The organism is Bacteroides sp. 2201st1_D9_2201SCRN_220225 (assembly GCF_040928965.1).
Taxonomy (GTDB): Bacteria; Bacteroidota; Bacteroidia; order Bacteroidales; family Bacteroidaceae; genus Bacteroides; species Bacteroides stercoris.
On record NZ_JBCODG010000005.1, the window covers coordinates 9,540 to 67,210 of the forward strand.

At 46.0% G+C, this 57,671-nt stretch carries 45 protein-coding genes and 2 pseudogenes (1 of these 47 only partly in view); 16 read left to right on the forward strand and 31 right to left on the reverse strand.

The genetic code is table 11. The annotated features are described in order from the left end of the window. On the reverse strand, window positions 1-2,590 hold a 2,590-nt coding region (gene polA, locus AB5903_RS02435; protein ID WP_368117636.1), incomplete at its 3' end, for a DNA polymerase I. An 86-nt stretch (window positions 2,591-2,676) separates the two neighbouring features. On the opposite strand from polA, the gene AB5903_RS02440 reads away from it, so the two are divergent. Then, on the forward strand, window positions 2,677-3,651 hold the full coding sequence (locus tag AB5903_RS02440; protein ID WP_368117637.1) for a polyprenyl synthetase family protein: 975 nt from the start codon (window positions 2,677-2,679) through the stop codon (window positions 3,649-3,651). 150 nt (window positions 3,652-3,801) lie between these two features. Here AB5903_RS02440 and deoC read toward each other — a convergent pair whose 3' ends face one another. From deoC to AB5903_RS02485, 9 genes are all read right to left on the reverse strand, one after another. After that, complete coding sequence (gene deoC / locus AB5903_RS02445) at window positions 3,802-4,704, reverse strand: deoxyribose-phosphate aldolase (RefSeq protein ID WP_005655828.1); 903 nt, start codon at window positions 4,702-4,704, stop codon at window positions 3,802-3,804. Continuing rightward, a complete protein-coding gene (locus tag AB5903_RS02450; RefSeq protein ID WP_005655830.1) occupies window positions 4,694-5,029 on the reverse strand; it encodes a nucleotide pyrophosphohydrolase in 336 nt (111 codons plus the stop codon). Before AB5903_RS02450 ends, deoC begins: the two co-directional genes overlap by 11 nt. Continuing rightward, complete coding sequence (gene dtd, locus AB5903_RS02455) at window positions 5,029-5,481, reverse strand: D-aminoacyl-tRNA deacylase (RefSeq protein WP_368117638.1); 453 nt, start codon at window positions 5,479-5,481, stop codon at window positions 5,029-5,031. Before dtd ends, AB5903_RS02450 begins: the two co-directional genes overlap by 1 nt. A gap of 91 nt (window positions 5,482-5,572) precedes the next feature. Beyond that, on the reverse strand, window positions 5,573-7,393 hold the full coding sequence (gene uvrC, locus AB5903_RS02460; protein ID WP_005655834.1) for an excinuclease ABC subunit UvrC: 1,821 nt from the start codon (window positions 7,391-7,393) through the stop codon (window positions 5,573-5,575). 97 nt (window positions 7,394-7,490) lie between these two features. After that, entirely contained in the window at window positions 7,491-8,015 is a 525-nt protein-coding gene (locus tag AB5903_RS02465) for an adenine phosphoribosyltransferase (RefSeq protein WP_005655836.1), read from the reverse strand. Between the two features lie 56 nt (window positions 8,016-8,071). Continuing rightward, window positions 8,072-9,964 carry a tRNA uridine-5-carboxymethylaminomethyl(34) synthesis enzyme MnmG gene (mnmG, locus tag AB5903_RS02470; protein ID WP_040315934.1) on the reverse strand — a complete coding sequence of 631 codons (1,893 nt, stop codon included), beginning with the start codon at window positions 9,962-9,964 and terminating at the stop codon, window positions 8,072-8,074. Between the two features lie 653 nt (window positions 9,965-10,617). Further along, the gene (gene ybeY, locus AB5903_RS02475; RefSeq protein ID WP_005655843.1) at window positions 10,618-11,031 is read right to left on the reverse strand and encodes an rRNA maturation RNase YbeY; all 414 of its coding nucleotides are present in this window, start codon (window positions 11,029-11,031) and stop codon (window positions 10,618-10,620) included. Between the two features lie 16 nt (window positions 11,032-11,047). Then, complete coding sequence (locus tag AB5903_RS02480) at window positions 11,048-12,280, reverse strand: nucleoside recognition domain-containing protein (protein WP_272709807.1); 1,233 nt, start codon at window positions 12,278-12,280, stop codon at window positions 11,048-11,050. A gap of 25 nt (window positions 12,281-12,305) precedes the next feature. Further along, window positions 12,306-13,310, reverse strand: coding sequence for a M28 family metallopeptidase (locus AB5903_RS02485; protein WP_272709806.1), 1,005 nt, complete (start codon window positions 13,308-13,310; stop codon window positions 12,306-12,308). Between the two features lie 134 nt (window positions 13,311-13,444). On the opposite strand from AB5903_RS02485, the gene AB5903_RS02490 reads away from it, so the two are divergent. The 5 genes from AB5903_RS02490 to AB5903_RS02510 all read left to right on the forward strand — a co-directional run bounded on the left by AB5903_RS02490 (window position 13,445) and on the right by AB5903_RS02510 (window position 20,485). Further along, the gene (locus AB5903_RS02490) at window positions 13,445-14,212 is read left to right on the forward strand and encodes a DNA alkylation repair protein (RefSeq protein ID WP_005655848.1); all 768 of its coding nucleotides are present in this window, start codon (window positions 13,445-13,447) and stop codon (window positions 14,210-14,212) included. 121 nt (window positions 14,213-14,333) lie between these two features. Beyond that, entirely contained in the window at window positions 14,334-15,365 is a 1,032-nt protein-coding gene (gene ruvB, locus AB5903_RS02495) for a Holliday junction branch migration DNA helicase RuvB (RefSeq protein WP_005655850.1), read from the forward strand. 50 nt (window positions 15,366-15,415) lie between these two features. Then, window positions 15,416-16,861 (forward strand): lipopolysaccharide biosynthesis protein, encoded by a 1,446-nt coding sequence (locus AB5903_RS02500; protein ID WP_272709805.1) that lies wholly within the window; start codon window positions 15,416-15,418, stop codon window positions 16,859-16,861. Window positions 16,862-16,871: 10 nt separating this feature from the next. Then, window positions 16,872-18,242, forward strand: coding sequence for a TIGR00341 family protein (locus AB5903_RS02505; protein ID WP_005655854.1), 1,371 nt, complete (start codon window positions 16,872-16,874; stop codon window positions 18,240-18,242). A 101-nt stretch (window positions 18,243-18,343) separates the two neighbouring features. Next, entirely contained in the window at window positions 18,344-20,485 is a 2,142-nt protein-coding gene (locus AB5903_RS02510; RefSeq protein ID WP_272709804.1) for a S46 family peptidase, read from the forward strand. Window positions 20,486-20,489: 4 nt separating this feature from the next. On the opposite strand, the gene ahpF is transcribed toward AB5903_RS02510, so the two are convergent. From ahpF to AB5903_RS02525, 3 genes are all read right to left on the reverse strand, one after another. After that, complete coding sequence (gene ahpF, locus AB5903_RS02515; protein WP_117986109.1) at window positions 20,490-22,049, reverse strand: alkyl hydroperoxide reductase subunit F; 1,560 nt, start codon at window positions 22,047-22,049, stop codon at window positions 20,490-20,492. A gap of 118 nt (window positions 22,050-22,167) precedes the next feature. After that, window positions 22,168-22,734, reverse strand: coding sequence for an alkyl hydroperoxide reductase subunit C (gene ahpC, locus AB5903_RS02520; protein ID WP_022103286.1), 567 nt, complete (start codon window positions 22,732-22,734; stop codon window positions 22,168-22,170). Window positions 22,735-22,927: 193 nt separating this feature from the next. Beyond that, window positions 22,928-23,854, reverse strand: coding sequence for a hydrogen peroxide-inducible genes activator (locus AB5903_RS02525; protein ID WP_195657811.1), 927 nt, complete (start codon window positions 23,852-23,854; stop codon window positions 22,928-22,930). 140 nt (window positions 23,855-23,994) lie between these two features. Between AB5903_RS02525 and AB5903_RS02530 the strand changes: the two genes are divergently transcribed. Continuing rightward, window positions 23,995-24,483 carry a Dps family protein gene (locus AB5903_RS02530; RefSeq protein ID WP_195657812.1) on the forward strand — a complete coding sequence of 163 codons (489 nt, stop codon included), beginning with the start codon at window positions 23,995-23,997 and terminating at the stop codon, window positions 24,481-24,483. 100 nt (window positions 24,484-24,583) lie between these two features. Here the strand turns inward: AB5903_RS02530 and AB5903_RS02535 are convergent, their stop codons facing one another. The 5 genes from AB5903_RS02535 to AB5903_RS02555 form a co-directional block, all read right to left on the reverse strand. Further along, window positions 24,584-25,450, reverse strand: coding sequence for a DMT family transporter (locus AB5903_RS02535; protein WP_016661009.1), 867 nt, complete (start codon window positions 25,448-25,450; stop codon window positions 24,584-24,586). A gap of 9 nt (window positions 25,451-25,459) precedes the next feature. Then, on the reverse strand, window positions 25,460-27,394 hold the full coding sequence (locus AB5903_RS02540; protein ID WP_195657813.1) for a DEAD/DEAH box helicase: 1,935 nt from the start codon (window positions 27,392-27,394) through the stop codon (window positions 25,460-25,462). Between the two features lie 144 nt (window positions 27,395-27,538). Then, window positions 27,539-28,600 carry a tyrosine-protein phosphatase gene (locus tag AB5903_RS02545; protein WP_060385493.1) on the reverse strand — a complete coding sequence of 354 codons (1,062 nt, stop codon included), beginning with the start codon at window positions 28,598-28,600 and terminating at the stop codon, window positions 27,539-27,541. 128 nt (window positions 28,601-28,728) lie between these two features. Continuing rightward, entirely contained in the window at window positions 28,729-29,652 is a 924-nt protein-coding gene (locus AB5903_RS02550) for a carbohydrate kinase (protein WP_117858617.1), read from the reverse strand. Further along, entirely contained in the window at window positions 29,640-30,245 is a 606-nt protein-coding gene (locus tag AB5903_RS02555; protein WP_016661013.1) for an SIS domain-containing protein, read from the reverse strand. Before AB5903_RS02555 ends, AB5903_RS02550 begins: the two co-directional genes overlap by 13 nt. A gap of 110 nt (window positions 30,246-30,355) precedes the next feature. Between AB5903_RS02555 and AB5903_RS02560 the strand changes: the two genes are divergently transcribed. Next, window positions 30,356-31,603 carry a pitrilysin family protein gene (locus AB5903_RS02560; protein WP_195657814.1) on the forward strand — a complete coding sequence of 416 codons (1,248 nt, stop codon included), beginning with the start codon at window positions 30,356-30,358 and terminating at the stop codon, window positions 31,601-31,603. Window positions 31,604-31,817: 214 nt separating this feature from the next. Here the strand turns inward: AB5903_RS02560 and AB5903_RS02565 are convergent, their stop codons facing one another. The 4 genes from AB5903_RS02565 to AB5903_RS02580 form a co-directional block, all read right to left on the reverse strand. Beyond that, the gene (locus AB5903_RS02565; protein WP_060385495.1) at window positions 31,818-32,414 is read right to left on the reverse strand and encodes an epoxyqueuosine reductase QueH; all 597 of its coding nucleotides are present in this window, start codon (window positions 32,412-32,414) and stop codon (window positions 31,818-31,820) included. Window positions 32,415-32,428: 14 nt separating this feature from the next. Continuing rightward, a complete protein-coding gene (locus AB5903_RS02570; protein WP_195657815.1) occupies window positions 32,429-33,613 on the reverse strand; it encodes a DUF5009 domain-containing protein in 1,185 nt (394 codons plus the stop codon). Window positions 33,614-33,750: 137 nt separating this feature from the next. Beyond that, a complete protein-coding gene (gene uxuA, locus AB5903_RS02575; RefSeq protein WP_195657816.1) occupies window positions 33,751-34,923 on the reverse strand; it encodes a mannonate dehydratase in 1,173 nt (390 codons plus the stop codon). Window positions 34,924-35,133: 210 nt separating this feature from the next. Next, entirely contained in the window at window positions 35,134-35,943 is an 810-nt protein-coding gene (locus tag AB5903_RS02580; RefSeq protein ID WP_195657817.1) for an SDR family oxidoreductase, read from the reverse strand. 409 nt (window positions 35,944-36,352) lie between these two features. Between AB5903_RS02580 and AB5903_RS02585 the strand changes: the two genes are divergently transcribed. Next, the gene (locus AB5903_RS02585; protein WP_195657818.1) at window positions 36,353-37,582 is read left to right on the forward strand and encodes a site-specific integrase; all 1,230 of its coding nucleotides are present in this window, start codon (window positions 36,353-36,355) and stop codon (window positions 37,580-37,582) included. Then, the gene (locus AB5903_RS02590) at window positions 37,579-37,950 is read left to right on the forward strand and encodes a hypothetical protein (protein WP_178269907.1); all 372 of its coding nucleotides are present in this window, start codon (window positions 37,579-37,581) and stop codon (window positions 37,948-37,950) included. The genes AB5903_RS02585 and AB5903_RS02590 overlap by 4 nt, the downstream gene beginning before the upstream one ends. Here AB5903_RS02590 and AB5903_RS02595 read toward each other — a convergent pair. Continuing rightward, window positions 37,947-38,096 (reverse strand): hypothetical protein, encoded by a 150-nt coding sequence (locus tag AB5903_RS02595; protein ID WP_178269908.1) that lies wholly within the window; start codon window positions 38,094-38,096, stop codon window positions 37,947-37,949. The genes AB5903_RS02590 and AB5903_RS02595 overlap by 4 nt on opposite strands. 418 nt (window positions 38,097-38,514) lie before the next feature. On the opposite strand from AB5903_RS02595, the gene AB5903_RS02600 reads away from it, so the two are divergent. The 6 genes and pseudogenes from AB5903_RS02600 to AB5903_RS02625 form a co-directional block, all read left to right on the forward strand. Next, window positions 38,515-38,832 carry a hypothetical protein gene (locus AB5903_RS02600; RefSeq protein WP_178269909.1) on the forward strand — a complete coding sequence of 106 codons (318 nt, stop codon included), beginning with the start codon at window positions 38,515-38,517 and terminating at the stop codon, window positions 38,830-38,832. Window positions 38,833-38,986: 154 nt separating this feature from the next. Continuing rightward, complete coding sequence (gene mobV / locus AB5903_RS02605) at window positions 38,987-40,357, forward strand: MobV family relaxase (RefSeq protein ID WP_178269910.1); 1,371 nt, start codon at window positions 38,987-38,989, stop codon at window positions 40,355-40,357. 98 nt (window positions 40,358-40,455) lie between these two features. Beyond that, window positions 40,456-42,084 carry a WG repeat-containing protein gene (locus AB5903_RS02610; RefSeq protein WP_178269911.1) on the forward strand — a complete coding sequence of 543 codons (1,629 nt, stop codon included), beginning with the start codon at window positions 40,456-40,458 and terminating at the stop codon, window positions 42,082-42,084. Further along, window positions 42,081-42,650, forward strand: coding sequence for an immunoglobulin-like domain-containing protein (locus AB5903_RS02615; RefSeq protein ID WP_118034411.1), 570 nt, complete (start codon window positions 42,081-42,083; stop codon window positions 42,648-42,650). The genes AB5903_RS02610 and AB5903_RS02615 overlap by 4 nt, the downstream gene beginning before the upstream one ends. A gap of 4 nt (window positions 42,651-42,654) precedes the next feature. After that, window positions 42,655-43,347 carry an SIMPL domain-containing protein gene (locus AB5903_RS02620; RefSeq protein WP_118034412.1) on the forward strand — a complete coding sequence of 231 codons (693 nt, stop codon included), beginning with the start codon at window positions 42,655-42,657 and terminating at the stop codon, window positions 43,345-43,347. Window positions 43,348-43,563: 216 nt separating this feature from the next. Next, window positions 43,564-44,008, forward strand: a pseudogene (locus AB5903_RS02625) (transposase); the annotation flags it as partial. On the opposite strand, the pseudogene AB5903_RS02630 reads toward AB5903_RS02625, so the two are convergent. From AB5903_RS02630 to AB5903_RS02665, 8 genes and pseudogenes are all read right to left on the reverse strand, one after another. Then, a pseudogene (locus AB5903_RS02630) lies at window positions 43,994-44,351 on the reverse strand (epoxyqueuosine reductase QueH); the annotation flags it as partial. The pseudogenes AB5903_RS02625 and AB5903_RS02630 sit on opposite strands and share 15 nt — an antisense overlap. An 81-nt stretch (window positions 44,352-44,432) precedes the next feature. Beyond that, window positions 44,433-45,926 (reverse strand): 3-succinylated cholic acid synthase, encoded by a 1,494-nt coding sequence (bas-suc, locus tag AB5903_RS02635; RefSeq protein WP_016661020.1) that lies wholly within the window; start codon window positions 45,924-45,926, stop codon window positions 44,433-44,435. Window positions 45,927-45,945: 19 nt separating this feature from the next. Continuing rightward, complete coding sequence (locus AB5903_RS02640; protein ID WP_016661021.1) at window positions 45,946-47,319, reverse strand: glucoamylase family protein; 1,374 nt, start codon at window positions 47,317-47,319, stop codon at window positions 45,946-45,948. Between the two features lie 2 nt (window positions 47,320-47,321). Next, window positions 47,322-48,182, reverse strand: coding sequence for an endonuclease/exonuclease/phosphatase family protein (locus tag AB5903_RS02645; protein ID WP_016661022.1), 861 nt, complete (start codon window positions 48,180-48,182; stop codon window positions 47,322-47,324). Window positions 48,183-48,188: 6 nt separating this feature from the next. Then, window positions 48,189-50,543: a beta-glucosidase BglX gene (bglX, locus tag AB5903_RS02650; RefSeq protein WP_217733688.1), complete on the reverse strand. Its 2,355-nt coding sequence runs from the start codon at window positions 50,541-50,543 to the stop codon at window positions 48,189-48,191. Window positions 50,544-50,610: 67 nt separating this feature from the next. Beyond that, window positions 50,611-52,077 (reverse strand): RagB/SusD family nutrient uptake outer membrane protein, encoded by a 1,467-nt coding sequence (locus tag AB5903_RS02655; RefSeq protein WP_016661024.1) that lies wholly within the window; start codon window positions 52,075-52,077, stop codon window positions 50,611-50,613. A gap of 60 nt (window positions 52,078-52,137) precedes the next feature. After that, a complete protein-coding gene (locus AB5903_RS02660; protein WP_034535829.1) occupies window positions 52,138-55,206 on the reverse strand; it encodes a TonB-dependent receptor in 3,069 nt (1,022 codons plus the stop codon). 215 nt (window positions 55,207-55,421) lie between these two features. Next, window positions 55,422-57,671, reverse strand: partial view of a triple tyrosine motif-containing protein gene (locus AB5903_RS02665; protein WP_016661026.1) — the 3' portion only. The gene runs 579 nt beyond the window's last position; the window shows 2,250 of its 2,829 coding nt (coding positions 580-2,829); its start codon lies beyond the right edge, outside the window; its stop codon occupies window positions 55,422-55,424.

A 57,671-nucleotide genomic window follows, 5' to 3' on the forward strand; every position in this document is an offset into this window, starting at 1 on the left:
CTGCATAACCGCGTACTACGGCATTCCGTGAGTTGATGTCGGGCAGGAAGCGCTTGCGGTGGAAGATGGTTTCCACATATCCGTTTTCGCGCGCCACCTGTATGCTTCTGTCCATGTATTCCTTGACTTGCGGGTAGGTTTCAAAATACCCGTCTATCAGTTCTTTGGCTTCCTGACGGGGAACGTTCATACGCTCCGCCAGCCCGAAGACGGAGATGCCGTAGATGATGCCGAAGTTGGCTGTCTTGGCTTTGCGGCGCATATCGGCGGTTACGTCATTAATATCCACCTTATATATTTTGGCGGCAGTGGCGGCATGAATGTCATAACCGCTGAGGAAGGCATCAATCATATTCTTATCCTGGCTCAGATGTGCCATGATGCGCAGTTCGATCTGCGAGTAGTCGGCAGAGAAGAACTCGCATCCGTCATCGGGAATGAAGGCTTTGCGGATTTCCTTGCCGTCCTCGTCACGAATGGGTATGTTTTGCAGGTTCGGATTGCTTGAGCTGAGTCGTCCGGTAGCGGTTACCGCCTGGTTGAACGAGGTATGGATACGTCCCGTACGCGGATTTATCAGCTGGGGCAATGCATCGATGTAGGTACTTAGCAGCTTTTTCAGTCCGCGGTATTCAAGTATCTTACCGATGATTGCGTGTTTGTTCCGAAGGCTCTCGAGTACTTCCTCGGAAGTGACATACTGTCCGGTCTTGGTTTTTTTGGCTTTCTCTACGATTTTGAGTCTGTCAAACAACACTTCGCCTACCTGTTTGGGTGAGCCGATATTGAAGGTTTCGCCACCTGCCAGGGCATAGATTTCTTTTTCAATCTCCTGCAGGCGGAGCGTGAAATGCTCGGACGATTGTTTAAGCGCTTCCGTATCGATACGCACTCCGTTGCTTTCGATGTTGACGAGCACCGGTACGAGCGGCATCTCTATTTCGTAAAAGAGATGTTCGGCAGCGTGCTCTTTCAGTTCTTTTTCGAGTACGTTCTTCAGTTTCAGTGTAACGTCCGCATCTTCGCAAGCGTAGCGGTATACGTCTTCCGGCGGAAGATCGCGCATGTTCTTTTGGTTCTTGCCTTTGGCTCCTATAAGTTCGTCGATGTGGATGGTCTGGTAGTGCAGATAGATTTCGGCAAGGTAGTCCATGTTGTGCCGGAGCTCCGGTTGCAATACATAATGGGCAAGCATGGTGTCGAAAAGTTTTCCTTTTACCTGTACTCCGTAGTTTTGAAGGACAATCATATCGTACTTGATATTTTGTCCTACTTTCATGGAATTTTCATTTTCGTAAAGAGGGCGGAACTCATTGACGATTTTTAACGCTTCGTCACGATTTGCCGGAACGGGTACATAGTAAGCCCGGTTTTCGGCATCACTGAAGCTCATTCCCACCAGTTCCGCTTCCATCGGTTCGGTTCCGGTGGTTTCCGTATCTATTGAGAGAATTTCTTTTGTAAGTAACTTTTGAATAATTTTCTTTCTTTTTTCTTCTGTATCAATCAGTTGATAGTCTACATCGAGCATTTCTAAGCGCGTGAGAATCGAATTTTTTGCATCACCCGTCCCGTTGTCCGCAAAATTTGCAAACAAATCGCCTTGAACCGGAGCGTTGTTTCCGGAAGTTGTGCCGTCGGTGGGTTGGGCAAACAAAGTTCCCGCATAAGGATCGGGCGAAGCGGAACTGGAAGAAGAGGGAAGGGGAGAGACTGTCTTTTTCAGGACACGGTCGATGAGGGTACGAAATTCCAGCTCTTCGAAAATCTTGCGGAGCTCTTCTTCGTTCGGCTCTTCGCGGACGAGTGTGTTCATGTCGAGCTTGATAGGTACGTCCACTTTGATGGTTGCAAGGAATTTGGAGAAAGCAATCATTTCCCGGTTTGCCTCTACTTTGGTTTTAAGCGCACCTTTCAGCCGGTCGGTATGGGCAAGCAGGTTTTCGATGCTGCCGAATTCAGCCACCAGCTTTTGTGCGGTTTTCTCTCCCACGCCCGGACAGCCGGGGATGTTATCGGAAGAGTCGCCCATCAGTCCCAGCATGTCGATGACTTGCTCTGTGGACTGGATATCGAACTTCGCTTTTATCTCCTCGATGCCCATGACTTCGAATCCGCCGCTGTGTTTGGGGCGGTACATGAATACATTCTCCGACACCAGTTGGCCGTAGTCTTTGTCGGGCGTCATCATGTAGGTGACAATACCTTGTCTGCCGGCTTCGGTGGCAAGCGTGCCTATTACGTCATCGGCTTCATAACCGGGCACTTCCAGGATAGGAATGCGGTAGGCACGGATAATATCCTTTATAATAGGTACGGAAAGACGGATGGCCTCGGGAGTCTCTTCCCGTTGCGCTTTGTATTGTTCGTAAGCCTCGTGGCGGAATGTAGGTCCCGAAGGGTCGAAAGCTACTCCTATATGTGTGGGATTTTCCTTTTTCAGCACCTCTTCCAGGGTGTTCACAAACCCCAGAATGGCAGAAGTGTTGAATCCTTTGGAGTTGATTCGCGGATTTTTGATGAACGCGTAATAAGCACGGTATATCAATGCGTAGGCATCAAGCAAGAAAAGTTTATCGGTTGAATTCATATATTTATCCTTTTTTTCATGGTAAAAGTACAAAAAAATACCGTATTAACCGTTTTATTACTATTTTTGTGCTCAAATAGCGATGTATGGACAGTATATCCTTCATAAAATCCCCGATTTCTGCGGAGTTGGAAGACTTCAAAAAGCATTTTGATAGTTGCCTTTCCAGTTCTAACCTTTTGCTGAACAGCGTGATTGCGCATATACGGCAGAAGAATGGGAAGATGATGCGCCCGATTCTGGTTTTGCTTGCGGCGAAGCTGTACAATGAGATTTGTCCGGCAACGCTTCATGCTGCGGTTGCCTTGGAGCTGCTGCATACGGCAAGCCTGGTGCATGACGATGTGGTGGACGAGAGTACCGAACGCCGGGGGCAGCTCTCCGTGAATGCCGTTTTTAATAATAAGGTGGCGGTGCTTACGGGAGATTATTTACTGGCAACGGCTTTGGTGGAAGTGGGGATGACGCGCAATTACGGCATTATCGATATTGTTTCGAAGCTGGGACAGGATTTGGCAGAAGGGGAGCTGTTGCAGCTTTCCAATGTCAGCAATCCCGAATATTCCGAGGATATTTACTTTGATGTCATCCGTAAGAAGACGGCCGTACTGTTTGCCGCATGCATGAAAGCGGGTGCGCTTTCGGTGGGAGCTGGCGATGAAAAGGCGGAATGTGCACGTCTCTTTGGCGAATACATCGGTCTTTGCTTTCAAATCAAGGATGATATATTCGATTACTACGAAAGCAAGGAAATCGGCAAACCTACCGGCAATGATATGCTGGAAGGAAAGCTGACCTTACCTGCACTTTATGCCCTTAATTCAACCCGCGACAAGCAGGCACAGGAGATTGCCGCGAAAGTAAAGAGCGGAACGGCTACAACTGATGAAATAGCCCGATTGATCGAGTTTTCCAAGGCAAACGGCGGCATTGAATACGCTACGAAAGTTATGATTGAGTTTAAGGAAAAGGCACTTTCGTTATTAGCTTCCATGGAAGATACGGATGTCAAGAAAGCGCTTGTTTGCTATCTTGATTATGTAGTGGAACGCGAAAAATAAGTTTGTTTTTTATACAATAAAGACGGAATATCTATCAAAGTTTCTTTTATATCCCGTCATTCAAAAACGAAGCGAAGAACTTTTTCTCCTTATATAGAGAGCAGGTTCTTCGCTTTGTTTTATATAACGGATATATCAACCGTATTCCTCTTAAAAGAACTTCATTTCTTCACCTTTGATTTCCGACAGCAGGAGATTTGCCAGACGGCTGGTTCCCAAACGGAACAATCCGTTGTTCAGCCATTCTTCGCCCAGCACTTCTTTTACAATGGTGTAGTAGATGAGCGCATCGTTTACGCAGTTGATGCCGCCTGCCGGTTTGAAACCTATCTTGTTGCCCGTCAAGGCATGGTATTCCTTAATAGCCTGACACATTACGTAGGCTGCTTCCGGAGTGGCGGCAGGCTGCTGTTTGCCGGTGGAAGTCTTGATGAAATCGGCTCCGGCATACATGGATAGGATAGAGGCCTTTTTGATATTGGCTGCCGTTTTCAGCGCGCCGGTCTCCAGGATTACCTTCAGGTGATGCTCCTTGCAGGTGGCTTTCAGCTCCTGTATCTCATCGCACATGGTTTCATAGTCGCCGCTCAGGAACTTTCCTACGGAGATTACAATGTCTATCTCATCCGCGCCTTCCATGATTGCCATGGCGGTTTCGGCTACTTTTACTTCTATGAAAGTCTGTGAAGAGGGGAAACCTGCCGATACGCAGGCTATCTTTACGTCTTCCACTTCCAGCGTATCCTTTACTACTTCCGCAAAGTTGGGATATACGCAGATGGCCGCTACGTTCTTCAAATCGGGAAATTCTTCGTCAAACTGGTTTACCTTTTGGGTGAATTTCATGACGCTTTCATCGCTGTCCGTACTGTTGAGCGTGGTCAGGTCGATGCAGTTGAACAGGAACTTCTTTACTTCCGGAGTATTGTTTGCAGGGACTTTCTCTGCGATTATTCCGGCTACTTCCGCTGCCACTTCCGCATCATTCAAATTGGTGTTGTACTTCGCCAGAGCGGCATCGTACTTGCTCTGTGTAGATTCGTTATTCTCCATGGTCGGATAATTTAGGATTATTGATATGTCTTGCCTGGTCGCGTTTGGTTTTCTTCTCGATGCTGCGTGCAAATGCTTCGGTGATGTCTACACCGGTCTGGTTGGCAATGCAGAGAAGTACCCAAAGGACGTCCGCGATTTCTTCTTCAACGTTGTCTTTCTCTCCTTCCTTAAAAGACTGGTCGCCGTATTTGCGTGCCATAACTCGTGCCAGCTCGCCGACTTCTTCGGTCAATACGGCCATATTGGTGAGCTCGCTGAAGTAACGTACTCCGTATTTTTTTATCCAGGAGTCCACTTCTTGTTGTGCTTCTTTTAACGTCATTATTCCTTGTTTTTTGTATCCATACAGATGGTCACAGGGCCATCGTTCACTAATTCTACTTTCATATCGGCTCCAAATTCGCCGGTACCTATCTCTTTACCTAATGCAAAACTCAATTCCTTGCAGAATTGTTCGTACAGCGGAATGGATATTTCCGGTTTTGCCGCCCGTATGTAAGAGGGGCGATTGCCTTTCCTGGTAGATGCGTGCAGCGTAAACTGGCTGATTACCAATATCTCACCGTCAATGTCGAGTATGGATTTATTCATAACGCCATTCTCGTCGTCAAAAACACGCAGGTTGACAATCTTTTTACACAACCAGTCGATGTCTTCCTTGCCGTCCGTCTCCTCTATGCCTACCAATATCATAAATCCTTTGCGGATGGCGGACTTACAGGTTCCGTTGATTGTGACAGACGCATGCCCGGTACGTTGTATAACTACTCTCATGTTTTAGTCCTAAAAAATTATTTTGCAGGTTGCAAAGTTACGAATAAATTCGTGATTGCCGCGGTGTGGGACAAGAATTTGTATTGAAGGACTATTTGTCTGTGAAATAGTCCTTTATGATTTTCGCTTTCGCCTCTCCAATCACTTTGACAATATCTTCCGCCGATGCCTCCTTGATTCGTTTTACGCTTTTGAACTCCTTTAGCAGAGCGTTCTTTGTCTTTTCTCCAATCCCTTTTATCTCGTCTAAGGCCGAAGCTATCTGCCGCTTGCTGCGCTTGTCGCGGTGGAAGGTAATGGCAAACCTGTGTACCTCGTCCTGTATTTGCGTCAGCAGACGGAAAAGGGGAGAGTTTTGTTTCAGTCCGATGGTCTGCGGCGGGAAACCGTATAGCAGTTCCGATGTGCGGTGTTTCCCGTCTTTGGCAAGTCCGGCAATGGGGATGTCAAGGTTCAGTTCGTCGACAACCTCTTTTACGGCGCTCATTTGCCCTTTTCCGCCGTCGGTGATAAGAAGGTCGGGCAGGGGGGCGTTCTCCTCGATAGCGCGCTGATAACGCCGTTTTACAACCTCTTTCATGGATGTATAGTCATCCGGTCCTTCCACGGTCTTGATGTTATACTTCCGGTAGTCTTTCTTGGACGGCTTTCCTTTGATGAAGACAACGCATCCGGCAACAGGATCCGAGCCTTGGATGTTGGAGTTGTCGAAACACTCTATCCGCATAGGCAGCCTGTCGAGGTGCAATTCTTGCTGGATTTCCTTTAAAAGGCGTACCGTGCGTTGTTCCGGATTCAGCTTTTCCGCTTGTTTCAGACGGTCGGCCTTGTATTGTTTAACGTTAAGGATGGAGAGTTCAAGCAATTTCTTCTTGTCACCGCGTTGCGGGATGGTAAAGATAACGTCTTTAAGCTCCATGTCCAGCTCAAAGGGCACGATGATTTCGCGGGAAAGGCTCTTGTACCGTTCGCGCATCTCGATAATGCCCAGTGACAGGAGCTCTTCTTTCGTTTCGTTCAGCCGTTTCTTGTACTCAAAGGTGAAAGCCTGGTTGATAGCCCCGTTCGTGATATGCAGATAGTTGATGAATGCGGACTTTTCATCGGTGTCTTCCTCGATGGAGAACACGTCGATATTGTGCAATACGTTGCTTACCACTTCCGATTTGGAACGGTAATTTTCCAGCAGCAGATACTTTTCCTTGATTTTCTGCGCCTCTTCAAACTTCATTTCCGCCGCAAGCTCCTGCATCTGCTGATACAGCATCCGCTCTATCTCCTGGGTATTTCCCTTGAGTATTTCCTTTATTTCGGCAATGTTTTTGAGGTATTCTTCCTGATTCTGCTTGCCTATGCAGGGGCCTGCGCAGTTCTTGATGTGGTATTCCAGGCATACATTGAACTTCCCTGCCCGGATGTTTTCGGGCGAGAGATTCAAGTTGCAGGTGCGTAGCGGGTACAAATGCTTGATGAGGTCGAGCACTGCATACATGGATGGTATGTGGCTGTACGGGCCGTAGTAGGAAGAACCGTTGCGTATGATTCTCCGCGTCTTGAATACGCGGGGGAAATATTCGTTCTGCACGCAGATGGACGGGTAGGTCTTGTCGTCTTTCAGCAGTACGTTGTAACGGGGTTTGTATTTCTTGATAAGATTGTTCTCCAGCAGCAAGGCATCCTCTTCCGTGTTGACCACGATATACCGGATATCTGCAATCTTGCTCACCAGTACCCGTGTCTTTCCCGGTTCATGTTCTCTGTTGAAGTAGGAAGAGACCCGGCGCTTCAGGTTTTTTGCTTTCCCTACGTATATAATCGTTCCCTCGGCATTCAGATATTGGTAAATACCGGGACTTTCGGGAAGGTTCAGAACGATACCCTTCAGGTAATCATTTGTTTTTAGTTCGTCCATATCGTAAGAAAAAGGTGGTAAAGCAATACGCTGCCAAGAGCATGCGGCGATACATTCTCATGCAGCGATGTGATTGCTTTACCACCCGGTTGTTTCTTTAGAGTGTCAATACCGATTCTACATCTACATCTTTGCTGAATATATCCTTTCCATGCAACTCTTTCAATTCGATAATGAAGTTTACATATACCTTTTTAGGGTTCAGTTTCTTCACCAGTTTGCAGGCTGCTTCCATTGTTCCGCCCGTAGCCAGAAGGTCGTCGTGCAGCAATACTACATCGTCCGGCTCAATGGCATCCTTGTGGATTTGTACCGTATCTTTGCCGTACTCTTTGTCGTAGCTTTCTTCGATTGTTTCCGCAGGCAACTTTCCGGGCTTGCGCATGGGTACGAATCCTGCACCTAAGCGGGTGGCGAGAATGGGGCCCATGATGAAGCCTCTGGATTCTATACCTACCACTTTGGTTATCCCTTTATCCTTGTACATTTCATACAAGGTGTCTGAAAGTTCTTGCAGCGCCGACGGGTTTTTAAACAGAGTGGTCACATCGTAGAATAAAATCCCGGGGATGGGGAAGTCGGGAATTTCCCGAATGGTCTTGGCAAGTGTTTCTTTGCTCATAATCAGTTTATTTAATACGTTTATTGAATTCTTTGTTTCACGTGGAACGTTGCCCCTTATCGCCCGCAAAGCACCAGCAGCACGTTGATATCGCTGGGAGACACTCCCGGGATTCGGCTTGCCTGGGCTATCGTTTCCGGATCTATCTTCACCAGCTTCTGGCGGGCTTCGGTAGAAAGAGACTGGATGGAATTATAGTCGAACCTTCCTTTAATCTTTATGCTTTCCAGCCGTGCCAGTTTGTCTGCTATGATTCGCTCGCGTCCGATATAGCCTTCGTACTTAATAAGTATTTCCGCAGCTTCGACTATTTCGTCTCTTCTGTCTGCAACTTTATCCTGTTCCGTAATCTTGTCCAGTTCCCGACGGAAAGCGCTGACATGTTCTGCCATGTTTTCCAAGGTTACTTGCGGACGGTTTATTAAGTCTACCAGCTTGCATCCCTGGCGGAGCGGGGTAGTGCCGAGCTGTTCCAGCACCGGGTTGATTAATGCCGGTTTCATCGAATAACTCCGGGTGAACTCTATGATGCTTGTAACGGCTTCGCGCTTGCTCTTTAATAGTTCGTAGCGGTCTTCTTTGGCAAGTCCCAGTTTCCAGGCTCTTTCGGTTAGCCTCATATCGGCATCGTCCATTCGGAGCAGGATGCGGTATTCCGCACGTGAAGTAAACATGCGGTAAGGCTCATCGACGCCTTTGGTAACCAAATCGTCGATTAATACGCCTATATAGGCTTCGTCGCGTGCCAGGGTGAACGGTTCTCCGCCGTGGCAGTTGATATGCGCGTTGATACCTGCAATGATTCCTTGTCCGGCAGCTTCTTCGTAGCCGGTCGTTCCGTTTACTTGTCCGGCAAAGAATAGGTTCTTGATTTTCTTCGTTTCCAACGTATGTTTCAGTTGGGTGGGATCAAAGTAATCGTATTCTATTGCGTAGCCGGGGCGGTAAATCACCAGGTCGCGGAATGCTGGAATCTTTTTCAGCGCTGCAATCTGTATGTCCATCGGCAGGGAAGAAGAGAAGCCGTTCAGGTAAAGTTCCTGCGTCGTTTCACCTTCCGGTTCCAGGAAAAGCTGGTGCTGTTCCTTGTCGGGGAAGGTTACGATTTTGGTTTCTATACTGGGGCAATAGCGGGGCCCTATGCTTTGAATCTGCCCGTTGAAAAGGGGAGAATCAGGCAGCCCTTCACGAAGGATGCGGTGTGTTTCCTCATTGGTGAAGCAAGTCCAGCACGGCAGTTGCTTCAGGTGGCGTACGCCGTTGTTCATAAAGGAGAATTTATGGAAGTCGTTTTCCCCTTCCTGAATCTCCATATCTTCGTAATGCACGCTCCGTCCGTCGATGCGTACGGGGGTTCCCGTTTTCATTCGTCCGTATGTGATGCCGTGCCGGGCGATGGATTCGGTCAGTTGGTAAGATGCGGGTTCTGCCATGCGCCCGCCCGGAAGCATGGTGCGCCCTACGTGCATCAGTCCGTTCAGGAAAGTTCCGGCAGTCAGTACAACGCATTTGGCGCGGAAGGTCACTCCCCAAACGGTGGTGAGTCCGGTTACCTCGCCGTTTTCAACGAGGATTTCCTGTACGGTGTCCTGCCAGATGTGCAGGTTGGGAATATTCTCCAGAATCTCGCGCCATGTCCAGATGAATTTGTTGCGGTCGCACTGCGCGCGCGGACTCCACATGGCGGGGCCTTTGGAGCGGTTCAATATGCGGAACTGGATAGCCGTTTTATCGGTTACCAATCCCATATATCCGCCTAAGGCGTCTATTTCGCGTACAATCTGTCCTTTGGCAATACCTCCTACGGCAGGGTTACAACTCATCTGTCCTATCTTATTCATGTCCATTGTGATAAGACAGGTCTTTGAACCCAGGTTTGCGGCGGCGGCAGCGGCTTCACAGCCGGCATGTCCGGCGCCGATTACGATAACGTCATACTTAAACTCCATTCGTTCAATCTCTTTTAAAACCATGCAAAGTTACTAAAAAGTTATTTTGTAGCCGCGATTTATCTCCTTTCCTTGTGAATTCTTAGGAAATACCTCGCGGGTTTCTTTCTGTTTTGCCTGTATGTAATCTCCTTTCACCTTGTATATAATCTCTTATTCGTTTAAGGGAAATATCCGAAAGGCAGGTTCTTTTCTTCGTCCCGCAGTTGCGGGACGGACGGTTGCCGGCTGCGGGCCCGGCAGCCCGCAATTGGCAACCGCGGAGCCTGCAATTGGAAAACGAAGAAAGTAACGTGGTAAAGCGGTATTATATACGGTGCGAAACAAAGAAAAGAAAGAGGGAATGGAACATTTATCTACGGGATTAGCTTCCCGATTGCCCGTATAAAATCTTTTCAGACCTCGGAAATCGTTGAAAAAGTTGCTTATATGGAATTTCTGATTATTGGGTTAATGCATTGACCCATAGTGCATAGCCTGTTTTTGAGGGTGACGACCGATTGTTTGTCATCACCCTTATCATGTTGGTCGTCACATCCGCAATCCCTCTCTGGTAAAGGGATGCGAGGTGGTTAGTGACGAGTGACGAGAGATTGTGCAAAAAAACGATAGGGGGGAGAGTTGAACTTTGCTTGCCGATACGCCTTTTGATTTTATCGCATGGCGAGCGCCTTGTTTTCGGCGGCTTCCATGATTTCCCGTTCTCCCGGTCCTTTGTCGTTAATGCCGCAAAGGTGCAGGATGCCGTGGATGATGACGCGGTACAGCTCCCGTTCGTAGTCATTGCCGGCAAACTGTTCGGCGTTGGTGCGTACCGTATCCAGGCTGATGAAGAGGTCGCCGCTCAGGCGGTTGCCTTCGCAGTAGTCGAAAGTGATGATGTCCGTGTAGTAATCGTGCTGAAGGTACTGTCGGTTCACTTCGAGGATTTTCTCGTCCGAACAGAAGATGTAGGCTATTTCGCCGATTCTCTTGTTGTAGGTGGCGGCAACGGCTTTGATCCATTCCGTTGTTTCGCGCTTCTTGATTGCGGGCATTTCGATGCCGTCTGTCTGATAACTTATCATACTATTTCCAGTTTTTTTAAAAGAAGAATATATAGCTGATGATGATAGCGGCGATGATACCGGAAAAGTCGGCTATCAGGCCGCAGGTGATGGCGTTGCGGGTTTTCGTGATGCCTACGCTGCCGAAGTAGACGGCAAGGATGTAGAACGTGGTATCCGAGGCGCCGCGTGCCACGCAGCTCATGCGGCCGACAAAAGAGTCGGCGCCGTATTGCTTCATTGTATCAATCATCAGTCCGTTGGCCCCGCTGCCGCTTAACGATTTCATCAATGCAGTGGGCAGCGCACCTACAAACTCGGTGTCCGCTCCGGATAGTCCGACGATGTAACCGATGCCGTTTACGATGATATCCATCGCTCCCGAAGTGCGGAAAACGGCGATTCCAACGAGGAATGCCACCAGATAGGGAACGATGCGTATGGCGGTTGTAAATCCTTCCTTGGCGCCTTCGATGAAAGCATCGTACACATTAATCTTTTTCCATAATCCCCACAGGATGAAAAGCAGGATGATGGTAAAGAGAATGATGTTGGCAACCAGCGTGGAGTAAACGCCCATTTCTTCGCGGCTTACTTGGGTGAACAGGTAAATAAGCCCGGAGAAGAACAGGCTGATGCAACCGATCAGAATAAGAATGGGTTTGTTCAGCAGGTTTATCCGTTGCGCAATGCTGACGGCGGTGACACCGACAATGGTAGAGATGGCGGTAGTAATCAGCGTAGGGATGAAAATGTCCGTAGGCTGCGCAGCGCCCATTTGCGAGCGGTACATCATGATGCTGACGGGTATCAGTATCAACCCGGATGTGTTCATTACCAGAAACATAATCATCGGGTTGGTAGCGGTATCTTTTTTCGGATTCAGCTCCTGAAGCTCTTTCATGGCTTTCAGTCCCATCGGGGTGGCGGCATTGTCCAACCCCAGCATGTTGGCGGAAAGGTTCATGAAGATGGAACCCATGGCGGGGTGTCCTTGGGGAATTTCCGGGAAGAGGCGGCAGAACACGGGACTCAGCCAGCGCGAAAGCGCGTTTATCATACCGCTGTTCTCGCCGATTTTCATGATGCCCAGCCATAAGGATAGAATGCCGGTGAGCCCCAGTGATATTTCGAATGCGGTCTTGGATGAGTCGAATGTGGAGTTGACAAGTTCCGTAAATATTTCCGTATCTCCCATAAACAGGAGTTTGCAGAGCGCTACAATGAAGGCGATTACGAAAAATGCTACCCAGATGTAATTTAAAACCATGTGTCCTTACTCTTCTTCTTAAATATTAATAGTTGCTTTCGTTGGCAAGATTCCATACGTTGAGGAAGGATGCCTTGGTTATCTCCACGACTTTTTCCCAGTTCAGTAATGCGGCGTGGTCTGACGGCTGGTGATAGTCGGGATGGCCGTCGGTGTGATACCAGATGACGGGGATGCCGGAACGGGCGAACGAGGCATTGTCGCTTCCGCCCACGGGGTTGTCCCAGGGACGGTAGTCGGGTTGCAGTTGCAGTTCGTAGCGGGTGATGTCCCGTTTCAGCCATTCGCCGAAGGCAGGATGGGCAGCTGTGTAGAAGTAGACTACGTGCTGCGGTTGTTCGGGCTTGTTGTTACGCCCTATCATGTCGAAGTTGAGATAACCCTTTATCTGTTTGAGAAACGGACAGTGCTGTACGAAATGTTTTGAACCTAGCAATCCTTTTTCCTCGCCGTCCCAAAAGGCGAAGATAACATTTCTCAGCGGCTTTTCTCCGCTGAGGGCAAATGCACGTGCTATCTGCAATACGGCGGAGACGCCGGATGCGTTATCGTCCGCACCGTTGTATATCTTATCGTCCGCCAGCGTTTCGTCTACGCCCAGGTGGTCGAAGTGAGCGCCTACAATGACATATTCATCGCTGCGCTTGCCGGGAATGTATGCCAGCACATTATCCATTTTCAGGGAACGGTGTGTGCCTTGTTTCAGTACGGCAACGGAGTCGGGGTGTACCTGCCAGCGTCCGCGTTGCTGCCTTTCCTTGGCGTATGCCTTGAAAGGCTGGTAATAGCCGTTCTTGTCCAAAGGGCGGATACCGGCTTCTTTCAGGCAGGATACGATGTAGCGGGCTGCTACCCGCGAACCATGCATGCCTGCTTCGCGTCCTTGCAGTTCGTCATCGGCCAGAAACTCCACAATGGCTTCTGCGGAAGTACGGTTGATGCTTTGCAATCCTTTTTCGAGCGGTGACTGTGCATGTAGCGACAGGGCGGAAAACAGGAAACAGGCGGTTCCTAAAAATACTTTATGCATGGTGTTCCGTTTTTAGTGACTAAAGTGTGTATCTGTTGCAAAATTAAAGATAACTTTTCATAGTTTCTATAGATTTGTCGTATTTTTGTCTGCTGGCAAGATAATTCAAGTACATGTAAATCAAACGGTGAGTGATGAGAAAAAGGAAAATCCCATTGGCAGGTACGCTGCAGAATAATCCGATTTCAACGGAAGAAATAGCGGATATTGCCGCAGATATCCAAAGGGAATTGGAGACGTATGCCGATCCGGTAAAAAGGGAATATCTTCCCCGTTTCTTCAAGACGGGAAAGGGAGAATACGGCGAGGGCGATAAATTTCTGGGTGTAGTGGTTCCGAATACCCGCACGGTGGCGAAGCAACACAAGGATGCTCCGTTTGCTGTAATGGCGGAACTGCTGCAAAGCCAGTGGCACGAGTGCCGGCTTTGCGCTTTGCTGATGCTGGTGGAGCGTTTTAAGAAAAGCGGTGAAAAGGAAAGGAAGCTTATTTATGACTTCTACCTTTCGCAGACGGCACGTATCAACAACTGGGATTTGGTAGACTTGTCTGCTCCGGGTATCGTGGGGGAATATCTGAAAGACAAATCCCGCGACGACCTTTATCGCCTGGCAGACGGTGCGTTGCTCTGGGAGCAACGCATTGCGGTGGTTTCTACTTATACGCTTATCAAAAACGGTGATTTCACCGATATTCTGGCGCTTTCGGAACGGTTGCTGCACCATCCGCACGATTTGATGCGGAAAGCGGTGGGCTGGATGCTGCGTGAGATGGGAAAGAGGGATAAGGATTTGCTGGTGCAGTTTCTTGAGAAACACAGCAAGGTGATGCCGCGGACAATGCTGCGCTATGCCATAGAGAAATTCCCGGAAGAAGAAAGGAAGGAGTTTATGAAACGTTGAAAGATTTCTTTATCTTTGTCCGGAAGCGGAGATAAGCGGCATTTCGATATAAAAAAGAATGGATTCATTTTATTCTGCTCTCGGTTTGCACTATCTTTGTCGTTGTATAGATTGAATTTTAATGGAACAAGAAGATTTTAACATACGCGAGCATCAGCTCACCAGCAAGGAGCGTGACTTCGAGAACGCTCTCCGCCCTTTGAACTTCGAGGATTTCAGCGGACAGGATAAGGTGGTTGATAATTTGCGCATTTTCGTGAAGGCTGCCCGTCTCAGGGGCGAGGCCCTGGACCATGTGTTGCTTCACGGTCCTCCCGGATTGGGAAAGACCACACTTTCCAACATTATAGCCAATGAATTGGGAGTAGGTTTCAAGATTACTTCCGGTCCGGTGCTCGACAAGCCGGGCGACCTGGCAGGCGTACTCACCAGCCTGGAGCCGAACGATGTGCTTTTCATCGACGAGATACATCGGCTGAGTCCCGTAGTGGAAGAGTATCTGTATTCGGCAATGGAAGACTACCGCATCGACATCATGATAGACAAAGGTCCGTCGGCACGAAGCATACAGATTGATTTGAATCCGTTTACGCTGGTGGGGGCCACCACCCGCAGCGGTTTGCTGACGGCTCCGCTACGTGCCCGTTTCGGCATCAATCTCCATCTGGAGTATTATGACGATGATGTGCTGAGCGGTATTATCCGCCGTTCGGCAAGCATATTGGATGTACCCTGCTCCACAAGAGCCGCTTCGGAAATCGCAAGCCGCAGCCGCGGTACGCCGCGTATCGCCAATGCCTTGCTGCGTCGCGTGAGGGACTTTGCACAGGTGAAAGGTTCAGGCAGCATCGATACGGAAATCGCCAATTTCGCACTCGAGGCGCTTAACATTGACAAGTACGGACTGGATGAGATAGACAATAAGATACTTTGTACGATTATCGATAAGTTCAAGGGCGGTCCGGTGGGACTTACAACCATCGCTACGGCCTTGGGAGAAGATGCGGGAACCATCGAAGAAGTTTATGAACCGTTCCTGATAAAGGAAGGCTTCCTGAAACGCACTCCCCGCGGTCGTGAAGTAACTGAACTGGCCTATAAACATTTGGGGCGGAGCCTCTACAATAGCCAGAAGACGTTATTTAATGATTGACGCTTATTGATAAGCAACCGGTTAGAGAGTATAATAAAACACTGAATAACGTGGCTGGATTGAAATCATTGGCAAAAGAAACTGCCATTTACGGGTTGAGCAGTATTGTGGGGCGTTTCCTCAACTATCTGTTAGTGCCCGTATACACCATGGCCTTGTCTGCACAGTCGGGGGGCTATGGCGTTGTGACTAATATCTATGCGTGGGTGGCACTGTTGCTGGTGCTGCTGACGTGCGGCATGGAAACGGGCTTTTTCCGCTTTGCCAATAAAGGAGAGGACGACCCGATGCGGGTGTATTCCACAACATTGCTCAGCGTAGGCATCGGTGCGCTGATATTCCTTACGCTGGGACTGCTGTTTCTTCAACCGGTTGCCGACTGGCTGGAATACGGAGAGCATCCCTGGTACGTGGGAATGATGATGATTGTAGTGGCGATGGATGCCATTCAAAGCATTCCTTTCGCTTATCTGCGCTATAAGAAACGGCCCGTCAAGTTTGCAGCGCTCAAACTGCTGTTCATCTTCCTGAACATAGCCTTGAACCTGATTTATTATGTCTGGATGAAGGGCGATGATGTGGCGTATGCCTTCCTCTTCAATCTTGTGTGCACTTCTACCATCATGCTGTGCATGATACCCGAATTGCGCGGTTTCGCTTATGTGCTGGACAGGAAACTGCTGAAGCGGATGCTTGCTTATAGCCTGCCGTTGCTGGTGTTGGGCATTGCGGGCATCCTGAATCAGGTGGCGGACAAGATTATCTTTCCCTTTGTCTACCCCGACCAGGCGGAAGCCACCGTACAACTCGGCATCTATGGAGCCGCCAGCAAGATTGCCATGGTGATGGCGATGCTGACACAGGCTTTCCGCTACGCCTACGAGCCTTTTGTATTCGGCAAGAGCCGCGATAAGGACAACAAGCAGGTGTATGCGCAGGCCATGAAGTTCTTTATCATCTTTACACTGGTGGCTTTTCTGGCAGTGATGTTCTATCTGGATATTCTCCGCTACATCATCGGCCGCGACTATTGGCCGGGGTTGCGTGTTGTGCCCATTGTAATGGCTGCGGAAATCTTCATGGGAATTTATTTCAATCTCTCTTTCTGGTACAAGCTGATTGACGAAACGCGTTGGGGAGCTTATTTCTCACTGATAGGATGCACGATTCTGGTGGTGATGAATATCTTTTTAATTCCGAAGTTCGGGTATATGGCTTGCGCATGGGCCGGATTTACGGGTTACGGCGTTGCGATGCTGCTCTCTTATTTTGTCGGTCAGAAGAAATACCCGATTCAGTACGATTTAAAGTCGATAGGGTGCTATGTGCTGTTGGCTGCGGTGCTTTATGTGGCTGCGGAATGTGTACCTATTGAAAACATCTGTCTGCGTATGACGTTCCGTACGCTGTTGTTATGCCTGTTTATAGCCTATATTATAAAGCGTGATTTGCCGCTTAGTCAAATACCTGTTATCAATCGTTTTATCCGAAAATAGAATTATTTTTATGGAACAGCCTGTCAATCCCAACCGGAATGTATTTGCCGTCAAGAACTTCCTGAAAGAGTATCTCGATTTGCGCAAAGATAAAGACAATGAACTTGCCACTGTAGACTCCATCCGCAAGGGTGTCGAGTTTAAAGGGGCCAATTTATGGATTCTGATATTTGCTATCTTTATGGCTTCACTCGGTCTGAATGTCAATTCTACCGCTGTAATTATCGGTGCGATGCTTATCTCGCCGTTGATGGGACCTATCATGGGAGTGGGGCTTTCAGTGGGTCTGAACGATTTCGAGCTGATGAAGCGCTCGTTGAAAAGTTTCCTGATAACTACGCTGTTCAGTGTCACCACGGCTACCGTCTTCTTCCTGGTAAGCCCGGTTGCCGAGGGGCAGTCGGAGTTGCTGGCGCGTACCTCACCGACGATTTATGACGTATTCATCGCACTGATGGGCGGTCTTGCGGGAGTAGTGGCACTCTCCACGAAGGAGAAAGGCAATGTGATTCCGGGTGTCGCCATTGCCACGGCATTGATGCCGCCGCTGTGTACGGCAGGTTATGGACTGGCAACGGGAAACCTGATTTATTTCCTCGGTGCATTCTACCTTTATTTCATTAACTCCGTATTCATCAGTCTGGCTACTTTTATCGGCGTACGGGTAATGCACTTCCAGCGCAAGGAGTTTGTGGATAAGAACCGTGAAAAGAAGGTGCGGAAGTATATCGTGCTGATAGCTGTCCTTACGATGTGTCCGGCGGTGTATCTCACAGTGGGAATTATTCAGGATACCTTCTTTGAAAGCGCGGCCAACCGCTTTGTAAACGAGCAGCTTGCCTTTGAGAATACGCAGGTATTGGATAAGAAAATCCACCATGAGGGCAAGCACCATGAGATACGGGTGGTCCTGATAGGTCAGGAAGTGCCGGAAGCCTCTATTGCCATTGCCCGCAGTAAAATGAAAGATTATAAATTGGACAATACGAAGCTGGTTGTGCTCCAGGGAATGAATAACGAGTCGCTGGATATGTCGTCTATCCGCGCCATGGTTATGGAAGATTTCTACAAGAACAGCGAACAGCGTCTGGTGGAGCAGAAGCAGCAGATTTCTTCTTTGGAAAAGAACTTGGAACAGTACCGTAAATACGATGAATTGGGCAAAAAGATTATCCCTGAGCTGAAGGTGCTTTATCCCTCCGTCAAGTCGGTTTCCATTTCGCACGCGCTTGAGCTGACGGTCGATTCGGTACGGATAGATACCGTTACGCTTGCCGTCCTGAAGTTCGGCAAGCATCCGGATGCCCGTGAAAGGGAGAAAATAACCGAATGGCTGAGAGCGCGTACGGGTTCCGAAAAGCTGAGGCTGATTGCGGAGTGATGTCCGGATGTGGTGAAAGAGAAGCGTCCGGCCGCACAGGCTGTCGGTGTGGGAATACAAAACGGGCAGGCAAACTTATATAAAGTTTAGTAGAGAACGATATGGTTTTGAGATTTGTAGCAGTGGTTGTTTGCTGCCTTTCTGCGTGGGTGGTGCAGGCGGATGAGGGCATGTGGATGCTGGGTAATCTGAATAAACAGACGCGCCGGGCAATGAAAGAGCTCGGTTTGCAAATGCCGGCAGACAAGCTATACAGTGCCAGACGTCCCTCATTGAAAGATGCCGTAGTGAGTTTCGGCGGTTTCTGTTCGGGGGTGGTCGTGTCGGAAGACGGACTGGTATTTACGAATCACCATTGCGGTTTCAGCAGCGTCCAGCAGCATTCTTCCGTGGAGCATGACTATCTGAAAGACGGCTTTGTGGCACGTAACCGCAGCGAGGAACTGCCGAATCCGGAGCTTTATGTCCGCTTTCTGCTGCGGACGGAGAATGTAACGAAACGGGTGCTTGGTGCGGTAAAGCCGGAGATGACCGAGCCGGAGCGTTCCGGTGCGGTGGATTCGGTGATGTTTGCCATCAGTGAGGAAGTGGCGCGTAAGGACTCTACTTTGGTGGGAATTGTAGATGCGTACTATGGCGGCAATGAGTTTTGGCTGTCTGTTTACCGCGACTATAACGATGTCCGGCTGGTATTTGCACCGCCTTCCTCGGTAGGCAAGTTCGGTTGGGATACGGACAATTGGGTGTGGCCGCGTCATACGGGCGATTTCTGCGTATTTCGCATCTATGCCGGTAAGAACAACCGCCCGGCGGATTATTCGCCGGAAAACGTCCCTTATTGTCCCGAATACGTAGCGCCGATTTCTCTGGACGGGTATAAAGAGGGTTCTTTCTGCATGACATTGGGCTATCCGGGCAGCACGGAGCGTTATCTCTCTTCGTTTGGCATCGAAGAGATGATGAACAACGGCAATCAGGCACAAATAGATGTCCGGGGCATCAAGCAGGCTATCTGGAAGCGCGAAATGGACAGGCGGGACAGTATCCGCATAAAGTATGCTTCCAAATACGATGAAAGCTCCAATTACTGGAAGAACAGCATCGGGGTGAACCGGGCTATCCGGAAATTGCATGTCTTGGAAAAGAAGCGTGCCATGGAGCGGGAACTTCGCCGTTGGATACAACAGACACCCGGAGAACGTGAGAAGCTGTTGCGGTTGTTTCCCGATTTGGAACTGGACTATAAAAATACCCGTGAAGCCAACCGTGCTCTGGCTTATTTTGCCGAATCTTTCCTGAACGGTCCCGAACTGATACAATTGGCATTGTCCATTTTGAATTTTGATTTTGAAGGGGAACGGAAAACGGTTGAGGCCAATCTGAAAGCAATTGTAGAAAAGTACGCCAATCTGGATTTGGAAATCGACAAGGAAGTCTTTACCGCCATGGTGAAAGAATATCGTTCCAAGGTCGATTCTACCTATTTACCGGAGTTTTACGGTACGATTGCCACCCGGTACGGCGGTAACGACAAGGCTTATGCGGATAGTTTGTATGCCGCTTCGGAACTGACTACCCCTCGCGGATTAAAACGTTTTCTGGAGCGGGACACTACCTATAACATCTATGACGACCCTGCCATAAACCTGGGTATAGACCTGATTGGCAAGATGTTTGAAATCAATATGCAGACGAGAGAGTCCGCCATGAATATCGCCCGTAATGAGCGCTTGCTGAATGCTGCCGTACGCAGGATGTATTCATCGCGTAATTTCTATCCGGACGCCAATTCCACCATGCGCTTGAGCTTCGGTACGGTATGCGGATACACCCCGTTTGACGGTGCTGAATACGATTATTATACCACGACCAAAGGTATTCTTGAAAAGGTAAAGACCCATGCAGGCGATGTGGATTTTGAGGTGCAGCCGGAACTTCTTTCTTTGTTCTCCAACCGCGACTTTGGCAGATATGCCGGTGAAAAGGGAGAAATGAACGTTTGCTTTATCTCCAATAACGATATAACCGGCGGCAATTCGGGAAGCGCCATGTTCAATGCCAGAGGCGAACTTCTGGGACTGGCTTTTGACGGCAATTGGGAAGCGATGAGCAGCGATATACTCTATGAACCGAAGATGCAGCGCTGCATCGGGGTCGATGTGCGCTACATCCTGTTCATGATAGAGAAGTACGGCAAAGCCGGAGATTTGATACGGGAGCTGAAAATCGTTTCCGGAAAATAGCCGGTTATGCGATTCCCCTGATGCGGTCGTCGAAAGCGGACAATGCCGCTTTGGCCCCTTCACCCATAGCTATGACAATCTGTTTGTAGGGTACGTCGGACACGTCTCCGGCTGCATAAACACCCGGAAGCGTGGTGCGGCAGAATGCGTCTGTCTTGATTTCACCGGTCGGTGTCGTTTCCAATGCGTCCCGGAAAGGTGCGCTGTTGGCTGCCAGACCGATTTGTACGAAGATACCGTCCAAAGGATAGTCGCGCTCCTCGTTGGTGATGCGGTCTTTGATGCGGATACCGGTTACTTTCTCTCCGTCGCCCGTCACTCGGGTGGTTTGTGAAGAAGTGAATATCTCCACGTTGGGAAGGCTTCCGGCTTTTTCCTGCAATACCTGGTCGGCTTTTAGCGTATCGGCAAATTCGAAAACGGTAACTTTCCTGCAGATTCCCGCCAGGTCGATGGCCGCTTCTATGCCGGAGTTCCCGCCGCCGATGACGGCTACATGCTTGCCTTGGTAGAAGGGGCCGTCACAATGCGGGCAGAAGGCTACACCGCGTCCGAGGTATTCGGCTTCTCCCTCTACGTTCAGTTTACGCCAGCTTGCGCCTGTGGCAATGATTACCGCAGGGGCTGTAAACGTTTCTCCGCCACCGGAGAAAACCTTTTTCTCTTTGCCCTGAAGCTCTGCTCTTTCAATCTTCCGGTCTTCAAAAATCTCTATCGGGTAATGTTCTATGTGCGTCCTGAGTGCGTCGGCAAGCTGTGAACCTGTTGTCCGGGGTACGGAGATGAGGTTCTCGATGCCTACGGTTTCTTTTACCTGTCCGCCTATTCGTTCGGCAATAATGGCTACGCGCAATCCTTTGCGGGCGGAATAAACGGCTGCCGAAGCCCCGGCAGGACCTCCGCCCAGGACCAGCACGTCGAACTCCCTTAAGACGGGTGCTGCATTCTCTTGCGGCAGGCTGCCGAAGGTATCTTCCAGTTTTTTCAGGAGTTCCCCTAACGAACCGCGTCCCACATGAAGTTGCTTCCCATTGGCGTAAACGGACGGTACGGCTTGTATTTTCAGCGCATCCGCTTCTTCCTGAAAGACGGCTCCGTCTATTGTGTCGTGGGTGATATGGGGATGCAGCAGTGCTACGGCATTGAGCGCCTGCACAATGTCCGGGCAGTTGGTACAGGCCAGCGACACATAGGTTTGCAGATGGATTGGGCCTTGCAATGCCTTGATGCGGCGGCCGATACCCTCGTCCGGGAGATTTTTGCCCTTTCCATCGGCGTTTAGCACGGCAAGAAGCAGCGAACTGAATTCATGTCCGCCCGGAATGGCACGGAATTTTATTCCGGTTTCTTTCCCTTCTTTCAGGAGCGTAAACTCCAGTTTGGGCTCATCGGTTTCGGTCACCTGGCAGGACAGTTTGTCGGAACAGCTCGCTATGTCATTCAGAAAATCAATCATCTCACCGGCCTGTTCATGTTCCGGATTGCAGGTGATGTGAAAGGTATAGCGGGCTTCCAATGGTTGGAATATGCTCCGCACTTGGTCTAATATAGTTGCTTCTAACATGATGATGCAGGTTTTTAAATGTTGGAGTATAAAAAAAGACTATCTCATTTCTTTTACTCTTGCAAGGAAGAAATGGAGATAGTCTTTACATAGTAATGTCTATCGTATGGGGGTACGATTAAATCTTGCCGACTAAATCGATGCTCGGCTTCAACGTTGCACCGCCTTTCTTCCATTTGGCGGGACAGACTTCACCGTCGTGAGTGGCTACGAATTGCGCAGCTTCCACCTTACGGAGCAGTTCGTCCGCATTGCGTCCGATGTTGTTGTCCTGAATCTCGGCAATCTTGATTTTTCCTTCAGGATTTACAAGGAATGTACCGCGATAAGCCATACCTTCTTCTTCGATCATCACACCGAATGCACGGCTCAATGTTCCTGTCGGGTCTGCCAACATCGGGTATTTAATCTTGCGGATGCTTTCGGAAGCATCGTGCCATGCTTTATGTACAAAGTGAGAGTCTGTACTTACGGAATAGACCTCTACGCCCATGGCTTGGAACTGGTCGTATTTTTCTGCAATATCCACCAGTTCGGTAGGACATACAAACGTAAAATCTGCCGGATAGAAGAAGAAAATGGCCCATTTGCCTTTTACATCTTCGTTAGTTACTGTTTTGAAACTTCCGTTTTGGAAGGCCTGAACTTTGAATTCAGGGAGTTGAGAGTTGATAATCGGTTCCATAATTATACTTTTTAAAAGGTTTGGTTTTTGTTTTACCGGTGCAAAGATTGTGCAGACCGAATGCAGAAGCAGGCTTGCCTGATTATGCCGAGGTGCAGCCGATCTTTGCTTTTCCTGTTTGCAAAAATATAGCATTTTTCTTCGGTAGAACAAAAAATCCGATTGAAAGGTTTTATGGGCCGATAGACAAAATCTATACGAGTACCTGAGTGGCTTTCAGGGAGAGCATTTCTTTGGGCACTGCCGCTGTTACCTCTTGGACGATTGTATTTAAAAGCGTGTTGCGGATAAAACTCCGGTTGGTCAGCATGATAATTTGCCGGGTAGGACAGGGGATGGCAAAAGGATGTACCAGTTCTTTCTGCGTGCCGTTCAGTTGCAGGATAGCCAGTTCGGGAATGAAAGTGATACCCTTGCCGCTTTCTACCATGCGCATAAAGGTTTCCATGCTGCCCAAATGGTAGGCCAACTGGCTGGCACGGGCTGCTTTCAGTTGGCAGAAACGCTCCAGCTGGTCGCGAAAACAATGCCCTTCATCCAGCAGCCAAAGCTGTTCTCCCGTCAAGTCCGAAGTCCGTATGACTTCATTGCTGAAAAGACGGTTTTCCCGCGCAATATACGTGTAGAACTGTTCGTAGAATAACGGTATTTGCCGGAATTCTTCCATTCCTGCCAGACCGGCTACGATTCCGGCATCTATGTCTCCCGTTTGCAGGGCTTTCTTGATGTCGTTCGTCTTCATCTCTACCACCCGGATATCAAGCTGCGGATATTTCTTCATCAATTGCGGAAAGAAACGCGGCAGCAGATAGGGAGCTATGGTGGGAAGTATGCCCAGTTTGAAAATTCCGCTGAGCGAATGCTTTTCTTCTTCTATAATGTTTTTTATACGATGGGTCTGAACCAACACATTCCGGGCTTGTTCTATGATGTGAATGCCGATGGGAGTAGGGCACACAGGCTGCTGGCTGCGGTCGAAAATCTTTGTGTCCAACTCTTCTTCCAACTTTTGAATCATGGCGCTCAAGGTGGGTTGTGTGACCCGGCAATATTCAGCGGCTTTGGCGAAATGGCGGAACTGATTGACAGCAAGTATGTATTCCAATTGTTGTAAAGTCATAGAAACAGGGCTTTTGAATGTTATATATAGAATCGTTCTATGCAAAGATAGAAATTATCTGTTTGACAAGCACTTATTTGCCGCTTATCTTTGCAACAAGAACAAAGAAAAATAGTATGAACTTTTAAAATAGAAAGATTATGAAAACTTTAGATTACTTACATTTGAATGAAAAGAAAGTTGCTGACGTAGTATCGGCATTGCATCAGCTATTGGCAGACTTTCAGGTACATTATACCAATTTGCGCGGTTTCCATTGGGATATTAAAGGACACGGGTTCTTCGTGCTGCACGGCAAATTTGAAGATATGTACAACGATGCCGCAGAGAAAGTGGATGAAATCGCAGAACGTATCCTGATGTTGGGCGGTACGCCCGAAAACAAATTCAGCGAATATCTCAAGGTTGCCAAAGTGAAGGAAATCTCCGGTATTACTTGTGGCGGTGAGGCTGTTGAGCATATCCTCGAAACTTACAGTTATCTTATCGGTGAAGAAAGAAAAGTGATAGAACTGGCCAATAAAGCCGGTGATGATGCAACGGCCGATTTAATGACCGGTTACCTGAAAGAGCAGGAAAAAATGGTTTGGATGCTCGTTGCTTTCAGTACCAAGAGCTGTACGAAATAGGAGATAAAAAGCAATAAGATAATAGGGTGATAAAGTGATGATGCATTGCTTTGTCACCCTATTGCTTTGTTACACTGTTATTTATCACCTTGTCACTCCATCATCTTTTTAGAATAATGACGGTTACGGCTGAAATGATGAGCAGGATGCCCAGTGCTATGCTTCGGGTAAACGGCTCTCCGAAGATGGCAATGCCTACGCATACCGCCGTTACAGGTTCCATAGCTCCCAGTACGGATGTCAATGTGGAGCCTATGTTTTTGATGGCGCGTACCAGTGCAAGGTTGGATATTACGGTAGGTACTAACGCAAGCATCACCAGATTGCCCAATGTGGTGCGGTCCGGAATGGCCTGTAACCCTATCCCGGAGATTTCCGTTCCGGTGAATAACAGGATACCGCCGAACAAAAAGACGTAAAACGTCATTTTAAGCCCTTTCATTTCGAGATTTTTCAGTTGGCTTACCGTTACCAGGTAAAGGGCATATCCCAATGCAGAAAGCAAAACAATGAATATGCCGGACCAGGTGACGCTTCCCGTACCGTCTCCGTTGGACAGGAAAAATACGCCGGCTACTGCTAGTGCAATGGCCGCCATGCGCCACAAAGATTTCTTCTCGTGGAAGAATATCATCATGATAAGCGTAGTCAGCACCGGATACATGAAATGAAGGGTGGTGGCCACACCGCTCGACATGAACTGATACCCCCAAAAGAGGAATACTGCGGAACTGTCGTAAAGGCATGCCAGCAGCAGAAGCGGCAATATCTCCTTACGGCGTATGCGGAAAGACTGCTTGTCGAGCAGCAGTATGCCTGCCAGTGCCAGCATGGCGAAAAGAAAACGATATAATAGAATAGACCAGAAACCCATTCCTTGCTGCATGGCCGGGATTGTAAATAGCGGAATCAATCCGAAGCTGGCAGAAGACAATAGTCCATATAAAAAACCGTTGACTTTGTTCACGTCGTTTGCTTATTTCTTTTTAGGTGTCCGTTTTGCCCAGCCTTCTTCGCTGAAGTCCGGTTCTGAATCTTTAAATTCGTTATTGCCTTGAAAGAACTGTTTCCAATCGTCTTTTTTGCCGCGTGCCTTGGTATAACCGCGTTCTTCGCGACTGGGCTTGTTCTTTTTCTTGTCGGTAGCGGCATATTCGGTCTTATCGCTGCGTTTGCCGGCAACCTCGCTGCGACGCTCATCCTTGTAGCTGCGTTTTTTGCCGTCAAATTCCTTTTTGCCGTAGTTGCCGCCTTCGTTCCTGCGTTTTCCTTTGGGAGCGTCTTTCCCTTCTTCTCCCGCAATCTCTACAGAAACCTTACGGCCGTTCCAGTTGGCCCGGTTTAAGGCTTTTATAACGTTGCCCGCTTCTTTGTCTTCCACTTCAAAGAAAGAGAACTTCTGCATCAGGTCGATACGGCCTAATTCAACACGCCCGCGGGTATTGTTGTTCAGGAGGCTGATCAGTTCGTTGGGGAAGAAGTTGTCCATTTTACCGAGATTGATAAACAGACGTTTAAAGCCCGGAGTTGCCTTACGGGCATTGCTGCCGCGTTCGCCGCTTTTGGCGCTGCGTTCGCTGCCGGTGGCAATTTCTATTTCCTCACGGTCGCGATAGTAGTCCAGGAAGCGGTTGAATTCGAGGGAAACCATGCGTTTAATCAGGTCTTCCTTACTCAACCAGTCCAGCTTGCGGTAAATGTCGGGCATGAAATCACGGATTTCATCCTCATTTACTTTTACTTTTTCGAGTTCGTCAATAACCTTCAGCAACTGCTTCTCGCAGATTTGCTTGCCGGTAGGCATTTCTCCCTGAATGAATTTTTTGCCGATGATGCGTTCGATTTCACGCATTTTACCTTTTTCGCGCAGGTTGATGATGGCGATGGATGTGCCTGTTTTTCCGGCACGTCCCGTACGTCCGCTGCGGTGTGTGTAGCTTTCCGTATCATCGGGCAGGCCGTAGTTGATGACGTGGGTGAGGTCGTCGACGTCCAGACCGCGTGCGGCAACGTCGGTAGCCACCAGCAGTTGCAGGTTGCGTATGCGGAATTTCTGCATGACGGCATCGCGCTGCGCCTGGCTTAGTTCACCGTGCAAAGAGTCGGCATTGTAACCTTCCTGCATCAGTTTGTCGGCAATTTCCTGAGTTTCCTTGCGGGTACGGCAGAAGATGATGCCGTATATCTGCGGATAGTAATCTACGATGCGTTTCAGGGCGGCGTACTTATCCTTGGCATGAACGGTGAACACCACGTGTTTCACGTTGCTGGTTCCTTCATTTCTGCGTCCGATGGTGATTTCCTTTGCATTGTGCAGGTATTTTTTGGAAATACGTGCGATTTCGGGACTCATGGTCGCGGAGAACAGCAGTGTGTTACGCTCTTGGGGCACATCTGCGAGAATGGCATTAATGCTGTCCGTAAACCCCATGTTCAGCATTTCGTCCGCCTCGTCCATAACCACGTTCTGGATGGTGGAGAGTGAGACGGTCTTGCGTTCCATAAGGTCTAGCAGACGTCCGGGGGTAGCTACGATGATGTGTACCCCCCGCTTCAGGGCACGTATCTGGCTTTCGATGGACGAACCGCCGTACACGGGCAATACCCGCAGACCGGCGATGTACTTGGAGTAATCATTCAGGTCGCCCGCTATCTGTAAACAGAGTTCGCGGGTAGGGCAAAGAATAAGTGATTGGGGTATTCGGTTGTTAACGTTGATTTGCTGTATAAGCGGCAGACCGAACGCTGCGGTCTTTCCTGTTCCTGTTTGTGCCAGTGCTACTACATCATTATTTTCTCCCAAAAGGTAAGGGATTACTTCCTCTTGTACCGGCATGGGACACGCATATCCCATTTCTTCAATGGCGCGGCGTATCTCCGGCGACACACCGAGCTCTTCAAATGTCTTCATTAAATCTTTGTATATCTTTATATTTCAGGTGCAAAGATAATGCAAGCCGGGAGCATAATAAAATAAACTTGTCTGTTTTTTATGCCGAGGTGCGGTTTATCTTCGCATTTGGCGCAAAGATAAGAGTTTTTTGGCGATTAATCATTAATTACTGAGCAAAATACTCCGTAACCTTTTTATTTCGTTCTTGCTTAGTCCGATACCTTTCCGCAGGTAAGTATCCATGTCACCGTATCGGCGTTCCGCTTCGTCTTTGGCAGCGTTCAGGAAATCCTCGCGTGCGGAGAAAAGGGTAGTGATGGCTTCCTGCGAGCGTGCAGGCAACTGATAAGCGTATTTGGAGGCGCTTGGAATGTTGAAGTAATCATTGCTCAGCCGGTAATCTTCCATGATTATGTCCTCGTTTATTCCCAGTGCGGCAAGCACCAGTGCGGACACGATACCGGTACGTCCTTTGCCGGAGGAACAATGTATGACTACCGGATAACTGTTTTTATCCAACAGGATATCGAATATCTGCCGGTATTCTTTGGTATATTGGTCTATTAAAACGCGGTTCATACGCTCTACCATGCGGTAGACGGTGTCACTTTTGATTTTTTCTTCCCGTATGCCTTTCAGTATGCCTTCCATATCTCCTGTGGCAAGCGGAATATGCACGACGTTGAACCCTTTTTGCAGCGGCGACTGCCTGCCTATCTCCGAAGAAGCCCGCAAGTCGATAAGTGTCTTGATGCCGAGGTTCTTGAGCTCCCTGCGTGAGGAACATTCAAGGCTGTCTATCTCTGCCGAGCGGTAAATCATTCCCCAGCGCATCTGTTTCTTGGTGGAATAAGAAGGATAGCCGCCCAAATCACGGAAGTTCTGTACACCGGGAATGTTGATGTTGCGCGTGGCAATCTTAACACGATATTTGTCGTCGAACAAAAGGGTGTAATAATAACGTTTGGTCGGATCGTTCGTGACGATGGTCATTTTCAAGTCCGAGATATCGGCCATGGCCACGGGAACATCTTCCGGAATGAAGTCAGGATCGGTCGAAGCATATACTTTTATGTTCCCTTTGATAAGCGGAGCCATTTCCCATTTGACGATACAGTTCCCTACATTATTTTCTTCGCATACAACGGATATGTGTGGAGCTGTGCCGCTGCAAGAAGGAAGCAACACTGCCAGAACAAGCAAGTTCAACAGATTCTTATACATAATTCGTAAACTCTCTAATGTCGTTTACAGCAAATATATGGTTTTTCGTTGCAGATTATACAGCGTATATGAAGCTTTTATAATTTTTAAATGATAATTTATTTTTAAGTGCTGATTGGAGAGGAGCCTCAATATTTGCATCTCTCCGCAAACTCGTTTGACACCGAATTGCTGTAGCTTTTGCAGACTTCTGCGGCAAATTCCATGCCGTAACGGATAATCTGGTCCCACTTGGCTTCACCGATTGTATTCAGGTCGTCATAGCGGACATCGTATTTCAGCAAGCCGTAAATGATGCCTGCATTGAAGTTGTCGCCCGCTCCGACGGTACTTACGGCTTTCAGTGGCGGTATGTCATATTCTTTGGAGACGGAAGCGGTGCGGAGCGCAATCTTTTCCGCTCCTGCCGTGCATAGGAAATTGGGACAGTAGAATTTAATCTTGTCCTTGTATATCTTGTCTGCTTCGCGCAGGTTGTACATATAGAAGAAATCGTCCTGCGAACCGCGTACAATGTCTGCGTATTCCAGATTTTCAATAATGGTCGGCGCCAATTTTATGGCCTCTTCCTTATGGGATGAACGAAAATTGGGGTCGTAGTACACGATGGCTTTCTTTTCGCGTGCCTGGTCGAGCAATTCCAACACTTTCTCGCGCAGCACCGGATTCAATGCGTAGTAAGAGCCGATGACAACAATGTCGTCCTCTTCCAGTTTGGGGTATATGACATCCAGCCGCTGTTTGGGATAATCCTTGTAGAAGATATATTCGGCATCGCTGTTGTCATCCAGAAAGGCAAGCGAAACGGGCGATTTCCCGTCAGGAAATACGTTGACGTAGTCCGTAGAGATATGATTGTCACGCATGAACCTGAGGATGATATTGCCTACATGGTCGTTGCCGGTTTCACTGATGAAACAGACTGGAACGCCGGTGCGGCTCAATGAAACGATTCCATTGAATACGGAACCGCCCGGAACGGCAGCCGAAGGTTGCTCGTTACGGAAAATAATGTCTAATATCGTTTCCCCGATGCCGATTACTTTACGCATAACGCTCTTGATTTTTCTCCGAGGTAACCTCCGTGGTGACGTTTGGAGTAGTCTTCAATGGTAAATCCGGTTTTCTGCATGGTCTGTACTACCAGAATATCTCCTATAACGGTCATTACCGTTGTGGAAGTGGTAGGGGTCATGCCCAGTATGCAGACTTCCTTGGGACTTCCTGTGCTGAGACATACATCCGATTCCTGTGCCAGCGGACTGTCCGGATTTCCTGTAATGACGATAAATTTCAGTTTCGGATTCAGGTTATGCGCCAGCTGTGTCAGTTCGACGATTTCCCGTGTTTTGCCCGAATTGGAGATGAGCAGCAGCAGGTCATTCTCCTGCAGGATACCCAGGTCTCCATGCTGTGCTTCGCTGGGATGCAGAAATACGGAAGGAATGCCGGTCGAGCAAAAGGTTGTAGCAATATTCATGGCTATTTGCCCTGCTTTACCCATGCCGGAAGTTACCAGTTTGCCTTTTTTACGGTGTACCTGTTCTACGATAAGTTCTACCGCCTTTTCGTATGCGTCCGTTACAGGAATATTCAATACGGCCTGCGCTTCTTTCTGCAAAAGCTCTTGAATGGATGCTATCATTGTCTCAATTTTGATTTATGGATTATAAGTCTACAAATATCCGTAATTTTCCATAAACGGCAATAAGTTTTATTGTATTTTTGTGCCGGTAAACTGTTTGTAGCGTAAGAATGAAGAATTTAACAGAAGAAATACAGCCTCGCCATAATCAGCACACATTGCCGAACGGCTTGCGCATCATCCATGAACCCTCCTTGTCGAAGGTGGCTTATTGTGGTTTTGCGGTGGATGCCGGAACACGCGATGAACTCGAAAACGAGCAGGGGATGGCGCATTTTGTGGAGCATCTTATTTTTAAAGGCACCAGGAAGCGCAGGGCGTGGCATATTCTGAACCGCATGGAGAATGTGGGCGGCGATTTGAACGCTTACACCAATAAGGAAGAAACCGTAATTTATTCCGCATTTCTTACCGAACATTTCGGGCGTGCTTTTGAGTTGCTGACGGATATTGTATTCCATTCCACTTTCCCTCAGCGGGAGATTGAAAAGGAGACAGAGGTCATTATAGACGAAATCCAGTCGTACGAAGACAACCCGTCCGAACTGATTTTTGATGATTTTGAGGATTTAATCTTTCGCGGGCATCCTCTGGGACGTAATATCCTCGGCAATCCGGAACAGTTGAAGAAGTTCCGCAGCGAAGATGCGGCGGCCTTTACTTCCCGCTTTTACCGTCCGGGCAATATGGTGTTCTTTGTTTTAGGCAATATGGATTTCAGACAAGTGGTGCGTTGGGCGGAAAAACTATTGGCTGATATTCCGGCTGAGGCTGTCGATAACCGTCGTACGCCCCCGCCTTTATATGTTCCGAAAAATCTGGTTTTACACAAAGATACCCATCAGGCGCACATCATGATTGGCAGTAGGGGGTACAATGCGTATGAAGACAAGCGTACGGCGCTCTATCTGCTGAATAACATTCTCGGAGGTCCGGGCATGAACAGCCGGCTGAGTGTGGCCTTGCGCGAACGGCGCGGACTGGTCTATAATGTAGAGTCCAACCTGACTTCTTATACCGATACCGGAACTTTCTGTATTTATTTCGGTTGCGATCCGGAGGATGCGGAGCTTTGTACCCGCCTTGTGTATAAAGAACTGAAACGCCTGCGCGATATCCGGATGACTTCTTCCCAGCTTGCCGCCGCCAAAAAACAGCTTATCGGGCAGATAGGCGTGGCTTCGGACAATAACGAGAACAATGCCCTCGGCATGGCAAAGACCTTCCTGCATTACAATAAATATGAAACGGCCGAAGCCGTGTTCCGGCGTATCGGACAACTGACTCCCGAAATTCTGTTGGAAGTGGCAAACGAGATGTTTGCGGAGGATTATTTATCGACACTTGTTTACGATTGACAGCCTTTTCCGTTGCTGAACTCAGGTGTTGAAGCAGGGATTGTTATGCCGGACTCTTATTGAATTTAATTCGTTAGACGGATGTTGCCCTTTCGTCAGACATCTGTTATCTTTTCGTCAGACAGTTGTTGAACGAAAGGGTAACAACTGTCTGACGAATTAGGATGTGTGGTCCGGCTGCTTGTTTTTGGAATCTCCCTTTACTAAAAATACCTTATTCCCGCTTATTCTCTTCAGGCTGTTCCAACCGCTTTCTGCTGAATTCACAGCCGCAGTACAGTTGGTTATAGAAGTCATACTCTTTGAGGAGCTGGTTGCGGCGGTCTTGCAATCCGCCTTTCCGCCAGTTCTGTTCCCAAAAGATTGTACCGGGATAAAGGGCGGCTGCCCGTTTTCCCGCTTCGTTTATCTGGTCGAGGCTTTTCCAACGCGAAGATGCGAGGGTAGTGGTAAAGACAGAGAAGCCGTGTTCGGAAGCATAGCGTGCCGTTTCCGTCAGGCGTAATGTAAAGCATTTCAGGCAACGGCTGCCTCGTTCCGGTTCGTTTTCCAGTCCCAGCATTGTGTTCCGCCAGTGGGTATAATCGTAATCCGCATCGATGAAATCGAGGTTTTGGGACGTTACGAAACGAACGGCTTCCTGCTTTCTTATCTCATATTCCTCTTGCGGATAGATGTTGGGATTACAATAAAACACTGTCGGGCGGATGCCGTTTGCCAGCAGGCATTCAATGATGGCGGAGGAACAGGGAGCACAGCAGGAATGGAGCAGAACTCTGTCTTCGCCGTTGGGAGTTTGAATTTTCAACATAGTCATGAAGTATTTTAAACTTTCAGTTTTATTTTGCCTTTCACCAGCAGTCCTGTCAACTGTACGATGATGATGGAGAAGACAAGCGATTTGAGCAGTCCCGGTACACTGCTTCCCAATGCTTCCGGATAAGCCCAGCCGGCTAATTGCTGGACGGAGTACCATATATAGGGAAGAATGTAACAAGTGAGCGTTGCCGTTCCTGCGGGTTTGATTATATCGAACCGGTTGGTTTTGCCCTTTACATCGGTCAGCCAATAGAAAAAGCCGAATAACGGGAAGAAGGCGGCAAGACAATAAAACAGCCAGGACGGGGTAGCCTGTATCTTGGAGATAATCCAGTATGGATGCGAAACCAGTGCAAGAATCAACATGCCGGCACCAAGGATGCAGAGCATACCGATGAATTTGCCCGGGTGTTCGCGATTGGCGTAGCGTTGCATGAGCAAGGAGGTCAGCAGGCCCGACATTCCGAATGCGTGCAGCGTCCAGTCACTGGGAATGAAAGGCAGCAACAGGATACGGCTTCCGTACTCTTCCGGGATAAGGCCGGAATGGCTGATTACAGCGAGCGTTATCACTGCAAACCATGCAACCGCGTTTTTACGCAGGCTTTCGCGGGTGAACAGATAGATACCGGCACATACGGCATATGTCCAGCCTATAAGACCGAGGATTCCCCACCAACTTGTATGGAACGGTTTCCCGTTGAGGTCTTTATAAATAACCAGCGTTGCAAGCAATACCACGCCTGCCACTTTCATTACGGTGAAAAGGGCTTTTTTTGTACCTTCGGCCTTTGGATATACTCCCCATGTCAGGAAGAAACCGATTACCATAAGGATAGTAAACCAGGAATGGGAAAGACCGCCTTCAATGCCGCCGCTGTTAAGCGAGAACAGCCCCATGGCAATGAGCGCCACCGTACGCCAGAATATATGTGCAATGACCTGTGTGGTTGTATCACCCTTTTTATAACGGTTCTGTATGGCAAAGGATACTGACATGCCCATGCAGAACAGAAAGGCCGGGAAGATGGTATCGGAAAATCCCAGCATATCCTCATCGGCAGCGGCGTGCATCAGCCAGTGAGGAACATTCTTCAAACCGGGAATGTCGTTTACGAAGAGCATAAGGAACATGGTGAGTGCGCGGAATACATCTACCGCAGCCACTCGTTGGAGTGTTAAGTTTTTCATGATAAATCTGTTTTGGGGGTTCAAGGGGCAAATATAGGAAAGAATTTCTCAATATGGGGTATCAGGTTATAAAAAAGCCATTCAATCGCAGTATCATTGCAGTTGAATGGCTTTTAGCACGTTTTTAAAGGAATTCCTTATTCAAACAAGGATTTGGCGATTCCCATTTCCAGTCCTCTCAGCTCTGCCAATCCTCTCAGACGGCCGATGCAGGAGTACCCCGGGTTGGTTTTCTTCTTCAAGTCATCCACCATCTGGTGACCGTGGTCGGGACGCATCGGAATGGAAACCTTACGGCGCTGCTGCAGCTCGAGGAAAGCCTTCATCACATGGTACATATCGACGTTGCCTTCCAGATGGTTGGCTTCGTAGAAGTTGCCTTCCTCATCGCGTTGCGTGCTGCGCAGGTGCACGAAGTTGATGCGGTCGCCGAACTGCTCTATCAGGGCGGCACAGTCATTGGCGCTGCTTACGCCCAAAGAACCGGTGCACAGGCACAGACCGTTGCTCTTGTTGGGAACAGCGTCAATCAGAGCCTGGAAATCGGCGCCACAGCTCATGATACGCGGCAGGCCCAGGATTGAGCAGGGCGGGTCGTCCGGATGGATCACCAGCTCGACGCCGGCCTCGTCGGCAACGGGACAGATTTCGCTGAGGAAATATATCAGGTTGGAGCGCAGCTTTTCGGGGGTGATATCCTTATAGCGGTCAAGCTCTTTCTGGAACTGCTCCAAGGTAAAGCTCTCTTCCGAACCGGGCAGGCCGGCAATCATGTTGTGTACCAGCAACTGCCTGTCGTCTTCCGTCATCTGCTCGAAGCGGGCTTTGGCCCTGGCCTTTTCCGCGTCGGTGTAATCGGCTTCCGCACCGGGGCGCTTCAGCAGGAAGAGGTCGAAAGCGATGAAGGCCGCGCGTTCGAAGCGCAGGGCGCGGCTGCCGTCGGGAAGCTCGTAGGCAAGGTCGGTACGCGTCCAGTCCAGTACGGGCATGAAGTTGTACGTCACGATGTTCACACCGCATTTGCCGAGGTTGCGCAGGCTTTCCTTGTAGTTGTCGATATACCGTTGGAAATCTCCGGTCTGCGTCTTGATGTGCTCGTGTACGGGTACGCTTTCAACGACCGACCAGCGGAGACCTGCGGCTTCAATCATCTCCTTGCGTTTCATGATTTCTTCCACCGTCCACACCTCGCCGTTGGGGATGTGGTGCAGGGCGTTCACGATGCCGGTGGCTCCGGCCTGTCTGATGTCCCATAGGCTGACGGGGTCGTTAGGACCGTACCAGCGCCAGGTTTGTTCACAAAGTATCATATTGTAATGGTATAAGTTTATAAAGTATATGTCTGTCTATTATGAATGAGGATGTACCAAAATACACTTGATGATTTCTTTTTTAGGCACGGATTACACGGATAGACACGGATTTATTTTATCCCTTTTCCGTGAAATCCGTGTAATCCGCCCTAAAAAAGAAACAAATAGCCAGTGAGTTTTAGTTTTGGCATACCCTCACGGATTTCATCAGATGGAGAATGCGTCGAAACCGCCGTCCACCACCGAGAGTGCCCCGGTCACGAAGCTGGAAGCATCACTGATGAGGTAGTGGATGGTTCCGAACAGTTCTTCCGGTTCGGCAAAGCGTCCGCATGGAGTGTGGGCGATGATGGTCTTTGCACGGTCTGTGTACGAACCGTCGGGGTTGGTGAGCAGCGCACGGTTCTGGTTGGTGAGCAGGAATCCCGGAACAATGGCGTTCACGCGGAGTTCGGGGCTGAATTTGGTTGCCAGTTCGGTCGCCATATAGCGTGTATAATTGCCGATGGCCGCTTTGGCGGAACCGTAACCTACCACGCGCGTCAGCGGACGAAGGGCGGATTCGGAGCAGAAATTAACGATGGCGCCTTTCTTGTTCTTTGCCATGACGTCTACGAACACCATGGTGGGAAGCACCGTACCGAAGAGGTTCAGGTCTACCACTTTGCGGAATGCGTCCACATCGAGGTCGAGCACGGTCTTGTCCGGAGCGATGGTAGCGCCCGGCATGTTGCCGCCTGCAGCGTTCAGCAGCACATCGATAGTGCCGAAGTGTTCGAGGATGGCTTTCTTGTTTTCTTCCAGCACTTCCTTGTTCAGTACGTCGGTTACGAGAAACAGGGCTTCGGACTTTCGGTTAAGTTCGGCTTCCAGTTCCCTGCCTGCCTCTTCCACACGGTCCAGAATCACGATTTTAGCTCCTTGCTCGGCCAGATAGTTGGCGATGTTTTTTCCTAAAATGCCACAACCGCCTGTTATGACGATTACTTTGTTTTTAATGTCGAATAAGTTTTTCATAATTTATGTATTTAATGTCAGTTCGATATTATTCAATAAATATCTTATTGAATAATAGGAATATAGAGAAAAAGTATTAAATTTATAGTATTTAATTATAACATTTAAACGATTACCGCTATGTTCCCAAAGTCCAAAATTACGCAAAATCTCTGGAATATCCGCCGAATTGCAGCAGATTAACGCAACAGGATTTGATAATTAGGGAGTTAGAAGAAAAACGCAGAAGTTGGGCAGACAGTTGAAAACCGTCTTAAAGCAGATTAAAGCAAAAGAACGGTTTCCTAATCATTACCCGATGAAAGTGCAGATTTAACAATCCCTGTTTCATTTTGCGGCGTTCTGCGCAGCTTTGCTTATCAATAGGTAACTCGTTGATTTATAGTTTTGCAACCAAAAAGAAACGAGTATGGCAAGAAGCACATTCAAGGTGCTGTTCTACGTGAACGGCAGTAAGGAAAAGAACGGAATTGTCCCCATCATGGGACGAGTTACAATCAACGGAACGGTAGCACAGTTCAGCTGCAAGCGAGCTATCCCGAAAGAGCTTTGGGATGCCAAAGGGAACAAGGCAAAGGGCAAGAGTATGGAAGCGAGGGAAACCAATCTTGCGCTTGACAACATCAAGGCTCAAATCATCAAGCATTACCAGCGCATATCCGACCGTGAAGCCTATGTAACGGCAGAAATGGTACGCAATGCCTATCAGGGATTGGGCGGTGAGTATGAAACGTTGCTCGGTGCTTTCGACAAGGAAAATGAAGTGTTCAAGAAGCGTGTCGGAAAAGACAGGGGCAGGGCAACCTATATGGCAAGGGTACGGGCAAGAAACCATGTGGCGGCATTCATCAGGTCACATTACAAGCGGAACGACATCTCCATGCCTGAACTTACGCCCGACTTCATCAAGGAGTTCGCCGTGTTCCTTTCCAACGAAGCCGGACTGCACAACGGTTCGATATGGGAAAACTGCATGTGGCTGAAAGGTGTGGTGATGCGGGCGCATTTCAACGGACATATACCGAGGAATCCGTTTGCCCAGTTCCATATAAGCCCGAACACGAAAGAGCGTGAATATCTGACGGAGAATGAGTTAAAAACATTGATGGAATTTCAGTTCAAAGACCCCAAGAACTCCTATCTCCGTGATATTTTTGTTTTCGCCAGTTTTACCGCCCTCTCATTCGTGGATATAAAGGAATTAAGCAACGACCAGATTGTGGAAGTGAACGGTGAGAAATGGATTATTTCCAAACGACACAAGACGGGTGTACCGTTTCAGGTGAAGCTGCTGGATATTCCCTTGCAGATAATCGAGCGTTACAAGGCTTTTCAGGAAAACAATCTTGTATTCCCCAATCTCAACTATTGGTCAATATGCAAGCGTATGGGAAAGATGATAAAGGAATGCGGCATCACCAAGAAAATCAGCTTTCATTGCTCAAGGCACGGGTTTGCGACCCTGGCTCTCAGCAAAGGGATGCCAATCGAGAGCGTCAGCCGTATTTTGGGGCATACGAACATTGAGACCACGCAAATCTATGCGAAGATAACCGTGCAGAAATTGGATAATGACCTCACGATGCTGGGCGACAAACTGAGCAAATCATTCGGAAACGTGAAAATGGCAGGGATATGAAACGGGAAATAATCACAACGGACAGCTATGGTAGAATTACCATACCATCCGATACAGGTAATATATGGATGAATGAAATGGAGCTGGTAGAGCTGTTCGGGGTAATCGCCCCGACGCTCCGTGCCGCCATTCGTGCCGTGTACAAGTGTAGAGTTTTTAATCCTCTTGAAGCTGAAAAACGTATCAAGCTGCCCAACGGCTATTATGCGGACATGTATGCCTTGCCGATGGTGGTGGCACTCGCTTTCCGCATTGACACGTCAGGTGCCGCAACGGTTCGCAATGCACTGCTGGAAAGATTGTGCCGCCGAAAAGAAAAACAAGTCCTGCTGGTGTCAATGAATAACAGGATGTCGAATGAATGTTAGAATGAACTTTTTATGTTCAGCCATTTGATGATTAACGGTTTAATCTGACGTAGTGACGACATGAAGTCATTAAATCCGTTAATCAGTGCGTCAGTCAATCTGTAATTATCTGCAACAACCAGTCCCCGAAGAAGTGCATATTCCACGACTTCGGGCTTTTTTATCTCCTTTTACCTGAAAGAGCCACCCGTTTATACTGCATTTTCTTTTTGCATGACCTGTTTTGCGCCGTTCCGCATAGATTTGCGTATCAAGATTTTACCGACACTTCCGTAGCTTTGCAATCATGTTTAACCCGTTGCCGACAGAATGTAGGCAGCACTAAAACCTGTATCAAGAACATGAAGAAAAAAAGAAATCATTTGCGTAGGTACAACTCTCTACAAGATTGTAAATCGGGATTGTCATTATTCACCGATAAGAGGAATAGGACGTTACTACACAATAAACAAAACACAACTGGAAAAATTCTGATATTTTGATGAAATGATGAAAGTATATATAAACATAAAGAGAAACAGCAACTTACGTCTTCATCAACCTTTCAACAAGAGAATCGGGCTGATGAAAAGAGAAAGGACACACCGCACTCTACATCACTTTTCTTTTGGCGAGCGGTTTGATGAAACAATGATGAATGTATATCATTATGGTTATCAGTCTATTATCCTATCAACTCATCAATTCATCGGATTTTTATCCACCAACAAGTCTGCCGGACATACGAACGGAAGGAAATGCCACTATCCGCAGGCTGGTCTGACATCCGACCTACCTGCTGTCCGACCAGCCGACAAGGAAAGGCGTATCATATCAAAAGGTCTGCCTATACCGCTGGTACTCTCACAGGCTTTTGAGAACAGAAAAGCCATAGCTCATTAGGGCATTTTCTTTACGCAGTGCAAGCACAGCTAAAAACGCCCCAATGAGCCAACGGGGTTACACCCCTCTGGACACCCCCGTTTGCCATGCGGCATGACCGCAGCAGACGGGAACCAACAAACCAATTTGTCAAACCTGAAAACGAAAAACAAGCATGGGATATATAAGCATTCAAATCAACAAAGCGAAAGGCTCGGCTGACACGGGCGCATCCGACCACATAGAACGTAAGACCATACCCAAGAACGCAGACCCTACACGTACACATCTCAACCGTGAACTGGTGGAGTTTCCCGATGGAGTGTCCGACCGTACCGAAGCAATAAGCCACCGTATCCGTACGGCAGGCATCAAACGTAAGATAACCCCCGACCAAGTACGGGCAATCAGAATCGTGCTTTCGGGTACGCACGAGGATATGATGAAAATACAGGACGAGGGCAGACTTGACGAATGGTGTGATGACAACCTTCAATGGCTTCATCGCACCTTCGGCAAGGAAAATACCGTTTCGGCAGTCCTGCACATGGATGAGCACACACCGCACATTCATGCCACTGTTGTACCGATAGTAACAGGAGAGCGCAGGAAAGCCAAGAAAAAGCAGACGGAAGGTAAACGCTCGTACCGCAAGAAAGCCAATACCGTGCGCCTGTGTGCCGATGACGTGCTGACACGTGATAAACTCGTTGCCTACCACGACAGTTACGCAAAAGCAATGGAGAAATATGGCTTGCAACGTGGTGTGCGTGGCTCGGAAGCACGCCATACGACAACCGCCCAATACTACCGTGATTTGAAACGGCATACGGGAGAACTGGAAGCCAACGTGCAGCAGTTGCAGACCGAACAGCGACAGGCGGAACAACAGCTTGACGAAGTGAAACGGGAAATCAAGTCGGAGAAGCTGGAAGCCGCCAAGACGGAAGCTAAGACCGCACTTGTGGCAAAGGTCGGCTCTCTTTTCGGCAGCGGCAAACTCAAGGAGTTGGAAGCCGACAATCATGCCCTGCAAAGCGAGGTTGCAGCCCGTGACGAGAGAATAGAACTATTGCAGCAACAGATTGAGTGGCAGCAGGAGGAACACAACCGCCAGCTTATGGAAATGCAAGCCAAGCATCGGAAGGAAATAACGGACAAGGAAGCGGAACACCAAAAGAAGGTATCATTTTTGAAATCCATCATTTCAAAAGCCCAAACATGGTTTCCGCTGTTCCAAGAATTGGTGTATATGGAGAAGTTCTGCCTTAAAGTCGGTTTCAACGAGAGGCAGACCGCTACGCTCATCAGTGGCAAGCCGCTATTCTACGAGGGCGAACTCTATTCGGAGGAACACAAACGGAAGTTCAAGACCGAGAAGGCTGGCTTCCAAATGGTGAAAGACCCGAAAGACAGCTCTAAACTTGCACTTGCCATCAACGGGCAATTGATTGGTGAATGGTTCAGGGAGCAGTTCGATAGGCTATACGCATCCATGCGAAAGACTGTCATATCACCTCGAAGCAGGAAAAGTCTTCGACAATAAGAGTTAATTTGCTTAAACCTAACGGGAAAGGAATAGTCTAATAATTGATTAGGTTATTCCTTTTCGCTATTTTTGTCATATTATCAATGTATCGTGTCATGAAAAGATTCTTCGCCTTCATACTTTTACTTGCGACCGTCTGTGTTGTCCAAGCACAAGAAAACACCGTTCAGGGAGACACGCTTGTCTTATTGGAAAACAAAATCTGGCGGGCAAAATTGCCGGACGAAAAACAATATGTCACGGAAATGGAGTTTCGCGACCATGTTTGGAGGTCTACATTCTTGTACAAGGGGAAAACAGACACGATTGAAACCTCCTACGGGATATGCGGTGATACCATCAAAACGTATGACCGTAAACAATATAAAATACTCGAACTCACAGACAGTACACTGGTTATCCTTTACTTGCCGGAAAGGATGACAATAGGTGTTGGGGCGGTGAAATACATCAATATCGTTAATTCGCCTGCAAAGATGCGTGAGAATGAAAATCGGCTGGACAGTATCTGGCGCAAAGAGGACATCTGGAACAAGGGCATTGCCTCAATATCCGGAAAGCCAATCAAAGACTTGTCAACCATAGAGCCTCCCCGATGGGCGAAATGGGATTACGATTTGGAGAAATATTACACTTCCCAAATGGTTTATCCCGAAGAGCTATTGAAGAAGAACCAAGCCGGATATTCCGTAGTTATGTTCTCTATCGATACATTAGGGTTATCGCGCGGCATTAATATATTGACCACCATACATAAAAAATTCGACAAAGAAGTTATCCGACTGACAAGGGAATTGCCGCATTGCTTACCATGCAGGGATAAGGACGGCAAGCGGATGGAATGTTTCTATACGGTGTATGTGCCTTTCTTGCCCCAACACTATAGGGATAGGATAAAGGCGGACAGCATTGCGGAAGAAGAATTGAAACAGTGCTTCGTTGAATGGGAAACAGTCGCTTATTTCCAAGAAGCGAAGCCGTGGTCTGCACAAGAGTATATCACCCAACGGCTGGTATATGACCCAGCGCTGTTGGGGGACAAGAAGCAGGTGAGAGGCATCTATACGGTGCGGATTAACTCGTATGGGGAAGTATATGAAGCCAAAACCCTGCGAAGCTGTAGCATTGAAGATTGGGATAATCAAGTATTGAACATCATCAGAAAGATGCCCCGCTGGATGCCTACCATCAATTACTACGGGAAAGGAGAATATAGGGAATCTGTATGGACTATACCTATAATTTTTAAGAAGGACAGGTGTTTGATTGCCCACACAACTGAAGAACGTCTTGAGGTCGATGTCCCTATATGCTATTTGAATGAACAAGGCGATACCATTGTGCCATACGGCAAATACAAATTCTGCGAAACAGACACTATACGGGACATCGGTTTTGTGTATGAGAACAAGCAGGACGCACGGATTGTTTGCATAAACAATCAAGGCCAAGAATTGTTCTCTGTGTTCAAATGCGATAACGGACCCGATTATATCCGTGAAGGACTTTTCCGTATCACGGATGAGAACGAACTGATAGGTTTTGCCGATTCTTTGGGCAATGTAGTCATTGAACCTCAATTCAAATTTGCTTTCCCATTCAAGAACGGCAAAGCAAAAGTTACATTTACAGGAGAAGAGAAAGCGATATTTGACGGAGAGCATCGCGAATGGGTAAGTGATAAATGGCAATATATTAACAAGAAAGGAGAGATTATACAATGAGAACTATAATTTTAGTAGCAATGTTATCAAGTGCCGTTTGCCTGAGTTGCACCAACAAGCGGCAACAGTTCCAGCCGGAAGCAACACCGGACAAAGAATTGGCTATCATTGGAGGAAACGATACGGTTACAAGCATCCAAGTTGTATCAGCGGATAAAGACACCGTCATCTATGATACGCCAGAGTGTTACCTTTGGTATGTCGAAGATTTGTCGGACAAGTACAAAGACAAACCAGTTTCCATGTGGACGGAATGTTCTGTTTATGGGGAGAATGTACAAATCGTTAATGTGTTCGTTGCAAACCCGACACCTGTTTCGCTGATGTATGGAAGAGGTTGGAAATTAGAACAATGGAACGGGAAAGAATGGGGTATAGCTAAAACAAAAGGTGACAGAAGTTGGTTTGATGATGGGTTTAACAAGCAAAAAGCACCTTTATTGTATTGCTTTCGTTTCCCCGTCGGCAGGTACTATTATCTTCCCAAAGGGAAATACCGGATATGTAAATCGTTCTCCGCGAAAAGAGAGTATATAGAATTAAGTGCAGAATTTGAAATCAAATAGCTTTATGAAAACAAGATTATCAGTATTCATTATCAGTCTATTGGCAACCTTTTCCTTGCAAGCGCAAACCAATGAACGGTACATTGAAGTGACAGGTACATCGGAAATAGAAATTGTACCCGACAGAATCCATTATCTGATTGAAATCCGTGAATACTTCGAGGAAGAATTCGACGGGAAATCGAAGCCCGAAGAATACCGCACCAAAGTGCCTTTGGCAGAGATAGAACAAGGATTGAGAGAAGCCATTGCCCAAGCAGGCATCCCACAAAATGCTATCCGGACAGAAGAAATCGGCGATTATTGGCGGCAGCAAGGGCAGGACTTCTTGGTTTCCAAGAAGTTTGATATTACACTGACCGACTTCAATCAGATAAATGAAATCGTCAAGCACATTGATACGAAAGGTATCCACACCATGCGCATCGGTGAATTGGAGAACAAGGATATACTTGCCTATCACCAAAAGGGGAAGATTGAAGCACTGAAAGCCGCTCAACGGAAAGCAACCTATTTGGTGGAGGCGTTGGGTAAGAGACTGGGTAACGTGATACGTATTGTAGAAGAAGGGAGCAGCAATAATATGTTCCCGTTTGCACAAAGCAATGTCCTGTCATCCGATGCTTCTTCATTCGACAACTTCCGCACCATCAAGAAAAAATATTCCATGCTGGTACGTTTTGAAATCATTGATTAAATGTAAGGCGGACGAAAGGAAAATGCCATATTCTTCTTTTCGTCCGCTTTATTTGTGTATATTTGCATCCGTAAGAGTTACCCAAACAAGCAAAGCGATGCAGACCACGGCAATTAGAACGGTTGCCAAATCATTACCCCAAAACAAGGTAATCCTTCTAACTTGTTTAATATCAAATAGCTATATTCCTTATACAGATTTACAGAAATTTATTATATGGCAGATGATTTCTGTAAGGAATTTGCATGGTGACAAGAAAAATATATGGTAAAAGACAGTAACCGCAAGCATTGTAACAAACAGAACCGGATGAGTGATATTGAGATTATAACCATTCTTATTTTATTTCATCCTGGTGATTTCAGATGCTTCAGCCCTTATTATAAGGGGGATGCCTGTAAACGTTTGAAACAGTTGTTTGCATGTTTAGTTTCCTACAATTGTTTTGTTGAACTGAGAGAGGAAGTGTTCCATGAACTGCTTATTTGGGTTCAAGTTGTATCTGATTATCAATGATAAGGAGGAAATTCTTAATTTCATGTTCACTTCGGGAAATGCAGATGAACGTGAACCTCTAAAGCAAAGCAAGTTCTTAGAGAATATAAAAGGAAAATTATGTGTTGATAAGGGATATATCGGACAGAACTTGTTTAATTTGTTCGAGGTTTTTCCATAGTGAAGAGGCCAGGATAGTGGCGAAGACGGAGAAATCGTAGCTGGCAGCATAACGTGCCGTTTCTGTAAGATGTAGGTTGAAGCATTTTAGGCAGCAATTGCTACGTTTTGGTTCTTTTTCCAGTCCGTGGATAGCTACCAGCTAACCTTCGTAGTCATAGTGAGCATTGATGAAATCAAGATTTTAATCTGTTACAAAACGGATTGCTTCTTATTTCTCCTCTCTTGTAAATATTGAGATTGCGGTAAAACACAGTAGGGGGTATGTTGTTGGCCAATATGCACTCTATGATGGCAGAAGAACAGGGAGTGCAGTAAGAATGTAGCAATACCCTGTTTTCTGCGTTGGGAGTTTGAATTTGAGCATATCGAAAATTTCCTCTCTGTGGGTAAAGATACGTTTTTATGTATTAGAATTTACCTTTAAGAATGGTTTCATTTGTAGAAAAATTTTCTTTTACAGTTAATGTTACATTGTTACCGTTGAAATGAAATGTGATGTCAAGAGCGCTAATCCAATCTACATAATGTACTTTTAGCTGTAAGTCGTCTGTCGGTAGCCATGCATAACTACCTGCTACGTGGAAAGTCTTTTCAAGCCCGTTAAAGCTACCTACAGGTGTAATGGAATAGGGTGGGTATGCATTGATTGTACCTGTTAACCACTGTTTGTAACCAAAGGGTAGGATATGGCTTGTCCCATTTTTATCATCAATTTTCAAATTCACTTCTTTGGGGCCGAATAATAAATGTAGATGTTGCCAGCCGTATCGGTTCGTTTCAAGGGTAATGGTTCGGTTGGCATAAGCAGTTGCCAATGGTGATTGTTTTTTTCCTTGTACTGTGGGAAGTGTATAGCTTATTTGCTTCTTTTTCAATCGAGCATAGGCCTTCCCTGGTATAAGTGCTTGGTTCTTTATGGCAGACAGTAGTTTGTTCCATACTAATCTGCGCTGATTACGGCCGTTTATTAGCGTACATTCTGTAATGACAACTACCATGTCTTCTTTCGGCATGATGAGTACGTATTGCCCTAATGCGCCATCGGCCCGTACAGCACCAGGATAGTCGCACAGCCACATCTGATAGCCATAGTCTTCATCTCCCGCTTCCATTTGCTTGCTTGTCATTTGTTTTATCCATGATGACGATAGCAGTTGTTTGCCTTTCCACTTGCCTTGATTTAGGAGTAATAGACCGAACTTGGCAAGTGATTCACTTTGTATGTGTAGGCCCCATCCACCTGTATGAATTCCTTCTGGACTGATTTCCCATGCAACTTCTTTGATATTCATTGGATTAAAAAGCTTTAGTTTCAAATAGTCCAACAGTGTCATGCCAGTTACTTTTTGTATAATAGCAGAAAGCACATAGGTACTGATAGAATCATATTCAAACTGCACTCCAGGGGTTTTCACAGGTTTGGCAAGAAAGGTGGATAACCAGTTTGTACAAACGTTGCGCATATTCCAATCGGGTGTGATACCAGAAGTCATTGTAAGTAGATGGCGTACAGTTATGTTAGATAAGTTCTCTGAAACGGAGTCCGGTAATTGTTCTGGAAAGAAAGAAACAACGCGATCAGTCAGTCTTAGACGGTTATCTGCAATGGCTAATCCTACGGCTGCGCCCACAAAGGTTTTGGAGCAAGAGTACATTGTATGGCGATATTCAGGTGCGAAAGGAGTTGGATAAATTTCACCTATCACTTTGCCATGACGTAGCACAATGACACTATGGATGTCTGTGTGTGGTAAAGCTGTCAAGGAATCGAATAGCGTGATGACTGCTTCGGATGGAACACCTTCGGCTTCTGGGATAGAGCGTTGTAATTCATTGGTTTGTGCCAATAAAGATGTATGCACAAGCATACATAGAGTGAGTAAGACAAGATTGATTTTCATGATGTTAAATTGGGGTATGTTAGTTTTCTATTGAAAAACCTAATTTTTGTAATCCTTTTTGTATGTCAGGATGGCTCATGAATAATTTCCATAGCAATCCGCTGCGATAATTTTCTATCATAACTGCAATAGGCCCTTGGTCTATGGCAAGGTAACGTTGTGGGTACCAATTGTCCGTCTCGCTGAAAGCATCGTAGAATCCATATGGGCCGAACACTTTTTCACCCATTTCATAGAGATGGCGCATTACTTGTAGCGAATACTCTGGGGTATAGACAATGGAGGAGAGGGCAGCTGTAGGAGAAATTACCCCTTTGTCATCGTGCTCATTGGGTGCATGTGCCGCATACCCGTTCACGGAGTAACTAGCTGTCAGTCCCCAACAGTCGCTACCAAATCCTTTATGGCATTTAGGATTGCGGATGCAGTAGGCCCGGTTGGCAAGTGTCAAATTTTTCATTTCATTAAAGTAATCAGAGCAATATTTGTCTTTTAATTTTGTGGGGTTGAGGCCAAGGAAAGAGTATTGTGCCCAAAAAAGAGGTCCGGCTTTGGAGTCTTGATAACGTAAATTCAGTTCTATATTTTCCACTTTGTGAGGACTGAGGATAGCTCCGTTCTCTGCCCATCCTTCGTGGTAGACTTTTGGTGGTATTCCGTGCGTTGGCGAGGCGGCTGCAAGTATGTACATGATGAGACATTCGTTGTAACCATGTATAGGGAAGTTCATCTCCCATGCATATTGGGGACTCCAGTGCCAATAGAGAACATTTTGTCCGTTTTGTCGGTAGAAATTCCAGTCTACTTCACGCCATAGCTGGTCAATACGTGTAGCAAGTGAAAGTTCTCTTTCTGTCAGAGCCTTTTCAGTTGGAGTTTGTCTTGAGCTGTCTTTGTTCACATAATATTGATGTACAGTTAGGAGGGCTTGCATGATGAAAGCTGTTTCCACAAGATCTCCTCCGTTGTCTTTTTGTCCGAAAGGTTTTACTTTACCAGTGTCTCCATGCCACCAATGAGGATAGACTCCTTGGAAGCGATCGGCTGTTTCAAGGAAGGTGATGATGCGTTCCATGCGTTTTAAACCTTCTTCGCGGGTGACATAACCACGATCGATGCCAGCTAATATTGCCATGATGCCGAAACCACTTCCTCCGGAAGTTACTATATTTTGGTCGTTCTCAGGATAGATACCGTCCATGTGGATACGTTCGCGTGCAAGTCCGCTGTTGGGTTCCGCTCCTTCCCAAAAGTAGCGGAAAGTGCGGTGTTGTACAGTATCCAGCAATGCTTCGTCGCTCAGTTGGTTTTTGGCTTGCTTAGCTGTAATATTTGTACATTGGGAGAATCCTAATAATAGGTAGCAGAATAAAAGAGAATATAGGATATTCATAATTATTTGAAAGCTAATTTGACAAGTATAGGATAGTGATCAGAAAGAAAACCATTATTGGGCTCGTCCTGAATGACTCGGTAACGGTTTACTTCGATATTATCAGTAGTAAATATATAATCAAGTAGCGTGCATTCCTCTTTTGTTAAGCGGCCGAAGTCGTGGAATGACCAAGAAGGGCCATAAGTTACATTTGCAGTTTTTAGAGAGTTCTTCATGCCATTTTCTTCTAACACTTGTAGTGGTGTTTCATCAGGAGTACAGTTGAAATCTCCGGTGAGGATGGCAGGTATATGCGGAGCAATTTCTTTTATTTTTTGTACAATGAGTCGAGCACTTTCTTTGCGTGCTATTTTTCCGTCATTGTCAAGATGGGTATTGAAAAAGACAAGTTCCTTTCCATTTCTTTTTTCTTTTAATATGGCCCAAGTAGTGATACGGTTATAAGACGCATCCCATCCTTTTATACCTATAGAATCAGGATGTTCGCTGAGTGCGAAATTACCGTTTTTTAGGAGAGTGAACCGATTTGGATTGAAGAATATCGGACAGTATTCACCGGCTTCTTTTCCATCGTCTCGTCCTACGCCTAAGGCTGTATACTGAGGAAGACCCTGTTTCAGGTCTTCCATTTGGTTATGACATACTTCTTGCATACCTAATAGATCGGGATGATAGTAAGTAATCATTTGATAAACATTCTCTTTACGGTACTTCCAGTTGTTGGCACTGTCTGAAGGGGCATCCAGACGTATGTTAAATGTCATTACTTCCACCGATTTGTCGGTGGAAGTATACTGATTTTTGCAACAACACAGTGATAGAAGACCACTGAAGCAGAGTAGAAAAATATAATGTTTCATTTTTTGTTATTTTAATGTCAATCTTGCAGTTTTTGTAGCCTGACTACTTCCACCAATGAATATATCAAATTCACCCGGTTCGGTTACTTGCTTCAGGTCATAGTCATAGAATCGGAGCAAATCAGCTGTAATTTTGAAAGAAACAGTCTTACTTTCTCCCGCTTTGAGGAATATTTTTTTAAATCCTTTCAGTTCGCGTACTGGTCGGGTGATACTTCCCACAAGATCCCGAATGTAAAGTTGTACAACTTCTGCTCCATCGTATTTCCCACTGTTTGTAACTTGGATTGTAGCTGTTATTGTTTCGTTTTGTTTCATGGTTGGGGTGTTCAGTACAATATCTCCATATTGGAAAGTTGTGTATGATAGACCGTAGCCGAAAGGATAGAGCGCATCATTATCTACATCCAAATAGTTGCTGCGGAATTTTTCGAACCATTTCCCATTTTGTAGAGGGCGTCCTGTGTTTTTATGATTGTAAAACAAGGGGATTTGCCCTACATTTTTAGGGAAAGTCATGGTCAGTTTTCCACTAGGATTGACATCACCGAATAATACATCTCCAATTGCATAGGCTGCTTCACTTCCACCGAACCATACATTCAGTATAGCGGGTACATTTTTATGTTCCCAGGTCAGTGTTAATGGACGTCCAGTAAAAAGGGTAAGTATCACGGGCTTACCTGTCTTCAGTAGGGCTTCCAATAAAGTTCGTTGTACGTCTGGGAGGTTAAGATTAGTACGACAGGAACTTTCACCACTCATTTCGGAACTTTCGCCTAAAGCAGCTACAATGACGTCTGCATTATTAGCTACTTTCAGCGCTTCGTCTAGCATTTCTTGGTTCGTCCGCTGGTCGCGATTCAGCGAACGCCCGAACATAGTAGCGCGCTCTTCATAAGCTGCATCGTTTATAAGGTTACTTCCTTTAGCATGGATTACGTTCACTTTGCCTGCCAACATTTCCTTCAGTCCTTCATATAAGGATGGGTAGTCATTGAGCCGGGCTGCTACGCTCCATGTACCTGGCATATTGCTACGAGTGTTTCCTAATGGACCAATAACAGCAACTGTACCTTCTTTCTTGAGTGGAAGAAGGGGAGAAAGGGAGTGGGTAGTCGTGCCGTTTTTGTCTATTTTATTAAAAGGTTCGTTTTTTAATAGTACGAAACTTTCGGCAGCTATTCGCCGGGCAGCCTTTCGATGAGCTTTTGTAAAAATGTCGCGTGTAGGGCGTTTTAAATCACAGTATTTGTAGGGATTATCAAACAGCCCCAATTTGTATTTGGCTTCAAGGATACGTCGGCAAGCCGTATTTAAGGTTTCCATACTTATTTTTCCTTGTACAAGAGATTGTTTGAGAGTCCCTATGAATCCTTCACTTACCATGTCCATGTCTACACCTGCATTGAGGGCCCGTGCAGAAACGGTTTGTAGATCTCCTATGCCATGTGCTACCATTTCGGATATACCAGTGAAATCTGTTACAACAAATCCATTGAAGTTCCATTGTCGACGAAGTACATCAGTCATCAGCCAGTGATTGGCAGTTGCGGGTATGCCATCTACTTCATTGAAGGATGCCATGACACTACTAACTCCAGCCTCTACAGCGGCTTGATAAGGGTATAAGTATTCGTTAAACATGCGATTACGACTCATGTCTACAGTATTATAGTCTCGTCCGGCCTCCCCTGCTCCATAAAGGGCAAAGTGTTTAACACAAGCCATAATTTCGTCATCGCGTTGAAGCTGTTGTTCATTGTTTGCTCCTTGATAGCCTAGTACCATCGCTCGCGCTATTGCTCCACCTAAAAAGGGGTCTTCTCCATTACCTTCGCTAACGCGTCCCCAGCGTGGATCTCTACTGATATCTACCATTGGACTGAATGTCCAACAGATGCCATCAGCACTAGCTTCTACAGCAGCAATACGTGCTGATTCTTGAATAGCTGCCAAATTCCAACTACATGAAAGTCCTAGAGGAATGGGAAATATGGTTTCATAACCATGTACCACATCCATGCCAAAAAGTAGAGGGATACCTAATCGTGAGTTCTCTACGGCTAGTTTTTGTACTTCGCGTATTTTATCTACTCCTTTCAGATTGAGTACTCCACCTACTAGACCTTGCTCTATTTGTCGGGCTACGCCGCTGTTACGGGCCTGCCCAGTGGTGATTTCACCGGTGACGGGCAGGTTTAACTGGCCTATTTTCTCCTCTATGGTCATTTTTTTCATCAGTTCTGTTACGAACTTGTCCATTTCCTGAGGTGTACTTTTCAGGCTATTTTTTCCCGGCATTGCAATTGCCATGAGTGTGGATAGAGAAAAGGCTATAAATAATATTCTTTTTTTCATATCTTATAACTTGAAATATATCAAGTGAAAATAGATTGTTATACTATATAGATTTTGCCAATGAGGCTTATTCGTCTTTTGGTTCTTTTAATAAATCGGGAGTCTGAGTGTATTGGTTGAAAGGAAGTGGCAAAAGAGCTTTGTCTTCAGACCATCCTACCAATTCTGTCTTTGCTAGGCCCGTGCGTACAAGGTCGTTATAGCGTTCGCCCCATTCGCATACTAACTCCATACGACGTTCATCGATGACTTGTTCAAAGGTTACATTCTTAAGTTCGGGCATTTTGGCACGTCTTCTGACTTCATTGAAAGGATTGTCACCACTTTTGCCATTTTTAATTTTAGCTTCTGCATTCATCAATAGTACATCGGCATAACGGAAGATTCGTACATTGTTGTTTGTACCATATTTTGTTCGTCCCGGAGTCAATTGGTTGGTCGGCGTATAGGCCTTTCCATTCCAGCAGTCTGTTTTTGCAGAATTGATCTGTGGCTTGATCACGTCACCGTCTGGAGTTGTAGAGCCTGCTAACAAGAATGATGTTGTGGCACGCACAGTTTCGCCACGTTCGTAAGCCCAATCACGGAAGGACTTCAAAATGCCACAATCCCCCCATCCATTGATATTGCTACCGGAATTATTGGGACCTTGGCAAGTGAACCACTCTCCTGGATCGATTAAGTCACCGGAACCATTGCCAAAATCGGTCATTTGGCATTCGAATATGGATTCGTCACAAAGTTTTCCTGGAATTTTGAACAACTGATAGAAGTCTGGATAGAGTGTAAACTTTCCGTTCTTGATGATGTCGTCTGTTAATTCCTCCACCTTGGTATAGTTAGCTTGATTCAGATGAATCTTGGCAGCTAACATTGCAGCAGAGAAAGCTGTTACAGCTCCTTTATGTTCACTTTGATTAGGACGGATACGTGGCATATTGTCCATGCCGTATTGCAAATCTTCTAAAGCATATTTATAGACTGCATTGACGGTGGAACGGCTCAAATCGGTTTGATTATTGTCACGAAGGATAGTAACCGCTCCAAATGCCTGAACTAGACGATAATAGGCGTAAGCGCGCATAAACATTACTTCACCTCGATATTGCTTATAGGTTTTCATATCGTCGTCATTAGTTATGTTTTCGGCATATAGGTCTAATGACTCGATGGCTGCATTGGCTGTTTTGATGATATTATAGTATTGCATCCATAATTCATTGATTCCCCAAAAAGAATCATTATATTTATATTCGCTTAGGTTGTAGTAGTCGCTACCATTCCATTGACCACTGAATACGTCTTGGTCGCGAATGGTAGTGATTTCCCATATAACCCAGTGAAGACCACTAGTACGAATCTTAGCATATACACCTGATACAGGTTGATACATATTACTTAAATTGGTATAGTCTACTTTTTCTTCTGGTACCTTTCCTTCTGGTTCTTTGTCCAGAAAATCATTACAAGACGCGAATGACAACACCATTAAGGCGGATATTATATATACAAAGGGTTTTATTAATGTTTTCATTAGTTCTAGTTTATTGATATTTTTACTAAGTAAGTGTCTTCGTAGGGGAGCATATCTTTTTTAGAAATCAAATCTTACCCCAAAAGTATAAGATGATGTCAGAGGATATACTTCAGTATCCCAGCCCTCGCTGTCGGATAACTCAGGAGAGAATGAGTTCGCTTTAAAAGTAGTGAACGGTCGGTCAGCTGTGAGGCTCAGACGTATTCCCGGCATAATATAGTTGCCTAATTTGAGATTGCGGAATGTATAGCCGAGCGTAATATTCTGAATGCGGAAGAAATCAGCACTTTCCACAAAGTAAGAACTGTATTTTTGGTCACTTACATTCCATGGTTTAAGTAAGGCGGCAGCCGATGGATTAGAGTTGGTAGAGCCTGGGCCTGTCCAACGATCCTCGTATTGAGCGCGGTCAAAGTTATAGTTTTGAGAAGAATAACGAAGCGCACGTTTACGATTGAACATTTGAGCACCGGTTTGTCCATAGGTAGTCAACTGGAAGTCGAGATTCTTGTAGTTGAGTCCAAGGTTTATTCCATAAGTGAAGTTGGGAATATATGAGCCTAATGTGGTGCGGTCATTACCGTCTAGAACTTTGTTGCCATCAAGGTCAGCATATTTTAGATCACCTGGTACGCAACCATTGGCTACAGCAATGGGGTCGGCGGCAATTTCCTCATCTGTTTGATAAACGCCTATCATCTTGAAACCATAAAATGAATTCATTTCTTTGCCTACAATATTTACAGTTTTTCCTCCTCTAATGATTTTGTTGTCACCCAAATCTTTTACTCGATTTCTTAGGGTGGAGATATTTATACCTATGTTATAGGAAAAATCTTTGCCGATTTTGTCATTCCAATTGGCACTTATATCAATACCTGAGTTTAGAATCTTACCATAGTTCCCGGCTAAAGTCGTGGTACTGAATGGAAGGAGCGGTGCAATTACAGCATTGCTTGTCATGCGATGGTAATAGTCAAAGTCAATATTCAAACGATTGTTCAGAGTGATAAAGTTTATACCTGCATTCCATTCCTCTACTACTTCCCATTTTAACCAACTAAAGTAGGTCGTGTTTTGGTATCCTGCTAGAGTAGTGTTTCCAAAGACTCCAGACGCGTCATTGCCGGTAGCAATTGAGGCGAATCCATCACTTGCTGCTACATGGTCATTACCTAGTTTACCCCAGCTAGCACGTAACTTTAGAAAATCGGCCCATTTCTGACCTTTCATAAAAGGTTCTTCTGAGAGAACCCAAGCTGCACCAACTGAAGGGAAGTAACCCCAATGTTCCTGATATTTGCTGGAACCATCGGCGCGCATAGTGAACATTAACAGATATTTGTCATCATAATTATAATTCAAACGAGTAAAGTAAGAGATACCTCTGTAGCAGTAACCATCGTCTTTTATGGTAGCACCTGCAGCATCACCATTTTTAATGTACCAATATTCATCTGCACCTTCGGGAACGTTACTTGCTTTACCTTCGAACATACGCCATTGTTCCTGACGCATAGAATAACCTGCCATAGCACCGAATTTGTGTTTACCCCATTGGTTATTATAGGTCAGAGTGTTGTCCCAAATATAGTTATAGTATTTATTTTCATTTTTTGTAAGTTGGGTTGTTGCTGATTGTTGCCAACTGCTAACGTAGTATTTGGGAGTGAACTCACGACCCTGAGTGGATAGGAAACTATAAGAATAATTTGTTTTGAAATTAAGTTTGTTTGGAATAAAATCAATCTGTGCATAGAAGTTACTTAAAACTTGATAGTTCTCTTTGCTTGAATCAAAATATTTGGCTGTTGCAATGGGATTGTAAAAATTTGATGTATAACCTATTGCATCTGGAGATCCAAATTTGTCAGGAAAGCCTTTGTCGTTATTTTCATCATAAAGAGCTACAATCGGTGGGCAGTTGAAGGCTTTCTGCCATGCTTGATTATTAGGCACTTGCTGGGTAGAATTACTGAATACACCATTGAATCCGACTTTCAGCCAATTGGCAGCGTCATAGTCGACAGAACCACGAAAGTTCATACGCTTGTAGTTGTTGTCAATGTTCATGATACCGTCTTGATATAAGTAGCTTGCACCTACAGAATAAACGGCTTTATCAGAACCGCCATTTATATTTAAACTGTGGTTTGTGATAACTGCAGTACGTAGAAGTTGATCATACCAATTGTTGTCAGCACCGAATGTCCAATTGTGAAAATCAGTGTCGGCATAGCTACCTCCATATTTATCAATAGATTGTTTGAAATGTGCTTGATAAGCATCATAATTTCCTTCAAGAAGCATGGTGGCGTATTCGTGCGCATTGCACAACTCAAGGACATTGGATGCTTTTTGAATACCGACATATCCGTCATAGGTGATTTTTGCTTTTTGGTTACGTGCTCCTTTTTTAGTAGTGATAAGTACTACACCGTTTGCAGCGCGTACACCGTATATAGCTGCAGCTGAAGCATCTTTCAAGATTGACATTTCTTGAATATCAGCGTTGTTCAAGAAGTTGATGTTATCGTAAAACATCCCGTCTACAACAAATAAGGGCTTACTATTGGAAAAAGAACCAATGCCGCGAATTTGTACAGTAGGCCCTTCTCCCGGTGCACCATTATTTACAATGTTGACGCCTGGTACTTTTCCCTGAAGAGCTGCCATCGGTGTGGTAGATGGTACTGAAGTTAGTGTTTCTCCCTTTACAACGGTAATAGGAGCAGTTAAATCTTTGGCTTTTGCTGCACCATAACCTATTACGATTATTTCTTCAAGTTGTTGTGAGTCTTCTTTTAAAATGATATTGATGGTAGATTGTCCATTGACTTTTATCTCTTGTGTCAGCATTCCAATATAGCTTACGACTAAGGTTGCATTTTCTGGTACATGGTTCAATGTATACTTTCCATTTAAATCAGTAACTACACCATTATTGGTGCCTTGTACGAGAATAGATACACCTATAAGAGCTTCACCGGAAATATCGGTTACAGTACCTATTACATTTTTTGTTTGGGCTAATGTAGATGTGGCTATTATTAGCAGACATGTCATTAGGAATAAACTTTTAAGATAAGAGACTCGTCTTAAAAGAAGATGTGGTTCTTTCTTCATTGCATTAATTTTTAGTGGATAACATTTGTTTTTTTAATTGATTTTTGCCCTGCGCAGTGCTTTAATTCAATTTTAGACAAATGTATGACTTGTGATATCTGAAAACAAAAAAACACCCTCATCACTAATACATAATTCTGATTTTTAATAGTTTTATAAATTCACATTTACTACTCAATTTTTTGTAATTATCTGATTATTAGATTTATGTATGCTCAATTTATTGTCAAAAAGAAATCGTTTAAATTTTGTGTAGATTTTAAATTTAGCTTTTTGCGAAGACGATAGCGATTGTTTTCAATAGAACGGATGGATAAATTCATTAACGAAGCAGTATCTTTGGTATCCATATTTAGTTTTAGACAAGCACAAAGTCTTAAATCGTTGGTGGTGAGTTGGGGATAATGCTCTTTCAATGTTTTGAAAAAATTATGATGTTTCTGTTCAAATTTGATGAGGAATATTTTCCAGTCGTCTTCTGTATTGAGATTATTGGCAAGTAGATGATTTATTTTTTGATAGAGTGGGATTAACGCCTTTTGTGTATTTTTAGAACAAATCTCATCTACTATTCTTTTTAAATTCAGAATTAGTTCGTTTTTCTGTATAATAAATGAGGTTTGTGTGAATAATTCTGCATTTTTTCTCTCTATTTCGTTCTGCAATTGTTCATTCATTTGACGTAGAAATTCTGTTTCTTTTATTTTCATTCGCTTTAGATTCTTTGCTTGTAATCGCTTCTTCATCAAGAGAAAAATGGCGAAAAAAGAGGCTATTATTAATAGGGTACAGACAAGATACCACCAGGAGGTAAGATACCACGGTGGGAGTATTCTAAAATGGATAATAGTATCATCAGAATAATTGTTCAGCCCATCTGTGGAATGAAGACGCAAGGTGTATTTTCCATGAGGTAGCCGGGCATAAGATATGTAATTTTGTTTTTTGGCTTGGCTCCATGTGCTATCGACATCTTCTAGTAGGTATTCTACAAATAAATTCTTGGCAAAGGCATCGTTGACAGAAAAGCCTATGGTCACTGTATTGTCTTGATAAGCGATTTTAATATCTTTATTAAGGAAGTTATTGTTTATACTATTATCTTTTCCTGTGCGTATGTATTCTAAATTTGGTGGAGTAAGGCTTATGTTGTTTGATTGCTTGCTTTTTTGAGAATTATGTATGATAAATCCTGTATCTAAACAAATTAATGAGAGAGAATCATTTAGTACGGATATGTTTTCGGATGCCGTAATAAGTGATAAATTGTCTGCTTCAATTTTGTAGGCTTCTTGAATGCGGGCAATGTAGCCGTCATAGAAGAATCTATAAACCGAAGAACTTGTAATGGCCCAACTTGCTTCATGATTGATGGGAACAATGCGTTTGAGAGAGTTAATATTTTTAAAGCATTGGTTTAGTAGTGGAGAGGATTGTAAGTTATCTTTGTTTTCGTTGTAAGCATAGAATTGGTCGTTTCCTAAAAAGAAAATACGTCCACTTGCCTTACATATCTGGAGATGTTTTGGAAGAGTTTTGTCTTTCTTGTGTCCGTAGTAGGTATAGTAGCGGAAAGCGTTCATTTCTTCATTCAGCCGACATTTGTAGACTCCATTGTTTACTGTCCCCAACCAGATGTTACCTAAATGGTCTATTTCGGCTTCATTGATAGGGTCAGGTATTTCTCGTATGATATGTACATCTTTTGTTTCCTTATTGATGATATAAACTTCTTTATAAGTAACGAGAATATTTATTTCTTTCTCATTATAATTAGTTTCTAACATTTTGAACACTCCAATGTCAATTCGGTAGGGTTGGTGTATGCTAAAGTCTGGGCGGATTTCTAGCAATCCCTTGTTATGACAACAAAAGAGTTGTCCATCTATTTGTTTAAAGGCCCATACTTGTCCCTCTGTACCTTTGAGAAATTTCATAGAAGAGAACATTTCAAGATCTTTGGTTTTCTCTTTATGGACGAAGTATACTCCCTGGTTGGTACCTATAAATAGATAGTCATTCCACAATGTGGCTGTATATACAGCACTTGAGATGCCTTCTGTTGTGTGATAGTAGCTCAATTTGTTTGTATATCGGATATATGCAAGCCCGCGGTCCATTGCCACCCATATATTGTTTTGCTGGTCTTCATATAAGGATAGAATAGTATTATTTTGTAAGGAGTTGGCAGCATGAAAATGGTTCAGTACATTTCCTTGTATGTCTACTTCGTAGATACCACTTAGCTGTGTCCCTAAGTAGTATGTATTTCGTTTGGCACAATAGATACCACAATTCAGTTCTTGTCCGTTTAATAATTTAGAGAGGGAATTGTTCCACGGAATAAAGTTTTTGCGGTCATATAGATAAATTTCTCCTGTGGAAGTACCTATTAAATAGCGTTCTTTCCCGTAGGGTAGAATAACACGAGTAAGAGTTCCATTTAGAAATTCACTGCCTTTTAT

What these genes read in the sequence shown, in the direction of transcription:
- uvrC (WP_005655834.1), bottom strand. Translation starts at nt 7,393, where the DNA reads ATGGACGAACTAAAAACAAATGATTACCTGAAGGGTATCGTTCTGAAC.
- dtd (WP_368117638.1), bottom strand. Translation starts at nt 5,481, where the DNA reads ATGAGAGTAGTTATACAACGTACCGGGCATGCGTCTGTCACAATCAAC.
- AB5903_RS02545 (WP_060385493.1), bottom strand. Translation starts at nt 28,600, where the DNA reads ATGTATAAGAATCTGTTGAACTTGCTTGTTCTGGCAGTGTTGCTTCCT.
- deoC (WP_005655828.1), bottom strand. Translation starts at nt 4,704, where the DNA reads ATGGAGAATAACGAATCTACACAGAGCAAGTACGATGCCGCTCTGGCG.
- AB5903_RS02450 (WP_005655830.1), bottom strand. Translation starts at nt 5,029, where the DNA reads ATGACGTTAAAAGAAGCACAACAAGAAGTGGACTCCTGGATAAAAAAA.
- AB5903_RS02525 (WP_195657811.1), bottom strand. Translation starts at nt 23,854, where the DNA reads ATGACTTTACAACAATTGGAATACATACTTGCTGTCAATCAGTTCCGC.
- AB5903_RS02590 (WP_178269907.1), top strand. Translation starts at nt 37,579, where the DNA reads ATGAAACGGGAAATAATCACAACGGACAGCTATGGTAGAATTACCATA.
- bas-suc (WP_016661020.1), bottom strand. Translation starts at nt 45,926, where the DNA reads ATGAAAATCAATCTTGTCTTACTCACTCTATGTATGCTTGTGCATACA.
- AB5903_RS02660 (WP_034535829.1), bottom strand. Translation starts at nt 55,206, where the DNA reads ATGAAGAAAGAACCACATCTTCTTTTAAGACGAGTCTCTTATCTTAAA.
- AB5903_RS02655 (WP_016661024.1), bottom strand. Translation starts at nt 52,077, where the DNA reads ATGAAAACATTAATAAAACCCTTTGTATATATAATATCCGCCTTAATG.
- ahpF (WP_117986109.1), bottom strand. Translation starts at nt 22,049, where the DNA reads ATGTTAGAAGCAACTATATTAGACCAAGTGCGGAGCATATTCCAACCA.
- mobV (WP_178269910.1), top strand. Translation starts at nt 38,987, where the DNA reads ATGGGATATATAAGCATTCAAATCAACAAAGCGAAAGGCTCGGCTGAC.
- AB5903_RS02490 (WP_005655848.1), top strand. Translation starts at nt 13,445, where the DNA reads ATGAGAAAAAGGAAAATCCCATTGGCAGGTACGCTGCAGAATAATCCG.
- AB5903_RS02465 (WP_005655836.1), bottom strand. Translation starts at nt 8,015, where the DNA reads ATGAGCAAAGAAACACTTGCCAAGACCATTCGGGAAATTCCCGACTTC.
- bglX (WP_217733688.1), bottom strand. Translation starts at nt 50,543, where the DNA reads ATGAAAAAAAGAATATTATTTATAGCCTTTTCTCTATCCACACTCATG.
- AB5903_RS02640 (WP_016661021.1), bottom strand. Translation starts at nt 47,319, where the DNA reads ATGAATATCCTATATTCTCTTTTATTCTGCTACCTATTATTAGGATTC.
- ruvB (WP_005655850.1), top strand. Translation starts at nt 14,334, where the DNA reads ATGGAACAAGAAGATTTTAACATACGCGAGCATCAGCTCACCAGCAAG.
- AB5903_RS02600 (WP_178269909.1), top strand. Translation starts at nt 38,515, where the DNA reads ATGAAAAGAGAAAGGACACACCGCACTCTACATCACTTTTCTTTTGGC.
- AB5903_RS02565 (WP_060385495.1), bottom strand. Translation starts at nt 32,414, where the DNA reads ATGTTGAAAATTCAAACTCCCAACGGCGAAGACAGAGTTCTGCTCCAT.
- ahpC (WP_022103286.1), bottom strand. Translation starts at nt 22,734, where the DNA reads ATGGAACCGATTATCAACTCTCAACTCCCTGAATTCAAAGTTCAGGCC.
- AB5903_RS02510 (WP_272709804.1), top strand. Translation starts at nt 18,344, where the DNA reads ATGGTTTTGAGATTTGTAGCAGTGGTTGTTTGCTGCCTTTCTGCGTGG.
- AB5903_RS02440 (WP_368117637.1), top strand. Translation starts at nt 2,677, where the DNA reads ATGGACAGTATATCCTTCATAAAATCCCCGATTTCTGCGGAGTTGGAA.
- AB5903_RS02530 (WP_195657812.1), top strand. Translation starts at nt 23,995, where the DNA reads ATGAAAACTTTAGATTACTTACATTTGAATGAAAAGAAAGTTGCTGAC.
- AB5903_RS02550 (WP_117858617.1), bottom strand. Translation starts at nt 29,652, where the DNA reads ATGCGTAAAGTAATCGGCATCGGGGAAACGATATTAGACATTATTTTC.
- AB5903_RS02620 (WP_118034412.1), top strand. Translation starts at nt 42,655, where the DNA reads ATGAAAACAAGATTATCAGTATTCATTATCAGTCTATTGGCAACCTTT.
- AB5903_RS02580 (WP_195657817.1), bottom strand. Translation starts at nt 35,943, where the DNA reads ATGAAAAACTTATTCGACATTAAAAACAAAGTAATCGTCATAACAGGC.
- uxuA (WP_195657816.1), bottom strand. Translation starts at nt 34,923, where the DNA reads ATGATACTTTGTGAACAAACCTGGCGCTGGTACGGTCCTAACGACCCC.
- AB5903_RS02555 (WP_016661013.1), bottom strand. Translation starts at nt 30,245, where the DNA reads ATGATAGCATCCATTCAAGAGCTTTTGCAGAAAGAAGCGCAGGCCGTA.
- ybeY (WP_005655843.1), bottom strand. Translation starts at nt 11,031, where the DNA reads ATGATAAGTTATCAGACAGACGGCATCGAAATGCCCGCAATCAAGAAG.
- AB5903_RS02570 (WP_195657815.1), bottom strand. Translation starts at nt 33,613, where the DNA reads ATGAAAAACTTAACACTCCAACGAGTGGCTGCGGTAGATGTATTCCGC.
- AB5903_RS02585 (WP_195657818.1), top strand. Translation starts at nt 36,353, where the DNA reads ATGGCAAGAAGCACATTCAAGGTGCTGTTCTACGTGAACGGCAGTAAG.
- AB5903_RS02615 (WP_118034411.1), top strand. Translation starts at nt 42,081, where the DNA reads ATGAGAACTATAATTTTAGTAGCAATGTTATCAAGTGCCGTTTGCCTG.
- AB5903_RS02480 (WP_272709807.1), bottom strand. Translation starts at nt 12,280, where the DNA reads ATGGTTTTAAATTACATCTGGGTAGCATTTTTCGTAATCGCCTTCATT.
- AB5903_RS02485 (WP_272709806.1), bottom strand. Translation starts at nt 13,310, where the DNA reads ATGCATAAAGTATTTTTAGGAACCGCCTGTTTCCTGTTTTCCGCCCTG.
- AB5903_RS02505 (WP_005655854.1), top strand. Translation starts at nt 16,872, where the DNA reads ATGGAACAGCCTGTCAATCCCAACCGGAATGTATTTGCCGTCAAGAAC.
- AB5903_RS02645 (WP_016661022.1), bottom strand. Translation starts at nt 48,182, where the DNA reads ATGAAACATTATATTTTTCTACTCTGCTTCAGTGGTCTTCTATCACTG.
- AB5903_RS02540 (WP_195657813.1), bottom strand. Translation starts at nt 27,394, where the DNA reads ATGAAGACATTTGAAGAGCTCGGTGTGTCGCCGGAGATACGCCGCGCC.
- AB5903_RS02610 (WP_178269911.1), top strand. Translation starts at nt 40,456, where the DNA reads ATGAAAAGATTCTTCGCCTTCATACTTTTACTTGCGACCGTCTGTGTT.
- mnmG (WP_040315934.1), bottom strand. Translation starts at nt 9,964, where the DNA reads ATGGAGTTTAAGTATGACGTTATCGTAATCGGCGCCGGACATGCCGGC.
- AB5903_RS02560 (WP_195657814.1), top strand. Translation starts at nt 30,356, where the DNA reads ATGAAGAATTTAACAGAAGAAATACAGCCTCGCCATAATCAGCACACA.